This is a genomic window from Serratia oryzae (assembly GCF_001976145.1).
GTDB lineage: Bacteria > Pseudomonadota > Gammaproteobacteria > Enterobacterales > Enterobacteriaceae > Chania > Chania oryzae.
Genome location: NZ_MOXD01000014.1, coordinates 1 through 57,299 on the forward strand (window position 1 = coordinate 1; position 57,299 = coordinate 57,299).

At 52.4% G+C, this 57,299-nt stretch carries 54 protein-coding genes (1 of these 54 running past the window's edge); 25 read left to right on the forward strand and 29 right to left on the reverse strand.

What is annotated here, in order from left to right; genetic code table 11:
* Positions 1-141 precede the first annotated feature (141 nt).
* Together mobB and mobA are read right to left on the reverse strand one after the other, a co-directional pair.
* The gene (mobB, locus tag BMI79_RS19985; RefSeq protein ID WP_076943902.1) at positions 142-666 is read right to left on the reverse strand and encodes a molybdopterin-guanine dinucleotide biosynthesis protein MobB; all 525 of its coding nucleotides are present in this window, start codon (positions 664-666) and stop codon (positions 142-144) included.
* Positions 659-1,252, reverse strand: coding sequence for a molybdenum cofactor guanylyltransferase MobA (mobA, locus tag BMI79_RS19990; RefSeq protein ID WP_076943903.1), 594 nt, complete (start codon positions 1,250-1,252; stop codon positions 659-661). Before mobA ends, mobB begins: the two co-directional genes overlap by 8 nt.
* Before the next feature lie 150 nt (positions 1,253-1,402).
* Here mobA and BMI79_RS19995 point away from each other — a divergent pair, with 150 nt between their 5' ends.
* From BMI79_RS19995 to dsbA, 3 genes are all read left to right on the forward strand, one after another.
* The gene (locus tag BMI79_RS19995; protein WP_037400383.1) at positions 1,403-1,672 is read left to right on the forward strand and encodes a YihD family protein; all 270 of its coding nucleotides are present in this window, start codon (positions 1,403-1,405) and stop codon (positions 1,670-1,672) included.
* Positions 1,673-1,766: 94 nt separating this feature from the next.
* Positions 1,767-2,753, forward strand: coding sequence for a serine/threonine protein kinase (locus BMI79_RS20000; RefSeq protein ID WP_076944022.1), 987 nt, complete (start codon positions 1,767-1,769; stop codon positions 2,751-2,753).
* Between the two features lie 29 nt (positions 2,754-2,782).
* Positions 2,783-3,487 carry a thiol:disulfide interchange protein DsbA gene (gene dsbA / locus BMI79_RS20005; protein WP_076943904.1) on the forward strand — a complete coding sequence of 235 codons (705 nt, stop codon included), beginning with the start codon at positions 2,783-2,785 and terminating at the stop codon, positions 3,485-3,487.
* A 40-nt stretch (positions 3,488-3,527) separates the two neighbouring features.
* Here the strand turns inward: dsbA and BMI79_RS20010 are convergent, their stop codons facing one another.
* Positions 3,528-4,424: an acyltransferase gene (locus BMI79_RS20010; RefSeq protein WP_076943905.1), complete on the reverse strand. Its 897-nt coding sequence runs from the start codon at positions 4,422-4,424 to the stop codon at positions 3,528-3,530.
* A gap of 488 nt (positions 4,425-4,912) precedes the next feature.
* On the opposite strand from BMI79_RS20010, the gene polA reads away from it, so the two are divergent.
* Positions 4,913-7,708 (forward strand): DNA polymerase I, encoded by a 2,796-nt coding sequence (gene polA, locus BMI79_RS20015; RefSeq protein ID WP_076943907.1) that lies wholly within the window; start codon positions 4,913-4,915, stop codon positions 7,706-7,708.
* A 199-nt stretch (positions 7,709-7,907) separates the two neighbouring features.
* A complete protein-coding gene (gene spfP / locus BMI79_RS24690; RefSeq protein ID WP_071892919.1) occupies positions 7,908-7,955 on the forward strand; it encodes a small protein SpfP in 48 nt (15 codons plus the stop codon).
* 264 nt (positions 7,956-8,219) lie between these two features.
* Here spfP and yihA read toward each other — a convergent pair whose 3' ends face one another.
* Positions 8,220-8,870 (reverse strand): ribosome biogenesis GTP-binding protein YihA/YsxC, encoded by a 651-nt coding sequence (gene yihA / locus BMI79_RS20020; RefSeq protein ID WP_076943908.1) that lies wholly within the window; start codon positions 8,868-8,870, stop codon positions 8,220-8,222.
* A gap of 866 nt (positions 8,871-9,736) precedes the next feature.
* Here yihA and yihI point away from each other — a divergent pair.
* Together yihI and hemN are read left to right on the forward strand one after the other, a co-directional pair.
* Positions 9,737-10,282: a Der GTPase-activating protein YihI gene (gene yihI / locus BMI79_RS20030; RefSeq protein WP_076943909.1), complete on the forward strand. Its 546-nt coding sequence runs from the start codon at positions 9,737-9,739 to the stop codon at positions 10,280-10,282.
* A gap of 250 nt (positions 10,283-10,532) precedes the next feature.
* Entirely contained in the window at positions 10,533-11,906 is a 1,374-nt protein-coding gene (gene hemN / locus BMI79_RS20040) for an oxygen-independent coproporphyrinogen III oxidase (protein ID WP_076943912.1), read from the forward strand.
* 35 nt (positions 11,907-11,941) lie between these two features.
* On the opposite strand, the gene BMI79_RS23725 is transcribed toward hemN, so the two are convergent.
* From BMI79_RS23725 to glnA, 4 genes are all read right to left on the reverse strand, one after another.
* Positions 11,942-12,064 carry a YshB family small membrane protein gene (locus BMI79_RS23725; protein ID WP_143555413.1) on the reverse strand — a complete coding sequence of 41 codons (123 nt, stop codon included), beginning with the start codon at positions 12,062-12,064 and terminating at the stop codon, positions 11,942-11,944.
* A gap of 113 nt (positions 12,065-12,177) precedes the next feature.
* Positions 12,178-13,590, reverse strand: coding sequence for a nitrogen regulation protein NR(I) (glnG, locus tag BMI79_RS20045; protein ID WP_076943913.1), 1,413 nt, complete (start codon positions 13,588-13,590; stop codon positions 12,178-12,180).
* Positions 13,591-13,598: 8 nt separating this feature from the next.
* Positions 13,599-14,648 carry a nitrogen regulation protein NR(II) gene (gene glnL, locus BMI79_RS20050; protein WP_076943915.1) on the reverse strand — a complete coding sequence of 350 codons (1,050 nt, stop codon included), beginning with the start codon at positions 14,646-14,648 and terminating at the stop codon, positions 13,599-13,601.
* 307 nt (positions 14,649-14,955) lie between these two features.
* Entirely contained in the window at positions 14,956-16,365 is a 1,410-nt protein-coding gene (gene glnA / locus BMI79_RS20055) for a glutamate--ammonia ligase (RefSeq protein WP_076943916.1), read from the reverse strand.
* Positions 16,366-16,737: 372 nt separating this feature from the next.
* On the opposite strand from glnA, the gene typA reads away from it, so the two are divergent.
* The 5 genes from typA to fabY all read left to right on the forward strand — a co-directional run bounded on the left by typA (position 16,738) and on the right by fabY (position 21,895).
* A complete protein-coding gene (typA, locus tag BMI79_RS20060) occupies positions 16,738-18,561 on the forward strand; it encodes a ribosome-dependent GTPase TypA (RefSeq protein ID WP_076943917.1) in 1,824 nt (607 codons plus the stop codon).
* Between the two features lie 167 nt (positions 18,562-18,728).
* Positions 18,729-19,319 carry a glucose-1-phosphatase gene (gene yihX, locus BMI79_RS20065; RefSeq protein WP_076943919.1) on the forward strand — a complete coding sequence of 197 codons (591 nt, stop codon included), beginning with the start codon at positions 18,729-18,731 and terminating at the stop codon, positions 19,317-19,319.
* Between the two features lie 174 nt (positions 19,320-19,493).
* Entirely contained in the window at positions 19,494-20,372 is an 879-nt protein-coding gene (locus tag BMI79_RS20070; RefSeq protein WP_076943920.1) for a virulence factor BrkB family protein, read from the forward strand.
* Positions 20,369-20,806, forward strand: a complete 438-nt coding sequence (gene dtd, locus BMI79_RS20075; RefSeq protein ID WP_076943921.1) for a D-aminoacyl-tRNA deacylase — start codon at positions 20,369-20,371, stop codon at positions 20,804-20,806. Before BMI79_RS20070 ends, dtd begins: the two co-directional genes overlap by 4 nt.
* A 150-nt stretch (positions 20,807-20,956) precedes the next feature.
* Entirely contained in the window at positions 20,957-21,895 is a 939-nt protein-coding gene (gene fabY, locus BMI79_RS20080; protein ID WP_076943923.1) for a fatty acid biosynthesis protein FabY, read from the forward strand.
* A 155-nt stretch (positions 21,896-22,050) separates the two neighbouring features.
* On the opposite strand, the gene BMI79_RS20085 is transcribed toward fabY, so the two are convergent.
* Both BMI79_RS20085 and BMI79_RS20090 read right to left on the reverse strand, forming a co-directional pair.
* On the reverse strand, positions 22,051-23,715 hold the full coding sequence (locus tag BMI79_RS20085; RefSeq protein ID WP_076943924.1) for an AsmA family protein: 1,665 nt from the start codon (positions 23,713-23,715) through the stop codon (positions 22,051-22,053).
* Between the two features lie 144 nt (positions 23,716-23,859).
* Positions 23,860-25,254 (reverse strand): nucleobase:cation symporter-2 family protein, encoded by a 1,395-nt coding sequence (locus BMI79_RS20090; protein WP_076943926.1) that lies wholly within the window; start codon positions 25,252-25,254, stop codon positions 23,860-23,862.
* A gap of 237 nt (positions 25,255-25,491) precedes the next feature.
* Here BMI79_RS20090 and gltS point away from each other — a divergent pair, with 237 nt between their 5' ends.
* Positions 25,492-26,694 (forward strand): sodium/glutamate symporter, encoded by a 1,203-nt coding sequence (gltS, locus tag BMI79_RS20095; protein ID WP_076943927.1) that lies wholly within the window; start codon positions 25,492-25,494, stop codon positions 26,692-26,694.
* Positions 26,695-26,716: 22 nt separating this feature from the next.
* Here the strand turns inward: gltS and recG are convergent, their stop codons facing one another.
* From recG to gmk, 5 genes are read right to left on the reverse strand one after another with little or no spacing between them, the layout of a single operon-like run.
* On the reverse strand, positions 26,717-28,798 hold the full coding sequence (gene recG, locus BMI79_RS20100) for an ATP-dependent DNA helicase RecG (protein ID WP_076943929.1): 2,082 nt from the start codon (positions 28,796-28,798) through the stop codon (positions 26,717-26,719).
* Complete coding sequence (trmH, locus tag BMI79_RS20105) at positions 28,795-29,493, reverse strand: tRNA (guanosine(18)-2'-O)-methyltransferase TrmH (protein WP_076943930.1); 699 nt, start codon at positions 29,491-29,493, stop codon at positions 28,795-28,797. The genes recG and trmH overlap by 4 nt, the downstream gene beginning before the upstream one ends.
* 5 nt (positions 29,494-29,498) lie before the next feature.
* Positions 29,499-31,613: a bifunctional GTP diphosphokinase/guanosine-3',5'-bis pyrophosphate 3'-pyrophosphohydrolase gene (gene spoT, locus BMI79_RS20110; RefSeq protein WP_076943931.1), complete on the reverse strand. Its 2,115-nt coding sequence runs from the start codon at positions 31,611-31,613 to the stop codon at positions 29,499-29,501.
* Between the two features lie 18 nt (positions 31,614-31,631).
* Complete coding sequence (gene rpoZ, locus BMI79_RS20115) at positions 31,632-31,907, reverse strand: DNA-directed RNA polymerase subunit omega (protein WP_024482945.1); 276 nt, start codon at positions 31,905-31,907, stop codon at positions 31,632-31,634.
* Between the two features lie 54 nt (positions 31,908-31,961).
* The gene (gene gmk / locus BMI79_RS20120; protein WP_076943932.1) at positions 31,962-32,585 is read right to left on the reverse strand and encodes a guanylate kinase; all 624 of its coding nucleotides are present in this window, start codon (positions 32,583-32,585) and stop codon (positions 31,962-31,964) included.
* Positions 32,586-32,869: 284 nt separating this feature from the next.
* Between gmk and ligB the strand changes: the two genes are divergently transcribed.
* Positions 32,870-34,600, forward strand: a complete 1,731-nt coding sequence (ligB, locus tag BMI79_RS20125) for an NAD-dependent DNA ligase LigB (protein ID WP_076943934.1) — start codon at positions 32,870-32,872, stop codon at positions 34,598-34,600.
* Positions 34,601-34,611: 11 nt separating this feature from the next.
* Here ligB and BMI79_RS20130 read toward each other — a convergent pair whose 3' ends face one another.
* Complete coding sequence (locus BMI79_RS20130) at positions 34,612-35,229, reverse strand: trimeric intracellular cation channel family protein (protein ID WP_076943935.1); 618 nt, start codon at positions 35,227-35,229, stop codon at positions 34,612-34,614.
* 239 nt (positions 35,230-35,468) lie between these two features.
* Here BMI79_RS20130 and BMI79_RS20135 point away from each other — a divergent pair, with 239 nt between their 5' ends.
* Entirely contained in the window at positions 35,469-35,906 is a 438-nt protein-coding gene (locus BMI79_RS20135) for a DUF3574 domain-containing protein (RefSeq protein ID WP_076944023.1), read from the forward strand.
* A 44-nt stretch (positions 35,907-35,950) separates the two neighbouring features.
* Here BMI79_RS20135 and BMI79_RS20140 read toward each other — a convergent pair whose 3' ends face one another.
* From BMI79_RS20140 to murQ, 3 genes are all read right to left on the reverse strand, one after another.
* On the reverse strand, positions 35,951-37,135 hold the full coding sequence (locus tag BMI79_RS20140) for a NupC/NupG family nucleoside CNT transporter (protein WP_076944024.1): 1,185 nt from the start codon (positions 37,133-37,135) through the stop codon (positions 35,951-35,953).
* A gap of 114 nt (positions 37,136-37,249) precedes the next feature.
* Positions 37,250-38,695 (reverse strand): PTS N-acetylmuramic acid transporter subunit IIBC, encoded by a 1,446-nt coding sequence (gene murP / locus BMI79_RS20145; protein ID WP_076943936.1) that lies wholly within the window; start codon positions 38,693-38,695, stop codon positions 37,250-37,252.
* Entirely contained in the window at positions 38,679-39,608 is a 930-nt protein-coding gene (murQ, locus tag BMI79_RS20150) for an N-acetylmuramic acid 6-phosphate etherase (protein WP_076943938.1), read from the reverse strand. Before murQ ends, murP begins: the two co-directional genes overlap by 17 nt.
* 207 nt (positions 39,609-39,815) lie before the next feature.
* Between murQ and BMI79_RS20155 the strand changes: the two genes are divergently transcribed.
* Together BMI79_RS20155 and BMI79_RS23675 are read left to right on the forward strand one after the other, a co-directional pair.
* Positions 39,816-40,679 (forward strand): SIS domain-containing protein, encoded by an 864-nt coding sequence (locus BMI79_RS20155; RefSeq protein ID WP_076943940.1) that lies wholly within the window; start codon positions 39,816-39,818, stop codon positions 40,677-40,679.
* Positions 40,680-41,032: 353 nt separating this feature from the next.
* Positions 41,033-41,335 carry a hypothetical protein gene (locus BMI79_RS23675; RefSeq protein WP_125828856.1) on the forward strand — a complete coding sequence of 101 codons (303 nt, stop codon included), beginning with the start codon at positions 41,033-41,035 and terminating at the stop codon, positions 41,333-41,335.
* A 320-nt stretch (positions 41,336-41,655) separates the two neighbouring features.
* Here BMI79_RS23675 and BMI79_RS20160 read toward each other — a convergent pair whose 3' ends face one another.
* The gene (locus BMI79_RS20160; protein WP_076943941.1) at positions 41,656-42,519 is read right to left on the reverse strand and encodes a YicC/YloC family endoribonuclease; all 864 of its coding nucleotides are present in this window, start codon (positions 42,517-42,519) and stop codon (positions 41,656-41,658) included.
* Between the two features lie 126 nt (positions 42,520-42,645).
* On the opposite strand from BMI79_RS20160, the gene rph reads away from it, so the two are divergent.
* The gene (gene rph, locus BMI79_RS20165; RefSeq protein WP_076943943.1) at positions 42,646-43,362 is read left to right on the forward strand and encodes a ribonuclease PH; all 717 of its coding nucleotides are present in this window, start codon (positions 42,646-42,648) and stop codon (positions 43,360-43,362) included.
* Positions 43,363-43,449: 87 nt separating this feature from the next.
* Positions 43,450-44,091, forward strand: coding sequence for an orotate phosphoribosyltransferase (pyrE, locus tag BMI79_RS20170; protein ID WP_076943944.1), 642 nt, complete (start codon positions 43,450-43,452; stop codon positions 44,089-44,091).
* Positions 44,092-44,154: 63 nt separating this feature from the next.
* Here pyrE and slmA read toward each other — a convergent pair whose 3' ends face one another.
* The 3 genes from slmA to coaBC form a co-directional block, all read right to left on the reverse strand.
* Complete coding sequence (gene slmA / locus BMI79_RS20175) at positions 44,155-44,751, reverse strand: nucleoid occlusion factor SlmA (protein ID WP_037400165.1); 597 nt, start codon at positions 44,749-44,751, stop codon at positions 44,155-44,157.
* A gap of 287 nt (positions 44,752-45,038) precedes the next feature.
* A complete protein-coding gene (gene dut / locus BMI79_RS20180) occupies positions 45,039-45,497 on the reverse strand; it encodes a dUTP diphosphatase (protein ID WP_076943946.1) in 459 nt (152 codons plus the stop codon).
* On the reverse strand, positions 45,475-46,692 hold the full coding sequence (coaBC, locus tag BMI79_RS20185) for a bifunctional phosphopantothenoylcysteine decarboxylase/phosphopantothenate--cysteine ligase CoaBC (RefSeq protein WP_076944025.1): 1,218 nt from the start codon (positions 46,690-46,692) through the stop codon (positions 45,475-45,477). Before coaBC ends, dut begins: the two co-directional genes overlap by 23 nt.
* A gap of 181 nt (positions 46,693-46,873) precedes the next feature.
* Here coaBC and radC point away from each other — a divergent pair, with 181 nt between their 5' ends.
* The 4 genes from radC (at position 46,874) to mutM (ending at position 49,131) form a co-directional block, all read left to right on the forward strand.
* Positions 46,874-47,557 (forward strand): RadC family protein, encoded by a 684-nt coding sequence (radC, locus tag BMI79_RS20190; protein WP_076943948.1) that lies wholly within the window; start codon positions 46,874-46,876, stop codon positions 47,555-47,557.
* Between the two features lie 264 nt (positions 47,558-47,821).
* Positions 47,822-48,058 (forward strand): 50S ribosomal protein L28, encoded by a 237-nt coding sequence (rpmB, locus tag BMI79_RS20195; RefSeq protein ID WP_076943949.1) that lies wholly within the window; start codon positions 47,822-47,824, stop codon positions 48,056-48,058.
* Positions 48,059-48,074: 16 nt separating this feature from the next.
* Entirely contained in the window at positions 48,075-48,242 is a 168-nt protein-coding gene (rpmG, locus tag BMI79_RS20200) for a 50S ribosomal protein L33 (RefSeq protein ID WP_004392084.1), read from the forward strand.
* A 79-nt stretch (positions 48,243-48,321) separates the two neighbouring features.
* On the forward strand, positions 48,322-49,131 hold the full coding sequence (gene mutM, locus BMI79_RS20205; RefSeq protein WP_076943950.1) for a bifunctional DNA-formamidopyrimidine glycosylase/DNA-(apurinic or apyrimidinic site) lyase: 810 nt from the start codon (positions 48,322-48,324) through the stop codon (positions 49,129-49,131).
* Here the strand turns inward: mutM and coaD are convergent, their stop codons facing one another.
* From coaD to waaA, 3 genes are read right to left on the reverse strand one after another with little or no spacing between them, the layout of a single operon-like run.
* Positions 49,132-49,617 carry a pantetheine-phosphate adenylyltransferase gene (gene coaD, locus BMI79_RS20210; protein ID WP_076943951.1) on the reverse strand — a complete coding sequence of 162 codons (486 nt, stop codon included), beginning with the start codon at positions 49,615-49,617 and terminating at the stop codon, positions 49,132-49,134.
* 3 nt (positions 49,618-49,620) lie between these two features.
* Positions 49,621-50,394, reverse strand: coding sequence for a glycosyltransferase family 2 protein (locus BMI79_RS20215; protein ID WP_076943952.1), 774 nt, complete (start codon positions 50,392-50,394; stop codon positions 49,621-49,623).
* Positions 50,395-51,672, reverse strand: a complete 1,278-nt coding sequence (waaA, locus tag BMI79_RS20220) for a lipid IV(A) 3-deoxy-D-manno-octulosonic acid transferase (protein ID WP_076943953.1) — start codon at positions 51,670-51,672, stop codon at positions 50,395-50,397. It abuts the gene before it with no gap.
* Positions 51,673-51,795: 123 nt separating this feature from the next.
* Between waaA and BMI79_RS20225 the strand changes: the two genes are divergently transcribed.
* The gene (locus BMI79_RS20225) at positions 51,796-52,809 is read left to right on the forward strand and encodes a glycosyltransferase family 9 protein (RefSeq protein ID WP_076943954.1); all 1,014 of its coding nucleotides are present in this window, start codon (positions 51,796-51,798) and stop codon (positions 52,807-52,809) included.
* A 33-nt stretch (positions 52,810-52,842) separates the two neighbouring features.
* Here the strand turns inward: BMI79_RS20225 and BMI79_RS20230 are convergent, their stop codons facing one another.
* The 3 genes from BMI79_RS20230 to rfaQ are packed head-to-tail and all read right to left on the reverse strand — an operon-like array spanning position 52,843 to position 56,149.
* Positions 52,843-53,940: a glycosyltransferase gene (locus BMI79_RS20230; RefSeq protein ID WP_076943955.1), complete on the reverse strand. Its 1,098-nt coding sequence runs from the start codon at positions 53,938-53,940 to the stop codon at positions 52,843-52,845.
* A 2-nt stretch (positions 53,941-53,942) separates the two neighbouring features.
* Positions 53,943-55,070, reverse strand: a complete 1,128-nt coding sequence (locus BMI79_RS20235; RefSeq protein WP_076943956.1) for a glycosyltransferase family 4 protein — start codon at positions 55,068-55,070, stop codon at positions 53,943-53,945.
* Positions 55,067-56,149, reverse strand: a complete 1,083-nt coding sequence (rfaQ, locus tag BMI79_RS20240) for a putative lipopolysaccharide heptosyltransferase III (RefSeq protein ID WP_076943957.1) — start codon at positions 56,147-56,149, stop codon at positions 55,067-55,069. Before rfaQ ends, BMI79_RS20235 begins: the two co-directional genes overlap by 4 nt.
* Positions 56,150-56,359: 210 nt before the next feature.
* Here rfaQ and BMI79_RS20245 point away from each other — a divergent pair, with 210 nt between their 5' ends.
* Positions 56,360-57,299 carry the 5' portion of a polysaccharide deacetylase family protein gene (locus BMI79_RS20245; RefSeq protein WP_076943958.1) on the forward strand. It continues 26 nt past the right edge of the window, so only the first 940 of its 966 coding nucleotides appear in the window; its start codon is at positions 56,360-56,362; its stop codon lies beyond the right edge, outside the window.

Consider the following 57,299-nt stretch of genomic DNA (forward strand, 5'->3'; position numbering starts at 1 on the left):
TCAGAAGTGAAACGCCGTAGCGCCGATGGTAGTGTGGGGTCTCCCCATGCGAGAGTAGGACACTGCCAGGCATCAAACAAGCAAAAGGCCATCCGCAAGGATGGCCTTTTTGCGTTTAAGATGCCCTCAAGTTTAACAGCTTTACTTATTCCCTCGTTTGTTTAGCCACTGAGTAATAAATATGGCGATCTCTTCAGGTTGATTGATATCCAATTGATGCATCATACCCTCTATTTTTTTATCACTAGCCACGGCAATAACATATTTATCCAGCATACTTTCAAGCTTTTTCCCTACCTCTTCGCGGTAAAGAATGATTTTACTGATAGGTTCATGTTTGAATCCTTCCACCAGAATTAAATCGACTTTGCTACTGTCAAACCTGCTGGCCAAGTAAGCTAAATCCAGCGGCTGCTGCTCAGGGGTTTCGGTCATTAATGCCCAGCGCCGATCGTTGGCCACCAGTGTCTGACTTGCACCAGATTTGCGTAATTCGTAACTGTCCTTGCCTGGCGTATCGACATCCATATCATGATGAGTATGTTTAATCAGCCCAACCCGTATCTGCTGCTGTTTCAATAAAGGAATTAATTGCTTGAGCAGCGTCGTTTTTCCTGTACCACTGTAAGCGGCGATCGCGAGTAAAGGCGGTAATGAACTAACCATCAATGGCCCCTTTTTCTCGCAACCATTGTTGGCAATCTTCGGGCGTATTTAAATTACGAAATGCCTGTTGCTGGTTATTGAATATAACCTGCTGCGCGCCTATGGCTGCCATAAACAGCATAAGTTTACGTTCACCACGGGCCAGATAGTCCGTCAAGTTATTCAACAGACTGGCATGCAGTAATGCGAATGTGGGGTGTGCCCGCTCGCCGTCACTGGCATAAGCCGCTAGGGCTGTGCCTCTATGCTGCCATAGCTGTTCAACCAAATTATGGGGGAGTTCTGGTACATCACAGGGGGCGCAAACTATCCACTCGGTATTGGCATAGTGAAGCCCTGCCAGTATGCCCGCTAACGGGCCGGGGAAGCCTACCGTCAGGTCGCTTACTACAGGTAAGCCACTTTCTCTGTAACGTTGCTGATTGCGGTTTGCGCTGATGATAAGGTTACCCACTTGCGGAGCTAACCGCACCAACACGTGCTGGTACAATGCCTTATCACCCAGTTGAATCAGCCCCTTATCTTCCCCCGCCATGCGGGTAGAACGTCCACCAGCCAGAATAACGCCGGTTATTTCTTTATGCATAGTTCATCACTCTGCTCCACCTAATGCACTGATTGTAGCGCTAAACCTGCTTGAAGAGGGGGATTTACTTTTATTGACAAGCTGGTTCTTTCACTGTGTGAGTAAGCCTGCTACTTTGTGAGTTTATTCACTTCACTGGATGATATTGATATGAAAACGCATCGCGTAAACGAGTTGATTGAGCTGCTCCACCCAGCCTGGCAACAGGATCCGGACCTCAACCTAATTCAGTTTCTGCAAAAGCTGGCGCAGGAGGCGGGTTTTCAAGGTGACTTGGCAGATTTAAGCGATGATATTTTGATTTATCATCTTAAAATGCGCGGTAGCGCTGGCACCGAGCAGATCCCAGGCCTAAAGAAAGATTACGAAGAAGATTTCAAAACCGCATTGCTGCGTGCCCGTGGCGTTATTAAAGACTAGCATTCATCAGGTGCAGTCATCCAGTGGTGATGATTGATGCTACTATTGCTCATACTTGGCACGGTGTTGTTATCTGGCGAACTGAATGGCTGTTATGAATAATTCTGCTTTTAATTTTGCAACCCTTTCTCCCGATCTGATTATGGATGCGTTGGAAGGGATTGGTTTGCGTGTGGATTCCGGGCTGACGGCGCTGAACAGTTATGAAAACCGCGTTTATCAGTTTATGGATGAAGATCGCCAGCGTTACGTGGTTAAATTTTATCGGCCAGAGCGTTGGAGTGCGGAACAAATTGGTGAAGAGCATCAGTTTGCCCTTGAGCTATCCCAAGCGGAAATCCCGGCTGTTGCACCACTGGTGTTGCAGGGTAATACCCTACATACCCAGGATGGCTTCTTTTTTACCGTCTTTCCCAGTGTGGGCGGTCGGCAATATGAGATAGACAGTCTTGAACAACTGGAGTGGGTTGGGCGTTTCCTTGGCCGTATTCATCAGGTGGGTAGCGAAAGGCTATTTGCAGAGCGCCCGACTATCGGCGTTGAAGAGTATCTCACTGCTCCACGGCAGGTTTTGGAGAACTGTACTTTAGTGCCCAAGGCCCAGCGCGATACTTTTTTAAATGCCGTGGATCATCTGATTGCTATCATCAAGCAGCATTGGCAATTGGATTGGCAGCCATTGCGTTTGCACGGGGATTGTCATCCAGGCAATATTCTGTGGCGCGATGGGCCATTGTTCGTCGATCTGGATGATGCGCGTAATGGGCCGGCAGTGCAGGATCTGTGGATGCTGTTACACGGTGAACGCCGCGATCGGTTGATGCAATTGGATATCTTGCTGGAAGCCTACGGTGAATTTGCCGAGTTTGATCAGCGTGAATTAGCGTTAATTGAGCCGTTGCGGGCGATGCGTATGGTGTACTACCTGGCATGGGTCGCTCGTCGTTGGCAGGATCCCGCGTTTCCTAAAAGTTTTCCGTGGATGGCGGAGTCTGATTTCTGGTTATCTCAGACTGCGGCATTTACTGAACAGGTTAAGCTGTTGCAGGAACCTCCTCTGCAGCTGATGCCAATGTATTGAAGCTTTAACATAATGGAGAGTTTAGTTTTATGAAGAAAATATGGTTATCACTCATTGGCATGATGATGGCGTTCAGTGTTTCCGCGGCACAGGTTAGTGACAGTTCCCCATCTGTCTCTTTGGATAAAGTTGTGAAAAACGAGCCACAAGTACTCAGTGCCTCTGCTGCACAATTCAGTGATGGTGCTCAGTATGTCACCTTAGACAAACCAGTGACCGGTGAGCCGCAGGTATTGGAGTTTTTCTCCTTCTACTGCCCACACTGCTACCAGTTTGAAGAGGTTTATCACGTTTCTGATAGCGTGAAGAAAGTCTTGCCAGCCGGCACTAAAATGACCAAGTACCATGTCGAATTCCTGGGGCCATTGGGCAAACAGATGACTCAAGCATGGGCTGTGGCGATGGCCTTAGGTGTGGAAGACAAAATCACTCCACTGATGTTTGAAGCCGTACAGAAAACCCAAACGGTACAAACGCCAGATGATATCCGTAATGTTTTCGTGAAAGCGGGTGTTAGTGCTGAGGATTATGATGCGGCTCTGAACAGCTTTGTTGTGAAATCCTTGGTGGTTCAGCAACAAAAAGCGGCTGAAGATCTGCAATTGCGTGGCGTACCGGCAATGTTTGTTAACGGCAAATATATGGTTAAGCCCGATGGTTTGGATACCAGCTCAATGGAGGCTTACGTGAAGCAATTTGCTGAAGTCGTGAAATTCCTGAGCGAAAAGAAATAACCTGTAAATGCACTGAAGAACGCCGGTAAATCCGGCGTTTTTAGCGGTATTGGCGCCTGAGTTTATCAAGCTGGCGATCTTTCTCCAGCCATAATGTATTCAGCCAAAGCTGGAATTTGCGCTTGAACCCTTTATCGTTGAAGTAATCCCCGCGCAGTGTTTCATCCACCGGCAGGCATTCAATTCTTACCACCACGCGTTTCATACGGCCGCCTAGCATATCGATAAACGGATGCGCCTGGTTATCTGGATAGAACAGGGTCACATTTAATACTTTATCAAATTGGTTACCAAGCGTGCTGAGCGTGAAGGCAATACCCGCGGCTTTGGGGGCCAGCAAATGGCGGTAAGGAGATTGCGTTTTGATTCTTTTCGCTTCGGTAAAACGTGAGCCTTCAACGAAGTTAACAATCGTTGTCGGGCGTTGACGAAATTTCTCACAGGAGCGACGTGTGGTTTCGATATCCTGCCCGCGTTTTTCTGGATGCTTTAACAAATAGGCGCGCGAATAGCGTTTCATGAATGGCATATCCAATGCCCAGCATGCCAGACCAACGAAGGGGATCCAGGCTAGCTGTTGTTTGAGGAAATACTTATTCATCGGTATGTGATTACGGAAGATCACGCACAGCACAACAATGTCAGACCAACTTTGGTGATTACCGATAAGCAGATACCAATTCTTTTTTTCCAACCCCTTCAGGCCGTTAATATCCCATTGTATATCTGGGTTAACTCTGAGTAGCAGCGCTAGGCTTTGGCACCAACACCACATCATGCTATCGGCAAACGTGGAGATTCGCCGCCAGAGAGCGGGAACAGGAACCAACAGTTTAATAACACTGGCTAGAACGATAGGAAGGGAACATAACACCGTCACCAAGATAGCAAGCAGTGAAGAAATGATAAAAATTACAATGGATAACAATTTTGGCATGAGTTAGTGCTGACGGTTAATGAGAACATCGTTACATATGCTGGTACGAATGAAAAAAAGTATTTTAACAGAAACTGAAGGAAGATAACGCTGCTGAAAGTCAGCGTTTTGGCCACGAAGAAATAGCGGTGTGCGTCTCGCCCGTGCAGATTTTTAATCTTGTACTATGGTTATTGAGGCATTTAAATTGATTATTTGTGCTGTTAAAAATTGGTTTAAGTTATATCCACAAATTGCTTGAAAGATGATTAATATCAAAGCATAAAAAAATTTATTTTAACGCAATGATTTAATTGTGATTTTTATTTTTAATTATAACAACAAATCTGTTGTTATAATTCGCTATCTTTTCTATGCACAAAGTTATCCACAGGCAGGATCTTGCGGATCGCTTCGCATAATCTCATCAAAAATGCACGCTAAGGTTCGTCAGCAGCGGCTAGCTATGGCATGCTTACCGCAGTCTTTTCACGAATAAAGAAACGCTCATGGCCCAGATTGCAGAAAACCCACTCATCCTGGTAGATGGTTCCTCCTACCTCTACCGTGCTTATCATGCTTTCCCACCGCTGACTAACTCCGTTGGCGAACCGACCGGGGCGATGTACGGGGTGCTGAATATGCTGCGCAGCCTGCTTTTGCAGTACACTCCGAGCCACGTAGCGGTAGTATTCGATGCCAAAGGTAAAACCTTCCGTGATGATCTGTTTGCCGCTTATAAATCACATCGGCCACCGATGCCGGATGATTTGCGGGCGCAAATCGAGCCCCTGCACCAAATGGTGAAAGCCATGGGGTTGCCGCTGATTGTAACGCCTGGCGTAGAAGCAGATGACGTGATTGGAACCTTGGCACAAGAGGCGGAAAAGGCCGGTCATGCGGTTTTGATCAGCACGGGTGACAAAGATATGGCGCAGTTGGTAACGCCGAATATCACCTTAATCAACACCATGAACAATACGATCCTTGGCCCGCAGGAAGTGTGTGAAAAATACGGCATTCCTCCGGAGCTGATTATCGATTTCCTGGCGCTGATGGGGGACTCGTCAGATAACATACCTGGTGTGCCCGGTGTGGGTGAGAAAACCGCTCAGGCGTTGCTGCAAGGGCTAGGAGGGCTGGATGCGCTCTATGCTAACCTCGACAGCATTGCCACCTTGAGTTTCCGTGGTGCCAAAACCATGGCTGCGAAACTGGAGCAGAATAAAGAGGTGGCGTACCTCTCTTATCAGTTGGCAACGATTAAAACCGACGTTGAACTGGAGCTCAGCTGTGGTGAACTGCAGGTGAGCCAGCCGGACGTTGATCAATTGCAGGCACTGTTTAAGCGATACGAATTCAAGCGCTGGATGGCTGATGTTGAAGCGGGTACCTGGCTGGAAAACAAAGGTAGCGCACGTAAAGCCGTTAGCGGAGCCAAACCGGCTGCAGTCGCTGATACACCTAAGGTGGCAAGTGAAGCCACGCTATCGCAAGAGGGCTATGTCACGATCCTTGATGAGGAAACCTTTGCTGATTGGATCGAGCGCCTGAAAAAAGCGGACGTATTTGCTTTTGATACCGAGACTGATGGCCTGGATACCTTAACTGCCAATCTGATTGGTTTATCCTTTGCCATTGAGCCGGGCGTAGCGGCCTATTTGCCGGTCGCACATGATTACCTTGATGCTCCCCCTCAATTGGATCGTGCCCAGGTGTTGGCGGCCCTGAAGCCGCTGCTGGAAGATGACAAGGCGCTGAAGGTCGGGCAGAACCTGAAGTTTGATAAGAGCCTTCTGGCGCGCTATGGAATCGATCTGCGTGGTATTGCTTATGACACTATGCTTGAGTCCTACGTACTGGACAGCGTCAGTGGCCGTCATGATATGGACAGCCTGGCCGATCGCTACCTTGGTCATAAAACCATTACCTTCGAAGAGATTGCTGGTAAAGGCAAAAATCAGCTGACTTTCAATCAGATCGCCCTTGAGCAGGCAGGGCTTTACGCCGCTGAAGATGCTGACGTTACGCTACAGCTACATTTGGCAATGTGGCCAAAACTGAAGGAAAGTGAAGGCCTGCTGAGGGTATTCAATGAAATTGAAATGCCACTGCTGCCGGTGCTTTCCCATATCGAACGAACCGGTGTACTGATCGATCAAAACATTCTGGCGGCGCATTCCAAAGAGCTGACCAAACGCCTGGCCGAGCTTGAAGTGCAAGCGCATGAATTGGCTGAAGAGCCATTTAATCTGGCTTCAACCAAGCAGCTACAGGCCATTTTGTATGAAAAACAAAAATTACCCATTTTGAAGAAAACCCCCGGTGGTGCACCTTCGACTAATGAAGAGGTTTTGGCCGAGCTGGCGCTTGATTATCCGTTACCAAAAGTGCTGCTGGAATATCGTGGCTTGGCGAAACTGAAAACCACCTATACCGACAAACTACCGCTGATGATTAATCCGGTTAGCGGGCGGGTGCATACTTCTTATCATCAGGCTGTGACGGCAACGGGGCGTCTTTCTTCCAGCGATCCGAACCTGCAGAACATCCCGGTGCGTAACGACGAAGGCCGGCGTATCCGCCAAGCGTTTATTGCGCCAGAAGGTTATCGCATTGTTGCTGCCGACTACTCGCAGATTGAGTTGCGCATCATGGCTCACTTGTCGCAGGACGAGGGTTTGCTGAAGGCTTTTGCTGAGGGCAAAGATATTCACCGTGCAACAGCCGCAGAGGTGTTTGGTTTGCCGCTTGATAAAGTGACCAGCGAACAGCGCCGCAGTGCCAAGGCAATTAACTTTGGTCTGATTTACGGGATGAGTGCGTTTGGTTTGGCGCGTCAGTTGGGGATCCCGCGTGGCGAAGCACAGCGCTATATGGATCTCTACTTTGAACGCTACCCGGGTGTGTTGGAATATATGGAACGCACACGCCACCAGGCTTCCGAGCAGGGTTATGTCAGCACGCTGGATGGCCGTCGGCTGTATCTGCCGGACGTACGTTCCAGTAATGCGATGCGCCGCAAGGCTGCCGAAAGGGCGGCGATTAATGCCCCAATGCAGGGTACTGCCGCGGATATCATCAAGCGGGCAATGATTGAAGTGGATGCCTGGTTGCAGGCGCAGGAAAAACCGTTAGTGCGCATGATCATGCAGGTACATGATGAATTGGTGTTTGAAGTGCACGAGTCAGCCATTGAAGAGGCGAGCCTGCGCATTCACGAGCTGATGGAGGGCAGCATGAAGCTGGCTGTGCCACTGAAGGTGGATATCGGCGTCGGGAAAAACTGGGATGAAGCCCACTGATTGCGTTATCGCGTTTGTCAGAGGTGTACGCCTAACTGGCGATAACCTAAGCAGTTTTCGTAATTAAGCTACAATATACGGCGATTGTTTCTCTAATATCGCCGTTCTTAGTCCTTTTTTCGTGTAACTAAACTACAAAAAATTCTTTTGCACCGTGAAAAAATGATGTAGAGTTACAGGCGTAGGGTACAGAGGTAAGATGTTCTATCTTTCAGACCTTTTACTTCACGTAATCGGATTTGGCTGAATATTAGCCGCCCCAGTCGTTTTTGACTGGGGCGTTTTTTATTGTATAAACAAAGGCCCGCATAGATTCTTCCCTTAGCTTTCTCCGCTTATTCCTTCTTTGCCAACTCTCTCTCACCATTTGCTTCTGTCTGTATTCGTTACTCAATGAGCCATAAGTGTTTCTGATGGCTTTTAGTCAGAAATGTAACTGGATAACAAGTAGTGAATGGCGCACATAAAAAAACCGATGTCTCAGCATCGGCTTTTTACCCACAATCAGCGGTTACTCCCCACTAGTGTCGTCTTCTTCAGGCAGAACCTCGGGTGGGATCTCATTAAACCAGGTGTTCAGCTTTTGGCTCAGTTTGTCGACACCGATTTTTTTCGGTGATGAGAACGCTTCAACCTGAATATCCCCCATAAATGGCTGTACTGCCTCGCGCACCATATTGAGCTGTGCCTTACGTGCCCCGGACGCCAGTTTGTCGGCTTTGGTCAGCAGCACCAACACCGGGGTGCCGACATCAACGGCCCATTGAATCATCTGCTGGTCGAGATCTTTCAGCGGGTGGCGGATATCCATCAGTACCACCAAGCCTTTCAGACAGTTGCGCATCTGCAGGTATTCGCCCAGTGCCCGCTGCCATTTGCGTTTCATCTCTTCAGGGACTTCTGCATAGCCATAGCCAGGCAAATCCACCAGACGAATGCCTTCTTCCACCTCAAACAGGTTTATCAATTGGGTACGACCAGGGGTTTTACTGGTACGAGCCAGGCTTTTCTGATTGGTCAGGGTATTCAACGCACTTGACTTACCGGCATTGGAACGGCCAGCAAATGCGACTTCAATACCTTCATCCCCCGGAAGGTGGCGAATATCGGGCGCACTGATGACGAAGTGGGTCATATGATAATTGTAATTCTTGCTGGTCAACGTTTTCGTCTCCGTGAGGATGGCTATCTGGTGGGCGATTATAACTGCATCGGTATCAAAATGGTGTTTTTCTCGGTTTTAATGCGTTTAGCGAGTAGTCCATTCCAGCAAATTGGCTCCTGTCGTGTAAGACATTTGCCATTCCAATAGAGGGTAATGTCTCTTTATTTAAATGTTCATTTATTTTTTTTGTTTAAAAAACAAATTGTTAGTTATTTTATGGCGAAAATATCACTGTAAGTCTGTTGTAGGTACCTTGAGTACAATTCCTAAAGGCGTAAAGTAGCTCTCAACGCAGGACGCAAAGGAAACAGGAACATCCAGGAAGGGTGATAAATCTCATGGAATACACAGGGCGTGTAATGAGTATCAGGATGATTTCAGATGGAATTGAACTATTTGTACCGGAGTGTACGAATAGCATATGGATGGTGAAGTAACTGCAATTTGGATGCATGCGGGAAGCGCGCTCAGGAAGGGCGAAGGCTAACGGATTGCACTAGGGACGAATTTCCTTTTCAGGATGAAGGCATAGTTGCAGGGAATGCGGTTATAGCAGATGGAAAAACCGGGACGTTGAGTGTACGCACGGAGCGCGTAGCAGGAATATCCTTCAATTGAAGGTGCGAAATAGGCGGCAGGTTTAACCTGCCGCCTTTTTTCTTTGTCTACTTTCTGCTAGATTCCGCCGCAATCGTATAGCAATTCTATACCCAAAATAATTCGAGTTGCAGGAAGGCGGCGACGCAGTGAATCCCCAGGAGCTTACTCAAGTAAGTGACTGGGGTGAGCGAGGAAAGCCAACGCACATGCAACTTGAAGTATGAAGGGTATATACTGAATCTACCCACCTAAGAGCACACGCCATGAACCAACCATCAAAAGCACCTCGCGCCCCACGCAGCAGCGCGGCGACGCCAAAAAGTAAAAAGAAAAGCCGTGTGGAGCTCGATCAGGAAGCTCGTGAGCGCAAGCGTCTGAAAAAACGCCGTGGTCATGCTTCTGGTTCACGCACCCAGGTTGAATCTGCCAACCAGAAAAACAAAGCAGCGGAGCAGCCCAAAGATCCACGTATTGGCAGCAAAGTGCCAGTCGCACTGGTGGTTGATGCTAAAGCGAAGGCTAAACCGCAGCCAAAACCCAAGGCTGCAGCCAAGCCTCGTTTGACGCCAGAAGAAGAATTGGCGAAGCTGGAAAATGACGAACGTCTGGATGCATTGCTGGATCGCCTGGATGATGGTGACACCCTGAATGCAGAAGATCAGGCATATGTTGAACAAACGCTGGATCGTATCGATGCTCTGATGGAGCAATTAGGCATCGAATTGGGCGATGAAGATGATGAAGTGGAAGAGAAGCAGGAAGACATCCTGAAGCTGCTGAAAAGCGGTAACCCAAAAGACGTATTTTAACGTGACATGTGGTTGATCCTGGTAATAGCCCTACTATTGACATGTTATCTACTGTGGTTATTCGGTAAACTATGGCGGTTGTCGAAACGCAAAGCGCGTTTTCGCAGCGCTTCCGTGGCCAGACAGCGTAGATCACTGCCCATTTCCCGGCCCGGTAGGAAAAAGAGACCCAATAGATTTTAAGTTACAGGTGGGCGGTAAATCTCTGCAGCTTAAAAGATGAAGGGGTGATCGGAAGGAGTGAGCGAGCATGTCAGAACAGGCGATAGTCTGGGATTTGGCCCTGATCCAAAAGTATAATTACTCGGGGCCGCGTTATACCTCATACCCTACAGCGCTGGAGTTTAACCAGAGCTACGACGAAGTGGCGTTTAAACGCGCCGCCGCGCGTTATCCTGAGCGCCCGCTGTCGCTGTATGTGCATATTCCTTTCTGTCACAAGCTCTGCTATTTCTGCGGCTGCAATAAATTGGTGACACGCCAAACTCACAAGGCGGATGAATATCTGGCGGTGTTGGCGCGCGAGATTGCTGCCCGTGCGCCGCTGTTTGCAGGCCGTAAGGTTAATCAGATGCACTGGGGCGGCGGAACGCCAACTTACCTCAGCAAACAGCAAATCAGCCGGTTGATGGCCACGTTGCGCCAGCATTTTGATTTCCTGCCGGATGCGGAGATGTCGATCGAGGTTGATCCGCGCGAAATTGAGCTGGATGTGCTGGATCATTTACGTGCTGAGGGGTTCAATCGCCTGAGCATGGGGGTGCAGGACTTCAATAAAGAAGTGCAGCGCCTGGTGAACCGTGAACAGAACGAAGACTTTATCTTCGCGCTGATCGCTCGTGCTAAAGCGCTGGGGTTCAACTCCACCAATATCGATCTGATTTATGGCCTGCCAAAGCAGACGCCGGAAAGCTTTGCCTTCACGCTGCAGCGCGTGGCGGAACTGAACCCGGATCGCCTGAGCGTATTCAACTACGCACATTTGCCGAACCTGTTTGCCGCGCAGCGTAAAATCAAAGATGCTGACTTGCCGAGTGCGCAGCAGAAACTCGACATTTTGCAGCAAACCATCGCTTCGCTGACCGAATCGGGTTACCAGTTTATCGGTATGGATCACTTTGCTCGGCCGAATGACGAACTGGCGGTCGCTCAACGTGAAGGCAAGTTGCACCGCAACTTCCAGGGTTACACCACTCAAGGGGACAGCGATCTGCTGGGCCTGGGGGTTTCTGCCATCAGTATGCTTGGCGACAGCTACGCGCAGAACCAGAAAGAGCTCAAGGTGTATTACGCCGATGTGCAAGAGCGTGGCAATGCGCTCTGGCGTGGCTTGGCAATGACGGAAGACGACTGTCTGCGTCGTGATGTGATCAAAACTTTGATTTGTAATTTCCAGCTTAGCTATCAGCCGATTGAGCAGCAGTATGGGATCACATTTGCGGATTATTTCGTGCCAGATCTAGAGCTGTTGGCTCCGTTTGAACGCGATGGGCTGGTGGTGCGTGATGAACAGGGTATCCGTGTCACGCCGCGCGGGCGTTTGCTGATCCGCAATATCTGCATGTGTTTTGATATTTACTTGCGTAAGCAGGCGCGTACTCAGCAGTTTTCTCGGGTGATTTGATGTTTAAAATAACAGCCGCATTTGCGGCTGTTATTTTAATTGAAGAAATTGATCAGTGCGGCGCACAGTACCGCGGCAAAGGCTGCCTGCGGCGTGTGGCTGACGGCAGAACTGACGTCTGCGCCATGGGTAATAAAGACGATAAGAGAATCCAACATCAAACAGCCTCCTGAGTTTGCGACTCGATCATACTGCTGTCGCATGCTCTGTAAAGTCTCAATTTGGCTGTTTTTTGTGCGCTCGATTATGTTTTTACTATCAAGCGCACGGATTACTCCATCCCCAATTCTTTCAATTTCCGCGTTAGCGTATTCCTACCCCATCCCAGCAGGCGGGCGGCCTCCTGTTTGTGCCCCTGCGTATGGCGCAAGGCGGTGGTAAGCAGGGTTCGTTCCATTTCGGGCTGAGCTTCTGACAGCAGATTTTGATGCCCGGAACGCAGCGCGCGATCGGCCCACTGTGCCAGCAGAGTCGCCCAACTGTCCGGCAGGCTGTGGCCAGCGGATTCTGGCGCGCTGGTTTCAAACAGCTCGCTTGGCAGATCCTGAATCAGCACCTCTTGCCCGGCGGCCATCACCGTTAACCAGCGGCAGGTATTCTCCAACTGGCGCACGTTGCCTGGCCATGGCAGGCGGGTGAGGGCGGTTTCGGTTTCCGGGTGCAGATTTTTTGCTTCCACGCCCAGTTCTTTGGCGGCGACCTGCAGGAAATGGCGGGCCAGGCGGGGAATATCTTCCCGGCGCTCGCGCAGCGGCGGCAGGTGCACCCTGATCACGTTCAGACGATGGAACAGATCTTCGCGGAACTTACCTTCTTGCACCCGTAGCTCCAGGTTCTGGTGGGTGGCGGCAATAATGCGCACATCCACCTTGACCGGAGCATAGCCCCCAACGCGATAAAATTGGCCGTCTGCCAGCACGCGCAGCAAGCGGGTTTGTACATCCAGCGGCATATCACCGATTTCATCCAGGAACAGCGTACCGCCGTCAGCCTGCTCAAAGCGCCCCTGGCGGATCTGGTTGGCACCGGTAAACGCCCCTTTTTCATGGCCGAACAGCTCGGACTCGATCAGGTCTTTAGGAATCGCCGCCATATTCAGGGCGATAAACGGGGATTTAGCGCGCGGGCTGTGGCGGTGCAGCGCATGGGCGACCAGCTCTTTACCGGTTCCCGATTCACCGTTGATCAACACGCTGATGGATGAACGCGACAGGCGGCCGATAATGCGGAACACGTCCTGCATCGCTGGCGCTTCACCAATGATATCGGCTGCCGGATCGCTGATCGGCTGGCTGCGTGCCGGTTGCTGCTGTTCCTGATAATGGCTGATGGCGCGCTCTACCAGCGCAACGGCCTCGTCGATATCAAAGGGTTTCGGCAGATAATCAAACGCGCCTTGCTGGTAGGCGCTGACGGCAGCATCCAGGTCCGAATGCGCGGTCATTATGATGACCGGAAGCATTGGGTGGCGCTGTTTTATCTGCTTGAGCAGCGCCAAGCCATCCATACCAGGCATACGGATGTCAGACAACAGTACGTCGGGAGTTTGCGTGGCAAGCTGTTCCAGCACTTGATGGCCACTTTCGAAGGTGACGCAGCTAACGCTGGCTCCAGTGAGCGCGCGTTCAAGCACCCAGCGGATGGAGCTATCGTCATCGACGATCCAGACTATCCCTCGTTGCATAGCAAACCTCACTGGCGAATAGGCAGGTAGACCGAGAATTCGGTATGTCCTGGCCAACTGTTAAATTCAATTTTTCCGCAATGCTGATCGATAAGATTACGGGCGATAGACAATCCCAGGCCGGTCCCCCCCTCGCGGCCACTGACCATCGGGTAAAACAGGGTATCTTGCAGCAGCGCCGGGACGCCGGGGCCGTCATCTTCGATATCGATGCGTGCTGCCAACCGATAACGCGTACCGTGCAAAGTGATCTGAAACGCGGTGCGCGTACGCAGCGTGATGGTGCCGCCTGCTTGACCCAGCGCCTGCAGAGCGTTGCGGGTGATGTTGAGCAAAACCTGTTCTATCTGATCCGGATCGTGCGCCAGCTCTGGCAGGCTGGGGTCGTAATCACGCACCAGCGTGACGTTATCCGGTTTTTCCAACGACACCAACTGGCAAACGCGTTCTGCAACCTGATGAATACTTTGGGTAATATGTTGCCCAGGCCGCTGCGGCCCCAACAGGCGATCCACCAGATTACGCAGCCGATCGGCCTGTTCAATGATCACCTTGGTGTATTCGGTCAGCACCGGGTCGGGCAGCGCTTTGGCCAGCAACTGTGCTGCGCCGCGCAGGCCGCCGAGTGGGTTCTTGATTTCATGTGCCAATCCGCGCACCAGATCGCGCGCTGCCACTTGCTGAGCGTGCTGTAGCTGCTCCTGGCTTAGGCGGCGCTGGTTATCCATTGGTGCCAGCTCGATCAGGATAAAGCCTTCCGGCAGTGCCTGGGCGGTCAGAGAGAGAATATGTGCGCGGCTGTCGATCACCAAGGTGACTTCATTATCGGTGAAGCCTTGGCCAGCATTGAGGCTCTCACGCATCAGCTCGATGTTGAGCGAAAAATAGCCCAGCAGTTCAGGCAGTGGCGTACCGAAAAGTTTACGGGAACTCTGGGCCAGCAGCTGCTGTGCCGCCGGGTTGGCATAATGAACAGCAAGCCGATCGTCCAACAGCAGGATGCTATTGATAAGAGAATTGAGGATCTGCCCAGCGTCGGGTAGCTTGCCAGTTGCCATATATGCCCTTTATCTTTCAAGGCACAGCGTTGTTGGCCGGCCTTGTTCACCGCGGTTATTTTGCTGACCAAGCTTCAGGGGATGTGCTCGGTTGCTAGTCTGGCCCCATGAAACTCCTTGGGCACAGCAGACTTCTGCACCTTTTTAGTGCATCCATCCTACTCCATCCTGCACTATCGCGGTATGAAATAGTTTAGAAAATACAGTGGAGAAAAAAGCCCATCAGAGATGGGCTAAAAAGTTTCCACGGCAACAAAAAAACGGCAACTGAACCGGTGCGCCATCGACAGATGGCGCAAGGTCTCATTTAAACGCTGTAGTACAATTCAAACTCTACTGGGTGCGGCGTCATGCGAACGCGGTCCATCTCTTCTTTACGCAGTTCAATGTAAGCATCGATCGCATCGTCGGTGAACACGCCGCCACGGGTCAGGAACTCGCGGTCTTCGTTCAGTGCAGCCATGGCTTCATCCAGAGAACCAGCCACTTTTGGAATCTCGGCTTCTTCTTCCGGCGGCAGGTCATACAGGTTTTTATCCATGGCATCGCCAGGGTGGATCTTGTTGATGATGCCGTCCAGGCCAGCCATCAGCAGTGCGGCGAAGCACAGGTATGGGTTAGCCGCTGGATCCGGGAAGCGAGCTTCAATACGGCGCGCTTTCGGGCTGGCAACCACTGGGATACGGATAGACGCTGAACGGTTACGGGCAGAATAAGCCAGCATCACCGGTGCTTCATAACCTGGCACCAAACGCTTGTAAGAGTTGGTGGTTGGGTTTGCCAGGGCGTTGATCGCTTTGGCGTGCTTGATGATACCGCCGATGTAGAACAGCGCGATGTCAGACAGGCCGCCGTATTTGTCGCCAGCGAACAGGTTGGTCCCGTTCTTGGACAGCGACATGTGGCAGTGCATACCGGAACCGTTATCACCGAACATCGGTTTTGGCATAAAGGTTGCGGTTTTACCAAATGCGTGAGCCACGTTGTGCACCACGTATTTGTAGATTTGGATTTCGTCGGCTTTCTTGGTCATGGTGTTGAAGCGGGTTGCCACTTCGTTCTGACCGGCGGTAGCCACTTCGTGGTGGTGAGCTTCAACCACCAGGCCCATTTCTTCCATGGTCAAACACATGGTAGAGCGGATGTCCTGTGAAGAATCAACCGGTGGTACTGGGAAGTAACCGCCTTTCACCGCTGGACGGTGGCCTTTGTTACCGCCTTCGTATTTGGTGCTGGTGTTCCAGGCGCCTTCAATGTCATCAATGCTCACGTGGGAACCACGGATGCTGCTGCCGAAACGCACGTCGTCAAACAGGAAGAACTCTGGCTCTGGCCCGAACAGCACGGTATCGGCGATGCCGGAAGAACGCAGGAAATCTTCTGCACGCTTGGAGATCGAACGCGGGTCACGGTCATAGCCCTGCATGGTGCCAGGCTCAAGGATGTCACAGCGAATGATCAGCGTAGATTCTTCAAAGAACGGATCCAGAACCGCCGTGCTGGCATCTGGCATCAGTACCATGTCAGATTCGTTGATGCCTTTCCAACCACCGATTGAGGAGCCGTCAAACATTTTACCTTCTTCGAAGAAGTCGGCATTTACCTGATGAGCAGGGATGGTGACGTGTTGTTCTTTACCCTTGGTGTCAGTGAAGCGCAGGTCTACAAATTTCACTTCATGCTCATTCAGCATCGTTAAAACGTGTTCAGCGGACATACTTAACTCTCCCGGATTTATCGTTGTCGTCGTCGTGGAACGAATCTGTGGAAACTGGCTTGATTTCGCCTTGTGTAGACTAAAGCGAAAACTGTGCCAACTTTTTAAAAGCGAAATAATCGCCTTTCTGCGCGGGTTTTACCCACCCGTAGTATGCACCACGGGTGGTGCAATGCACTAGTATGGTGCAAATAATGCCGCCTGGGGCACTTAAATGGTGCAAAACGCGACTGATTGCTGCTTTTTGCACCGTGAATGAGATCACAAACTGACCTGTACACAGTTGTTTATAAGAGAGTGTTGTGATCTTGTTTAGTCCCTCGCTTAATACGTGTACAATAGCGCGCTATTTCTAATGCCTGAGGCAAAGCTGTGATCGAAAATTTGCGTAACATCGCCATTATTGCCCACGTTGACCATGGTAAAACCACCCTGGTTGACAAATTGCTGCAACAATCCGGTACTTTCGGAGAGCGTGCGGAAGCAACTGAACGTGTAATGGACTCCAACGATTTGGAGAAAGAGCGTGGGATTACCATCCTCGCAAAAAACACCGCCATTAATTGGAAAGACTACCGCATCAACATCGTAGATACCCCAGGACACGCCGACTTCGGCGGTGAGGTAGAGCGAGTGATGTCAATGGTCGACTCGGTGCTGCTGGTCGTGGATGCGATGGATGGCCCAATGCCGCAAACCCGTTTCGTGACCAAGAAAGCCTTTGCTAACGGTCTGAAACCGATCGTGGTTATCAATAAGGTTGACCGCCCTGGTGCGCGTCCTGACTGGGTTGTTGATCAGGTCTTCGATCTGTTCGTTAACCTGGACGCCACCGACGAACAGCTCGACTTCCCAATCATCTATGCTTCCGCTCTGCTGGGGATCGCGGGTTCCGACCATAACGATATGGCCGAAGACATGACCCCGCTGTACCAGGCGATCGTTGACCACGTGTCAGCGCCGAAGGTTGAGCTGGATGCCCCGTTCCAGATGCAGATTTCCCAACTCGATTACAACAACTACGTTGGCGTTATCGGCATTGGCCGCATCAAGCGCGGTAAAGTGAAGCCTAACCAGCAGATCACGGTTATCGACAGCGAAGGCAAAACCCGCAACGGTAAAATCGGTAAGGTACTGACCCACATGGGTCTGGAGCGCATCGAAGCCAGCGTGGCTGAAGCAGGCGACATCATCGCCATCACCGGTCTGGGCGAACTGAATATCTCCGATACCATCTGTGATGTGAATGCGGTAGAAGCACTGCCTGCTCTGTCGGTTGATGAGCCGACCGTCAGCATGTTCTTTAACGTCAACACCTCACCGTTCTGCGGTAAAGAAGGCAAGTATGTGACTTCACGTCAGATCCTTGAGCGCCTGAACAAAGAGCTGGTACACAACGTGGCATTGCGCGTGGAAGAAACGGCCGATGCTGATGCATTCCGCGTTTCAGGCCGTGGTGAGCTTCACCTGTCGGTACTGATCGAAAACATGCGCCGTGAAGGTTTCGAACTGGCGGTTTCCCGTCCGAAAGTCATCTTCCGCGAAATCGATGGCCGCAAGCAGGAGCCATTCGAAAACGTGACTCTGGACATCGAAGAGCAGCATCAGGGTTCTGTGATGCAGGCGATGGGCGAGCGTAAAGCCGATCTGAAAAACATGGACCCAGATGGCAAGGGCCGTGTCCGCCTTGACTATGTGATCCCAAGCCGTGGCCTGATCGGTTTCCGTAACGAATTCATGACCATGACTTCCGGTACTGGCCTGCTGTACTCCACCTTCAGCCACTACGACGACGTGCGTCCAGGCGAAGTGGGCCAGCGTCAGAACGGCGTGCTGATCTCCAACGGCCAGGGTAAAGCGGTAGCATTCGCCCTGTTCGGCCTGCAAGATCGCGGTAAGCTGTTCCTGGGCCACGGTGCAGAAGTGTATGAAGGCCAGATCATCGGGATTCACTCACGCTCTAACGACCTGACCGTGAACTGCCTGACCGGTAAAAAGCTGACCAACATGCGTGCTTCTGGTACTGACGAAGCGACTACCCTGGTTCCCGCCATCAAGATGTCTCTGGAGCAAGCTCTGGAATTTATCGATGATGACGAACTGGTAGAAGTGACGCCAATCTCGATCCGTATCCGTAAGCGTCACCTGACGGAAAACGATCGTAAGCGTGCGAACCGCGGTCCTAAAGAAGGTTAATCAACCGATTTAATCCGCAATGCTTAGGGCGCGTTAAGGCGCCCTGAGTTTTTCTCCCCCTTTGCCCCCGTTTCTACGCCTTGTCGTGCGCTTTTCACCTTTGTTCCCTGTTCAGCCTTAACTTTTCCCGTTACAGTAAAATCTCACTGGCCCATCAGGAGAGGACTATGCTGTATATCTTTGATTTAGGTAATGTGATCGTCGATATCGATTTCAAACGTGTACTGGGGGTGTGGAGTAATTTGAGCGGTACACCGCTGGCAATGTTGACCGATCGTTTCAGCATGGGCGAAGTCTTCCAGCAGCACGAACGCGGTGAAATCAGCGACGAAGATTTTGCTGCCAAACTCTGTGAGGAGATGGGGATTGCGCTCAGTTTCGAACAATTCGCCACCGGCTGGCAGGCGGTGTTTGTCGCCCTGCGCCCGGAGGTGATCGACATCATGCATCGCTTGCGCGCCGAGGGGCATCGCGTGGTGGTGTTGTCAAATACCAACCGCCTGCACTGCAACTACTGGCCGCAGCACTACCCGCAGGTGGCTGAAGCGGCCGATCATATGTACCTGTCGCAAGATATCGGTATGCGCAAACCCGATGCCAGTATTTATCAGCATGTGCTGGCTGCGGAAAATACCCCGCCAGAGCATGCGGTGTTTTTCGACGATGTTGCCGCCAATGTGGCAGCGGCCGAAGCGCTGGGTATCAAAGCGGTGCAGGTGACCGATCGGCAGGTGATTCCGGCTTATTTTGCTCAATAAACACCGCGCGTTATACCCGTTATACTTCAAGCTGCTTGGGTGTTGGCTGCGCGCTGTCGCCCCAGTCACATAGTTATCTATGCTCCTGGGCTCCCCAGCGCTTGCCGCCTACAAGCAACTCGAATTATTTTGGGTATAAGCTTAAGGCGTAGGGCTCGATCTCAAGGAGTGGATATGTCGTTTTTCCGCCGAAAAAAGCTGTCTGCGCCGTTTAAACCCGGAGTGACCTTCGGGCGGTTGCTGATGAAACGTATCGATCACGATGGCTTGACCATGTTGGCAGGCCATCTGGCCTATGTTTCTTTGCTTTCTCTGGTGCCGCTGATTACCGTAGTGTTTGCGCTGTTTGCTGCTTTCCCGATGTTTTCTGACATCAGCGTCCAGTTGAAAAGCTTTATTTTCTCTAATTTTATGCCTGCTGCTGGTAACGTGATCCAACGTTACCTCGAGCAGTTTGTTGCCAACTCCAACAAGATGACGGCGGTAGGGACCTGCGGCCTGATAATTACCGCGCTGTTGCTGATATCCTCGGTGGATACCGTGCTGAACACCATTTGGCGCAGCAAGAATAAACGCCCGATCGTGTTTTCTTTTGCGGTTTATTGGATGGTGCTGACCTTGGGGCCGCTGTTGGTGGGGGCCAGCATGGCGATCAGCTCTTATCTGTTGTCGCTGAATTGGCTGGCACAAACCGGCGTTAATGGCCTGATTGATGAAGTACTGCGGGTTTTTCCATTGCTCCTGTCGTGGGTATCTTTCTGGCTGCTGTACAGTATCGTCCCTACAGTGCGGGTGCCGCCAAAGGATGCGCTGGTCGGTGCTCTGGTGGCCGGGGTACTGTTTGAACTGGGTAAAAAGGCTTTTGCGTTTTACGTCACCATGTTTCCGTCTTATCAGCTGATCTATGGCGTGTTGGCGGTGATTCCCATTTTATTCCTGTGGGTGTATTGGAGCTGGTGTATCGTGTTACTCGGTGCCGAAATCACCGTTACGTTGAGTGAATATCGTGTCTATCAGCAACAGCAGAAATGGGGGCAGGAAGAGCATTTATGATTGCGTTAATTCAGCGGGTGTTAAATGCTAGCGTAGTGGTTGAAGGCCAGACGGTAGGCAAGATTGGCCCCGGCTTGTTAGTGCTGTTGGGGGTTGAGGCGGACGATAACGAACAAAAAGCCGAGCGCCTGTGTGAGCGAGTGCTGGGATACCGCATCTTTGGCGATGAGAACGACAAGATGAACCTCAACGTACAGCAAGCCGGTGGCAGCGTGCTGGTGGTGTCGCAGTTTACTCTGGTTGCCGACACGCAAAAAGGTATGCGCCCGAGCTTCTCGCGGGGCGCTGCGCCGAGCGATGCCGATCGGCTGTATCAGTATTTTGTTGGTCAGTGCCGTGAGCGCGGGATGGAAACCCAGACCGGTGAGTTTGCCGCCGATATGAAAGTGGCACTGGTGAACGATGGACCGGTAACATTCTGGCTGCAAGTATAAGTATTAATACTCGTCATACTTCAAGTTGTATCGTTGTTGGCTACGTGCACTCATCCCAGTCACTTACCGCGTATAAGCTCCTGGGGACGCGTGCACTTGCCGCCTAGCCGCAACTCGAATTATGTAGAGTACACGAGAGAGAAGGCGTCTATGTATCACCTACGAGTTCCCGTAACAGAACAAGAACTGAAAGCGTACTACCAGTTTCGCTGGGAAATGCTGCGCAAGCCATTGCATCAGCCAGTGGGTTCGGAAAAGGATGCCTACGACGCCATGGCGCACCATCAGATGGTGGTGGACGAGAATGGCAAGATTGTGGCCATTGGGCGGTTGTATATCAATGCGGATAACGAAGCCGCCATCCGCTTTCTGGCGGTCGACCCTACGGTGCAAGACAAAGGCCTGGGCACGCTGGTGGCGATGACGCTGGAGTCGGTCGCGCGCCAGGAAGGGGTGAAGCGGGTGGTGTGTAGCGCGCGTGAAGATGCCGTCGATTTCTTTGCCAAACTGGGCTTTATTAATCAGGGGGAGATCACTGCCCCGCAAACCACGCCAATCCGTCACTATCTGATGATTAAGCCGGTAGCCACGCTGGATGATATCCTGCATCGCCCTGACTGGTGCGGGCAACTGCAGCAGGCCTGGTACGAGCATATTCCGCTGAGCGAAAAGATGGGCGTGCGTATCAGCCAGTATACCGGGCAGCGTTTTGTCACCACCATGCCGGAGGTGGGCAACCAGAACCCGCATCATACGCTGTTTGCCGGCAGCCTGTTTTCGCTGGCGACGCTGACCGCCTGGGGGTTGATCTGGCTGCTGCTGCGTGAGCGCCATCTGGGCGGCACCATTATTCTGGCGGATGCCCATATTCGTTACAGCAAACCTATCACCGGCCGCCCGCGTGCGGTGGCGGATCTCAGCTCACTCAGTGGCGATCTCGCTCGTTTGGCCCGCGGCCGCCGGGCACGGGTGCAGGCGGAGGTCCATTTGTTTGGTGATGAGGATGAAGGGGCTATATTTGAGGGCACCTATATGGTGCTGCCTGCCGAACCGGATGAACCGTTGGACAAGGGCGGTTCAGAAGCGTAGTCAGCTATACTCGTCTAAGCGAAAAACAGCATAAAGATGCAGCAAAGGCTGAAGGTACGGCCTCCTTCTCCCTGTGGAAGGGGGCGGGGTGAGGGGGCTTGTTGTGCAGAGGAGCCCCTCACCTAACAGGTTAGCCTTAACGAACGGTATTGCGTTTATGGCAGCTGTTGCTCCAGCGTTTGCCCTTCTTTACTGGTCGCCTGCAGGTGGCCCTGTAGTGAAGACTTGAACGACCCATCTCCGTTCAACATCCCTTTCAACTGCAATTGCAGGTTACCTTCACCTTCCAACGGCACCGGCTGCCATCCCCAATGCTGTAAGGTATTTAATGGCACTGAGCGCCCATCAAAAGACAGCGTGAATGGTTTGCCGGGTTGCTGGCTGACGTTAGCTTTGGCGTCCAGCAGGCCATCAGGCATAAAGGCGCTCAGCTCGGTAACGTTGATCTGCTGCGCATCAGCATCCAGCGCCAGAGAAGGGCGACGTACGTCAACCTTGTTGAAGGTGGCATCGCTGCCGTTGAGCTTCAATGAACCGGACCAGATGCCCCATTGATGGTCGTTTGCCAGTAGCAGATTGCTGCCATAACCATCCAATGCGGTGATCTGGAAAGGGAAATCCGGATTGATATCGATAATCAGGTTACGGTTGGTCGTCAGCTTGCCGATATACACTTGCGCTAACCAGCTCGGCAGCGGTTGCAGCCAGAGCGCGCGCCAATTGATGGGCAACGTATACTCCAGTGCGGCCATGGCCACTTCATCAAGCTGCAACCGCTTGTTGGCGCGCAGCCAATTGCCGGAGGTGCGTAGCAGCCCGCCTTCCCAACGGGTGGTGAACTGTTGAATGGTGATACCGGCCGGTGAAAGCTGCATACTGATGATCGGATCGATCAGATGGAAATTGCCGTGAATAATGTGGCCCGCATTAAAACTGAGCGTTCCATCCTGGCTGCTCCAGTCACCTTGTTGGAACGTGACGCTTTGCAGTGATAAATCGAGATCGTTAATTGCCCAATCTTTCCCTTCCAGGCGTGCATCAATCAGATCAAAGCGTTTCACCGTAATCGATGGCAGAGCGGTGAAGTGCCCCCAGAACTGTTCCAGCGTCAGCGGGGTTTGCAGGCGTACCTTGCTCAGGCGCAGGCGTTCTACCAGCCAGCTGCCGTCGGCAGCGCGGCTGGCAACACCGGTCAGATCCCCTTGAGCCAGATCGGCACCAAAATCGCTCAGTATCAATTGGTCTTGCTTGATTTCACCCTGTACCAGCACTTGCGAGGCGGGAATACCATTCAATACCATCAAACCGGCACTGAACTGGAACTGGTTGTTTTCACCCAGTAGATGACCAGCGCTTGGCTGCCAGGGAGTCACTCCCGCATTCACCTTCTGCGCGTCCAACTGCCAGCCTGCATCGTTAGATTGCAATGCCATATTGCTCAGTTGCAGCGTATCTGCCTGTAGCGGCAAGCTCATGCCCTGCTGTGGTTTTACGTTGAGCGTCCCATCGCGCAACGTCACGCTGCCGAAGTAACGCGGCTCAGTGATCTGCCGTAAGCTGAAAGCCAAGTCAACCTGCTTGGCGGCCAGCGCCTGTGGCTGATTAGCCTGGGCCAGGGTGACCCCTTCCAGCATGATCTGCCCTGGTTTACTCCAGGAATGGGTGATTTTCTCCACCGATAGGCGGTATTCACTGTTGTTACTGATCCAGCGGCTCATCCAGCCCGCAGCCCAGCGCGTTTGCCCCAAGACGTAAACCAGCACCACGGCAAGCACCGCCAGCAGTAACAACGTCAGCAACAGCTTTCCGATAAATTTCATCGTCCAAATCCGTAGCGGTCAGAAAAGATACCCTGTTTATGCCGTAATTATCCCGCCAGCTCAAGTGCAATAGCCTGAAAGACAATAAAAAAACGGCCGCTAGCGCTCTGCTATCGGCCGTTTCACCATTTTGCGTGAAATCGGTTATTTTTCCTGCGGGAACAATAGGTTCAGCACAATGGCGGTGATCCCCCCGGCGGCGATACCGGAAGAGAACAGGGTTTTCAGCCAGTCTGGGGCAAACTGCAGGATCAGTGGCTGCTGGGAAACGCCCATCCCGACGGCCAACGACAGCGCCATAATCATGATTGCACGACGGTTCAGCGTCTCGCGGGAAACGATACGCACACCAGAGGCGGCAATGGTACCAAACATCACAATGGTGGCCCCCCCCAGAACCGGCTCTGGAATGTGCAGCACGATACCGGCAACCGCAGGGAACAGCCCCAGCACGATCAGCATCAGGGCGACGACGAAGCCAACGTAGCGGCTGGCGACGCCGGTTAATTGGATCACCCCGTTGTTCTGGCCGAAACAGGAGTTCGGGAAGGTGTTGAATACCGCTGACAGCATGGAGTTCAGGCCGTTGGCCAGCACGCCGCCTTTGAGGCGCTTCATATAGAGCGGGCCGCTGACCGGCTGTTCGGAAACGTCGGAGGTTGCCGTGATATCGCCAATGGTTTCCAACGAGGTCACCATAAAGATCAGCATCAGCGGCAGCAGCAGGTTCCAGTCAAAGCCCAGGCCGTAATACAGCGGCGTTGGGATATTGATCGTGGCAGTATTGGTGACCGGCTGGGTTTCCGGCAGCATGCCCATCGCCCAGGCCAACAGATAGCCGACGGCCATGGCGATCACCAGTGAGGCCACGCGCAGGTAAGGGTTGCGTTGGCGATTGAGCAGGATAATCACCACCAGCACCACGCCAGCCAGCAACAGATTTTTCGGGGCACCAAAGGTATGGTCATTCATGGCCGCGTAGCCACCGCCGATGGAGGTCAGGCCAACCTGAATCAGCGACAGGCCGATAATCATCACCACAATACCGGATACCAGCGGGGTAATAATGCGGCGCGCCAGGTGCAGCACCCTGGAGAGCAAAATTTCAGTACAGGAAGCCACCATCAGCGTGCCGAACAGCGCCGCCATCATGGTTGGCACGTCGGCACCGCCGTTTTTCAACGCCAGCCCGCCCATAATCAGCGGCGAGACAAAGTTAAAGCTGGTGCCCTGAATGGACAGCAGGCCAGAACCCACCGGCCCCCAGGTTTTGATTTGCAGAATGGAGGCCAGGCCTGAAGCAAACAGCGACATGCTGATAATGCGCTGTGTATCTTGCGCGGGCAAACCCAGTGCCTGGCAGATCAGCAGGGCCGGGGTGATCACGGCGACAAACATTGCCAGCAAATGTTGACCGGCGGCAAACAGGGTCTGCGGCAGCGGCGGGCGATCTTCCAAGTGATAAATCAGTTCACTGGTGCGTGGCGCGGTTGCTGATGTTTTTTGTATGGCATCGAGCTCAGCGGATTGAATGGACATGGTGTGGCGTTCCCTGAAGCGGCAAAGGAGGCATTTTAATGATCCGCCTCACAAAAGCAAACGGTTGCGCGCGAATATTTTTGTAAGCTCTAACCTTATGGAGGTCACATTTTTATTCATTTTTTCTTTTTTTATTAGTTGTTTCCACTAATAATTCACTGCTCATCGAGTTAAAAACCTGACGAAATTTATGGTTTATAATTTATTGTATATCGATTCTTACATGGAGTACTTGAGATGTTCCATCTCGATACCTATGGCACTTTAGTTGCTGCCACGCTGGTTTTGCTCCTCGGGGGCAAATGTGTCCGTTCCATCCCTTGGCTGAGAAAATATACTATTCCGGCCCCGGTTGCGGGCGGTTTGTTGGTGGCATTGCTTCTGTTGCTGGCGAAAAAAACCGTTGATTGGGAGGTCAGCTTTGATATGTCGCTGAGAGATCCCCTGATGCTAGCTTTTTTCGCCACCATTGGCCTGAACGCTAACCTGGCGCGTTTGCGTGCAGGGGGTAAGGCGCTGTTTGTCTTTGTGTTTGTGGTGCTGGGTTTACTGCTGGTGCAAAACGCCATTGGTATCGGCATGGCGAAAATACTGGGCCTGAATCCGCTGATGGGCTTGATTGCCGGTTCGATTACGCTTTCTGGTGGCCATGGCACCGGTGCCGCCTGGAGCAAAGTGTTTATTGAACGCTATGGCTTTGAGAATGCTACTGAAGTTGCAATAGCTTGCGCGACTTTTGGCCTGGTACTCGGGGGGCTGATCGGTGGCCCGGTGGCGCGGTATCTGGTGAAGCACTCTTCAACGCCGGAAGGAACGCCGGAAGATAGCGTGCAGCCGAGCGGGTTTGAAAAACCGGAAAGTGGCCGTTTGATCACTTCACTGGTGATGATCGAAACCATCGCCATGATCGCTATCTGCCTGAGCCTCGGGAAATTTATTTTTGGATTACTGAGCGGCAGTACCTTCGAACTGCCCATGTTTGTCTGCGTGCTGTTTGTCGGGGTGATCCTCAGTAACACGCTGTCGGCCACCGGTTTCTATACGGTGTTCGAACGTGCCGTTTCGGTGTTGGGTAACGTCAGCCTGTCGCTGTTTCTGGCGATGGCGCTGATGAGCCTGCGTTTGTGGGAACTGGCCTCCTTGGCATTGCCGATGCTGGCGATCCTGGTGGTGCAGGCCTTGGTGATGGCGCTGTATGCGATCTTTGTGACCTACCGCGTGATGGGCAAAAACTATGATGCTGCGGTGCTGGCGGCGGGGCACTGTGGTTTTGGTATGGGGGCAACGCCGACCGCCATTGCCAATATGCAGGCGATTACCGATCGCTTTGGCCCTTCGCACCTGTCGTTTCTGGTGGTGCCGATGGTGGGGGCGTTCTTTATCGATATCGCCAATGCCATCGTGATTAAGCTGTACTTGATGTTGCCGATGTTTGGTTAAGGGATGTAGGAAAGCGACAGAATCAGGCGTTGGAGTAACGGGCGGTTTCAGGTAGCCAGCGCTCAATCAGGGCGTGGGCATGTTGCGGATAATGCTGGTGGATGTGGCGTGCCACGCGCTGAACTTCTGGGATCATCGCCTGATCGCGCAACAGGTCGGCCACTCTGAACTCTGCGCTGCCGGTTTGGCGCGTGCCCAACAGCTCACCCGGCCCACGGATTTCCAGGTCACGCTGGGCGATCACAAAGCCGTCGTTACTGTCGCGCAGCACCTGCAGGCGCTTTTGCGCCGTTTTGCTGAGCGGCGTTTTATACAGCAGCACGCAGTGAGAGGCGACGGCACCACGGCCAACGCGGCCGCGTAGCTGGTGCAACTGCGCTAACCCGAGCCGCTCCGGGTTCTCGATGATCATCAGGCTGGCATTCGGTACATCCACGCCCACTTCGATCACCGTGGTGGCCACCAGTAGCTGTAATTCACCCTGCTTAAAGGCCTGCATCACCGCCTGCTTCTCCTGTGCCTTCATGCGGCCATGCACCAGCGCCACCTTCAGCTCCGGCAAGGCCGTTTTCAGCTCCTCCCAGGTGGCTTCTGCTGCCTGAGCTTCCAACAGATCGGACTCTTCAATCAGGGTACAAACCCAATACGCCTGGCGGTTTTCCTCTACGCAGGCGCTTTTTACGCGCTGAATGATATCGGTGCGGCGCGTATCGGGGATCGCCACGGTGGTTACCGGGGTGCGGCCCGGAGGCAGTTCATCAATAACGGAAGTGTCGAGATCGGCATAGGCGGTCATAGCCAGCGTACGGGGGATCGGCGTGGCGGTCATGATCAACTGATGGGCATGGAACCCTTGTTCTTCGCCCTTTTCCCACAGGGCTAGCCGTTGGTGCACGCCAAAGCGGTGCTGCTCATCGATAATGACCAGCGCCAAGCCGTTGAACTGCACCTGTTCTTGGAAGATAGCGTGTGTTCCTACCACCATTGAGACTTGCCCGCTGGCGATCGCGTCCTGCTGTGCGATGCGTGCTTTGCCTTTTTGCTTTCCAGCCAGCCAGCCCACTTCAATTCCCAGTGGTTCAAACCACTGGCGGAAGTTATTGGCGTGCTGCTCGGCCAGCAGTTCGGTCGGGGCCATCAGTGCCACCTGTTTACCGTGCGCGATGGCACGTAGGGCGGCCAGTGCGGCGACCAGGGTTTTACCTGAACCCACATCCCCCTGCACCAGGCGCATCATCGGGAAACCTTTCTGCATATCGGCTTCGATATCGGCCACCACGCGCTTTTGTGCACCGGTTGGAGCAAAGGGCAATTGGGCAAGAAAGCGGTTTTTCAGCCGATCGTCTGGCGTCAGTGACAATGCTTTGTAGCTTTGCGCGCCTGCCCGGACTGCCAGCATGCTGAGATTATGCGCCAACAGCTCTTCCAGAATCAGGCGTCTTTGTGCCGGGTGTTTACCCTGCTCCAGATCGGCCAGTTGGATATCCGGCGGTGGGCGGTGCAGGGTATGCAGCGCCTGCGGCAGGCTGATCAAGCCACCGCTCAGTTCTGCAGGCAGTAACTCGGCGATGGCGCAGGTATTCAGCAACTCCAGTGCCTGATCGGTCAACTTGCGCAGCGTGGCCTGGCGGACCCCTTCGGTGGTGGGATAGACCGGCGTCAGGGCCTCCTGCAGTTCCACTTCGCTGCTTTCACCCTGTATACGATATTCAGGGTGAATGATTTCGGCACCGTGATTGCCGCGTTTGATTTCGCCGTATGCCGTTACGCGGCGGCCAGTTGCCAGGCTGTTTTTCATCGCTGCGTTGAAGTTGAAGAAGCGCATGGTTAAAAGGCCGGTACCGTCGCTGATCTGGCAGGTCAGCATGCGGCGGCGGCCAAAACTGATATCGCTACGCAGCACTTCCCCTTCCACCGTGGCAAAAATACCGGGCAGCAGATCGTTGATGGGATAAAGGCGGGTGCGATCTTCGTAACGCAGGGGGAGGTGCAGCAGTAAATCTTGAATCGTATTCAGGCCAATTTTGGCTAATTTCGCTGCCTGGCTGGCTCCAACCCCGGAAAGTGTTGTAAGAGGCACGGCATCCAGCAGGCGGCCTTTCATCGGCGTACCGTAGTTGCCTGCATGGTTGCCCACCATTCGGCATCGGCAATCACTTGGCCCTGTTCGTCGATATGCGGGCGCGGCAGCCCTTTGCGCTTGGCCACGTTGGCCAACACCGGATAACCGCCTTCAAACAACAGGCGTTGCTGCTCCTCTTCACTCAGTGCACTGCGCTCGCGGCGGTACATGCCGGCATTTTGCCGCTGACGTTGGGCTTCATACAGGATTAATGCCGAAGCCACGGAAACATTGAGCGATTGCACCATACCGATCATTGGGATAATGATGTCTTGATCGGCCAGCGCCAGCGCTTGTTCGGTAATACCGGTTTTTTCCTGCCCCAGCAGCACACAGGTCGGGCGGGTATAGTCCACTGCGCGAAAATCAACGGCCCGGGTGGAAAGGTGGGTAGCCAAGACTTGCATCCCTTGGCTTTTCATCTGTGCGACAGCATCGGCAATGGTCGGGTGGGTTTTAACATTCACCCAACTGTTGCTGCCGGCGGCGGAAGAAACCAGCGTGCGCATCCGCGCGCTTGGCCATACGGCATGCACCTGATGCACGCCAACGGCGTCGGCGGTGCGAATAATTGCGGAGACGTTATGCGGTTTGTGCACCTGCTCCAGGCAGACCGTCAGATCGGGCTGCCGGGTGGCCAGCATTTCACAAATCCGCGCATAGCGTTCGGGGCTCATAAGCGCTAGTTTCGGTTGCGGTTAACTTTGATCACATCAGGCATGATACGGATCTTGCGCATAATGTTTGCCAAATGGATGCGATCGCGCGTGGTTAAGCGGATAAAGGCGCTGTAGACCCGGCCATCTTTCTCTTCGGTATTCAGGCTTTGAATATTAGACTCGGCTGCATTGATAGCCGCCGTCAGGTTGGCCAGCGCACCCTGATGATTGAACATATCCACTTTGATTTCAGCGATAAATTCCTGCTCGGTTTCCATATCCCACTCTACCGCCATGAATTTCTCGGGCTCTTTCTGGTAGCCGCGGATATTACGGCAGGATTCATGGTGGATCACCAACCCTTTGCCAGGGCTGACGTGGGCGATAATGGGATCGCCCGGAATAGGTCGGCAACACTTGGCGAAGGTAATCAGAACGCCATCGGCTCCTTTGATGGCCAGATTACGTACGCCGGAAGAGACCCCAAGGCTGGAGTGATCGCCCTGTAAATTCTTCGCAATGACCACGCTCATGGCGTTGCCAAGGCCGATTTCTGCCAGCAAATCATCCAGCGTGGCCAGCTTCATGCGTTCCAGCTCGTGCTGGATATTTTCCTGCGGTACCTCAGAAAGCTTACGGCTGCCACCCAGTGCGTGGTTAAGCAAACGGCGGCCCAGGCTGACAGAGTCGTCACGCTTGAGGTTTTTCAGCATCTGGCGGATTTTGGCGCGCGCTTTTGAACTGACAACAAAGTTCAGCCAGGCTGCGTTAGGCCGTGCCCCTGGCGCGGTGATGATTTCCACCGTCTGACCACTGGACAGCGATTGCGACAGTGGATACGGCTGGCGATCGACGCGTGCGCCAACGCAGGCATGGCCGATGTCGGTATGCACCGCATAGGCAAAGTCGACCGGCGTGGCGCCCGCAGGCAGTTCAACAATGCGCCCTTCAGGGGTGAAAACGTAAATCTCGTCTGGGAACAAATCGGATTTTACGCTTTCGATAAACTCAAACGAGCTGCCAGCACTCTGTTGCAGCTCCAGAAGGCTCTGCATCCAGCGCTGAGCGCGAATTTGTGCGGTGGTGCCGGTGGTTTCGCCCGGTTCCCTTTCTTTATAGGCCCAGTGCGCAGCTACCCCCATCTCGGCCATCTGATCCATATCTTCGGTGCGGATCTGGACCTCAACCGGCACGCCGTGCGGGCCGATCAACGAAGTATGCAGCGACTGATAGCCATTGGCTTTGGGGATGGCGATATAGTCTTTCACCCGGCCTGGGCGTGGCTTATACAGGCTATGCGCCTGCCCAAGAACCCGGTAACAGGTGTCGACTTCTTTCACGATCACCCGGAACGCGTAAATATCCATAATGGAATGGAAACGCTGTTCTTTCAGGTGCATCTTGCAGTAGATGGAATAGAGGTGCTTTTCCCGCCCGCTGACGCGGCAGGGAATCCCCGCTTCGGTCAAACGCCCTTCAATCTCGGAAAGAATCTTCTGGATCATCTCCTTACGGTTACCGCGCGCGGCTTTCACAACGGCTTTGATTACCCGGTAACGGTTCGGATAGAGCGCCTCAAAACCCAACTCTTCCAGTTCGGTTTTCAGATGATGAATACCCAGGCGGTGGGCTAGCGGGCTGTAGATTTCCAGCGTTTCACGTGCGATACGCCGCCGTTTATCGGGGCGCAGCGAGCCGAGAGTACGCATGTTGTGGGTGCGGTCAGCCAGCTTGATCAGCACGACGCGGATATCCTGCACCATCGCCATGATCATCTTGCGGAAGTTTTCCGCCTGCGCTTCTTTCTTATTCTGGAATTTCAGCTTGTCGAGCTTGGATACGCCTTCAACCAGTTCGGCAACGCTCTTGCCAAACAGTTGTTCCATATCCTGATAGGTGGCCGAGGTATCTTCAATGACGTCATGCAGCAGGGCCGCCATCAGCGTCTCATAGTCGAGACGCATTTCCGCCAGAATACAGGCTACGGCAACCGGGTGAGTAATGTAGGGCTCACCGCTGGAGCGTGTCTGTCCCTCGTGAGCATCACGTGCAACAAGGTATGCCTGTTTGAGGCGTTTAATCTGCTCCTCAGGCAAGTAACGTTGAATCAGCAGATTCAGGCTTTCAAACAGGTACAAGGCAGACTCGCAGTCTAATTAACGACGACCTTCAGCAATCGCGGTAACCGCCTGAATCTCTGCGGCTTCCTGCTCTTGCTGCTCCTGGCGCTCACGCACATCGAGGATCTGGCTGTTGATCAGCCCTTCTTCGATTTCGCGCAGAGCGATAACGGTGTACTTATCATTCTCTTCAGGTACCAGAGCATCTTTACCACCGGTCTGGATTTGACGCGCCCGACGAGCAGCGACCAACACCAGGTCAAAACGGTTACCAATTTTCTCTACAGCGTCTTGAACAGTTACGCGTGCCATATTTGTGCTACTCCACAGGTGAAGAAAAGACTGGGCATAATACTGAAACTGTCTTCAGTCTGCCAATAGTTTGCTGATTAAAGCGTCATGCCGCAGCATTTGTCGGCCCAAACGCAGGCGTTCGGCGCGAATGATGGTTTTCAGATCGGACAGCGCCAGATCGAAATCATCGTTCACGATTAAATAATCATACTCCGCGTAGTGCGTCATTTCTGCAACGGCTTGGGCCATGCGCTTGGCGATCACTTCATCAGCGTCTTGCCCACGGCCCCTTAAACGGCGGCCCAGTTCTTCCTTGGAGGGGGGCAGGATAAAGATGCTGCGTGACTGCGGCATTTTGGCACGGATCTGTTGCGCCCCTTGCCAGTCGATATCCAGAAAAACATCGACGCCGGTCGATAGCACCTGCTCAATAGCCGCGCGCGACGTACCGTAATAGTTGCCGAACACTTCGGCGTGCTCAAGAAACTCATCCTGCTCAATCATACGGCGAAACTCGTCTTTGGAGACGAAGAAATAATGCTCGCCATGATTTTCACCCGGGCGGCTTGCGCGCGTGGTGTGTGAAACCGAAACCTGCGTGTCGTACAGCGGTTGCGTTTTTAACAAAGCCTGAATCAGGCTTGATTTCCCTGCGCCGCTAGGTGCAGAGACAATATAAAGCGTGCCTTGAGCCATGATGATGTTCGTTGGTAGCGGTTGATAAGCCAGTAACAGCAGATGTGTATTTTCTCCGCACAGTATACACGGCTAAAGCTCGGTATGCAGCGTTGGGTCGCATTTTGGCCGCCGCTTTCTGTTAAAAACAGAGGAAAAAAACCGATTTGCGCAGTGTATCTGGAAATTTTCGCTGTTTTCAGCAAATGCACATTCTTTTCTGGAACCTCTTTGCACTTTCGCATTTTAACCATCGCCAATACTGCTGCTTGTGTTTTTACTGCCGTGTACCAAGGAGGTGCACGATGTCGAGATACTGCAATCACATCAGGAATGTGCTGGTAGCCGTAGGGTGTTTGTATAGCGTGGCATGGGCTCAAACCTGCCCTGATTGGCGGCCAGAGAGGTTGCAACTGGAGATAACGGCATTAAATAGCCAGTTAGAACGCTGGGATGAGGCTTATTACCGTCAAGGCCTTAGCTTGGTTAATGATGAGATTTACGACAGCTCACTGCAGCAACTGCAACATTGGCGACATTGCGCGGGTAAGGTGCCATTGGCAGATGCTGGGCAAGCTTTACCCGCAGGTAAAACGCCGCATCCTGTTGCTCAGACCGGCCTGCGTAAATTGCCTGATCGCATTGCGGTGGCTCAGTGGATGCAAGGTCGCCGTGATTTGTGGGTTCAGCCCAAGGTTGATGGTGTGGCCGTTACGCTGGTTTATCAGCAGGGGAAACTGATTAGCGCCATCAGTAGGGGCAACGGGGAGCAAGGCGAAGACTGGCTGGATAAGGTTAAAGCCATTCCTGCGGTCCCTCAGGCATTGTCGCAAGCCCCTGCTCAGTTGGTGTTACAGGGCGAGTTGTTCCTGATGGTGAACGATCACCAGCAACAAACGGTCGGCGGGATCAATGCGCGGGCAAAAGTTGCCGGAATGCTGATGCGCAAGCAGCTTACCCCCGAACTGAAACAGCTTGGTCTGTTTGTCTGGGCATGGCCCGATGGCCCGCCAGATATGGCAGAACGTTTGCGACAGCTTACTGCCATGGGGTTTGCACTTTCTCCACAATACTCAAAACCGGTCAAAACGCTGGATGAAGTGGAGCAGTGGCGAACATTCTGGCATCGTAATTTCTTGCCGTTTGTGACTGACGGTATTGTGATCCATCAGGGGCGGGCCCCAGAGGGCCGCTACTGGCAGGCCAAACCCGGCGACTGGGCGGTTGCCTGGAAATACCCGCCCGCTCAGCAGGTAGCCAGAGTGACGGACGTTGAGTTTGCCGTAGGCCGTACCGGAAAAATTACCGTGGTGTTGCTGTTGGATCCGGTACGGATGGATGATAAGTGGATCCGGCGCGTAAACGTTGGTTCACTGTCGTTGTGGCAAAAATGGGACATTGCGCCGGGCGACCATATTGCTATCAGCCTGATGGGGCATGGTATTCCGCATCTTAATGACGTTGTGTGGCGTGCGGCGGATCGCCAGATTCCTACGGCCCCCAATCCTGAGGATTACCATCCGTTGAGCTGTTTTACCTTGCAGCCTACAGGGTGTCGTCAGCAGTTTCTGGCTCGTTTGGTATGGCTGAGCGGTGCTCGTGGATTAAATATCGGGGGCCTGAATGAGGCCGGGTGGCAATCGCTTATCGATCAAGGGCTGGTTGATGATTTACTTGACTGGATGGTACTCACCCCGGAACAGTTAAATGGCGTTCCGGGCATCGGAAATAAGCGCGCACAGGCACTGTATCAACGGTTTCTCCTGGCGCGGCAACAACCTTTTGAACGCTGGTTGATCGCACTTGGGGTACCGCTTTCACCCACTCAGGTTACTGGGGCGCAAGCGCAAAATTGGCAACAAATGCAGCGGATCGCGCCAGAGAAATGGCAGGAAGTGGCCGGCATTGGCGTTAAAAGGGCTAAGCAAATCCACAGTTTTCTGCAATCACCCGCCATGCTCGGGTTGGTGAACGCCTTGGCCGAGCAAGGGATCAACGGGTTCGAACCGTTACCCAATATGAGCAAGGGTGAATAACCTGATGTGCATTAATGGTCTGGATGCTGATAGTTAAATACCGGCAGGCCAAGGCGAAAACGCAAAGCCAGCAGACGGGCGCTAAGGCCAGCAGCCAGCGTGATGATTACCACCAGGTTATGTGGCAGGTTGAGGTGTTGCAGGCCGATATACAGCCAGGCGGCGGCGAAAGCAATACCAGCATAGATTTCTTTCTGGAAAACCAGCGGAATGCGGTTACAGAACATATCACGCAGTATGCCGCCGAAGACGCCGGTAATCACTGCGGCAATAGCGGCAATGATTGGACTATGTCCCATATCCAGTGCCACTTGTGCACCGATGATGGAAAATACAATCAGCCCGATGGCGTCCAGCACCAGAAACAGGTGGCGCAAATGGCGCATTAAGGGGGCCAGCCAGGTAGTTACAATCGCGGCGATAGCCACAATGACAATATATTCGGGATGTTTGACCCAGCTCAGAGGGAAGTGCCCCAGCAGCATATCGCGCACTGAACCGCCACCAATGGCGGTGGCTGAAGCGATAAAGATCACGCCAAACATATCCATTTGACGACGACCAGCGGCCAGTGCTCCGGTCATCGCTTCTGCAGTGATGCCAATGATATAAAGAACGAGCAGTAACATGGGATCTTCACAAGGTGGGAAATCAAGAATGCAATCGCCAGAGGGTAATGTTCGAGCGGCGAATGCGCTACTGAATTTTTCTAAAGGAGCTTGCTTCGAATTAGTTCATCTAATGATTAACATGTCTATATGACTTGTTTATTGGTTTTTAATTTTTACAGCATGCGAAGAGTGGATTAGATAATCATTGATAATTTCGCATGATGATTAATCACTATATGAAGGAAAGTGAAAATACGATGAAAAACATCTCAATGCTGGCAGCGGTTGCTTTAGTCGCTTTGATGTTGAACGGCTGTGTTGCGCCAGCCCAGCAGGCGGCACCACCAAAGTTGGCATCACCATGCAGCATTGGTGATCCGATGGTGCAAACCACGCTCTATTTCGGGTTGAATCGCCCTGTCGGGCCGACGATTAGCGCAGTGGAATGGCAATCTTTTGTCGATCAGCAGGTCACACCACGCTTTAAGGATGGGCTATCGGTATTTGATGCCAAAGGGCAATGGTTGGGGAATGACGGCAAATTAGCGCGAGAAAACAGCAAAGCACTGATGTTGATTCACACTCCGGGCATGGAAGTTGAACAGAAGATTGAAGCGTTGCGTACCCACTACAAACAGCAGTTTGTACAGGATTCCGTGATGCGTGTTGATACGCCGGTGTGTGTGGCTTTTTGATGAGTTTCCGGCTTGTCGCGGGTGCAACAAGCCGGAAACTCGTTTTAGAGCACCAGCCCGGTAACTGCCGCCGACAGCAGGCTGACCAGCGTTGAGCCGTAAACCAACTTCAGGCCGAAGCGTGAAACAACGTTGCCTTGTTGCTCGTTCAGGCCTTTGATGGCACCGGCAACGATGCCGATGGAAGCAAAGTTGGCGAAGGACACCAGGAAGACTGAGAGAATACCCAATCCGCGTGGTGACATTTCCGCTGCGATTTTTTTCAGTTCGATCATCGCGACAAATTCATTGGCAACTAGTTTGGTGGCCATAATGCTACCGGCCTGCAGCGCATCGCTTGCCGGGATCCCGATCAACCAGGCCAGCGGATAGAACACATAGCCCAGGATCTGCTGGAAGCTGATGCCGAAAATGGCTGCAAAGATGGCGTTTACCGCAGCGATGAGTGCAATAAACCCGATCAGCATGGCGGCAATAATCATGGCGATTTTGAAACCCGCCAGGATGTATTCCCCCAGCATCTCAAAGAAACTCTGGTCTTCATGCAGCTTGTTCAGCTTCAGTTCCGGTTCATCCTCTACCTGGTAGGGGTTGATAATGGAAAGAATGATAAACGTGCTGAACATGTTGAGGATTAACGCAGCGACTACGTATTGGGCGTCGATCATCACCATATAAGCGCCGACGATCGACATTGATACTGTCGACATGGCCGTGGCGGCCATGGTGTACATCCGGCGCGGAGAGATATCCGCAATGATGCCTTTGTAAGCAATAAAGTTTTCAGATTGACCAAGCACCAGGGTACTGACAGCGTTGAAAGATTCCAACTTGCCCATACCGTTGACTTTGGAGAGCAGCGTTCCTACCGCGCGGATAATCAGCGGTAAAATACGGAAATGCTGCAAAATACCGATCAAGGCAGAGATAAAGATAATCGGGCACAAAACGCCGAGGAAGATAAAGGATAAGCCTGCTTTGCTCATGCCACCGAACACAAAGTCAGAGCCTTGTGCGGCAAAGGTCAACAGGGTTTCAAAGAAACCGGCTACGTGCTTAATCACACCCAGACCGCTTTCCGAATGCAGAAAGAAATAGGCAAGAACCGCTTGAATCATCAAAAGCTGAATAATATAACGCGGGCGGATTTTCTTGCGATCGTTGCTGATCAATAACGCGAGGGCGATGATAACGACCAACGCCAAAAAAAAGTGCAGAATTTGCGACATAAACAGTCCGAGGAGCATGCAGGCTAGAAAAGAGCTACTTATACCTAATTTGCTGCCGCTCGTCAGCATGAGGGTGACCGGGGGAGTGTGGATCCGTCCCCCGGTTACTGGTTGTTAACTCAAATCAACATTTTTGCTGCCGAAGAACCAGGTGAAAATAAAACCAGCGGTGTAAGACACTAACAGCCCGGCAACGTAGACCATGATGCCTGCATAAATGCCCTGCGCAGAGGTCATCAGTGGAATAGATACGATGCCAGAAGGACCAAAGACGGTGTTGAGACCAACCGGCAATCCCAGATACGCAATCATCCCGATGAAGAACCCACCAACGGCACCCCCGAGACAGGCGGTGATAAAAGGTTTCACTCTAGGCAACGTCACGCCATAAATCAGTGGTTCACCAATGCCAAGAATACCTGGAATGATGGCACCCTTGATCTGGGTACGCAGCACCGAGCCTGCTTTTGCTCTGGCGAACAGCGCCATTGAAGCACCCACTTGCCCGCCGCCAGCCATGGCCAGGATCGGAAAGAGCGAGTTGAAACCCTGCGCATCCATCAAAGCGAAATAGACTGGAACAAACCCCTGGTGAATACCGAACATAACCGCCAGCAGGAACAGACCTGCCAGAACGGCGCTGCCAAACGGGTTGCCATTCAGGTGTAAGAACAGCCACGACATTCCTTTAAACAGTTCCCCTCCAACTGGCATGATGACCACGAAAGTCACCGCGCCCATAATCAGCAGAGTAATGACTGAGGTCAGTATCATATCCAGATTATCGGGGATAAATTTACGTACCGTCCGTTCGACCCAGGCTCCCATAATCGTGGCAATCAGCACGCCGATAATGCTGCCTCTAGGATCGATAGGTAAGCCAAAGAAGTTATCGATGCCGGAGTAGTAACCCACTTTGGCATCAGGTACGTAACCCAGAACAAACAGCGAAGCGATGATGGCTCCATTCACTCCGGTACCGCCAAAGGCTTTTTGTGCATTATGGCCGATCAGAATACTCAAGAAGGCAAACAGGCCTTTACTGAATACTTTCATATAGCCAATGGCGCTGATTAGCCAAGGATTAGGGGATTCAATGCCAATCACCATGCTTTGTTCGAGCAGGGTCGCAATCCCCAGCAGCAGCCCTGCGGCAATAAAACCGGGGATCAGCGGGGTAAAGATGGTAGCAAACTTGCTGAAAAATTGATGAACAGCGCTGCTTTGCTTGGATTTGAGCTGCTTTTTATTCTCCGAAGCGATTGCATTAAGATCTTTAGGCGCGTCAGCGGTGTTCTGCTCAGTACGGCTCAGCAAGGTATTCATCATTTCAGCGGCGGTTTGTGCCTTGCCGGGGCCCAGGACGATTTGCAACTGATCGTCCCCTTCAATCACACCCATCACGCCAGCCATTTTTTTCAACGCATCGCGGTCTACCTGCTCTCTGTCCCTCAGGGTCAGGCGCAGCCGTGTCATGCAGTTACCGCAAATAGCAATATTATTGCTACCGCCAACATGACCCAAAATTTGTTCGATCATTGCTTCATTGATTTTCGCCATCGGATTGACGTCCTGTTCCTGATAAGACTGCGCGGATAAAACCGTTATTGTGTTTTAAAATTGTGCTGGCTTCGGTGGCCGAAAGGTTGGCCAGTATCATGACGATCGCCGTTTTACAGTGGCGACCGCATGCGTCTAAGGCTTCGGAGGCACGCTGATAGTTGCACGCCGTTGCCTGCATGACGATATTAATCTGGCGTTGAACCAATTTGGCGTTGGTGGCTTCAACATCCACCATCAGATTGCCATAAACTTTACCGATGCGGATCATTGCCCCGGTGCTCAACATATTGAGCACCAGTTTTTGTGCCGTTGCCGCCTTCATGCGTGATGAACCGGTAACCACTTCGCTCCCTACCACCGGCTCAATAGCAATATCGGCCAACCGACTCATTTCACTGTTCTGGTTACAGGTCAGAGATACTACGGTAGCACCTTGAACGCGGGCATAACGCATGGCCCCGATAACATAAGGTGTGCGCCCACTGGCGGCGATGCCAACCAGGACATCGTTGGCGTTAAAGTGCAGGTCGCGCAGATCCTGTTCCCCTAGCGCTCCGTTGTCTTCGGCGTTTTCTACGGCCTGTAAAATGGCGGTATTTCCCCCCGCGATCAAACCGATCACTTGCCCACGAGGGGTACCATAAGTTGGCGGGCATTCGCTGGCATCCAAAATGCCCAAGCGCCCAGAAGTCCCCGCACCACAGTAAATCAGGCGGCCACCTTGGGCGAAGGCCGCGCTTATGGCGTCTACTGCTTGCGCCACCTGTGGCAAAACGCGCTCAACCGCGAAAGCAACTTTTTGGTCTTCAAGATTAATCACCTTGAGCATCTCTAGCGTCGACAAGGTATCAATATTCTTACTGGCTGGGTTTCGGCTCTCGGTAACCAGAGTAGATAAATCAATTTTCATTGTTGTCTCGGCGTATATTCGAATATGTTGGAATAATTAATTCCAACAATAACTAATTCAACAAATATTTTATTTTTATGATGATTATGTGACCGTTATCAACTTACCATGCCCCCCTGTTTATACCCAGGTTGTTTTTAGGCACTGGCAGCGTAAGATAACCTAAGTAGATGCTGATTTTTGCTGATAATGTGAGTCACCACCGCGATGAGACATACGCAGAAAATAATTCATAACAAAGAGTTATTCACCCCTGGCGAGCGTAAAATCGCCGATTATTTGTTAGAGAACCCCGATAAGCTGAAGCAGCTTTCCTCACAGAGTTTGGCAATGATTCTGGGGGTAAGCCAATCAAGCATCATTAAGTTTGCTCAGAAGCTGGGAATGAAGGGTTTTACTCACTTAAAAATGGTTCTCATTGAGGAATGGGGGCAACAGGCATCAGAGCAGAAACTACAAAGCTCGCACATTCATAATGGTATCAACAGTAATGACAGCTTGCCCGATATCGCCGAAAAGTTATTTCTGGAAAAACAGCAAGCGTTGCGCGACACCACCGACAGCCTTGATTTTGCCCAGTTGCAGCAGGTGGTATCACATATTCAGGCCGCTAAACGCGTTCAGATTATCGGGGTAGGTGGCTCCTCGCTGATCGCTAAAGATCTCGCTTATAAGCTGATGAAGATTGGCTACTCGGTTATGAATGAATTAGACAGCCACGTGCAAATTACGGTGGCCCAATCCTTGAGCCCGGTGGATGTGCAGATCATCATTTCATTTTCCGGTAAGCGCCGGGAGATACTCATTGCCGCAGAGGTCGCCAAGCAAAGGGGGGCAACGCTGATTGCTATCACTTCCTTGCAGCACAATCCCCTAAGGGAACTGGCGGATTATACGCTGGATACTATTGCTGATGAGACGCGCTGGCGCAGCTCGTCGATCGCCGCCAGGACGGCGCAGAATACCATCATCGACCTGCTGTTTGTCAGCCTTATGCAGCAGAACAGTGAAGAGAGCCGTCATTTCATTCAGCAGAGTCAGACGCTGGTTGAGCAATTGAGTAATAAATAGAGGCTCTAGGTCTCTCAATGTTTGCCTGAGATATACGCCATTGGTTATCTATTGTTGGCTCTGGTGTTCTATAATGATATGAATCTAATGATAAAAATCATATCACATGAAGTTGCTTTATTAGCTTAATAGATAAATAAGGAATATAACGGTTACGATAAGTTAATAGAAAAGCCTTAACTATCGTTATGCAATGTGACCTACATCAATGCGTGATTCTTAGAAAAATTTATCTTGTCATCTGAGGTCAGCTTGGTTTACAAGTTGTTCTTCTGTTATGGAAAGTTAACGCATGTTAATTATCGTTTATTAGCCACATGTTGGTATAGAGATAAATTCAGAGGAATGTAGTTATGCCATGGAGTCATGAGATTCAGCAGGCAATTACTTTGCTACAGGCATGCCAGCGTCGTAATGCGGATAATCTTCCTTGCCCAGCCAGAGGCGATGAGCCAGGAGCAGTTGGTACCTGCGCTGACAAAATTATGCCATCAATTATCTTACTCAATGCTTTTGCCGATGTGTTTCCACAGCACCAAGAATTACACCGTATTGGTACGGTTCTGGAAGCTCAGGGCCTCATCCCAAAACTGTCCCAAGACGAGAGTTACAGCGAGAGTGCATTGGCGTATCTGCGCACGCTGATTGCCCCATAAAATAGGCGTGTCGGCTAAAGGGGGATACCTTTTTGTATATTAGCCTATGCTAAAAATTTTAACTGTGGTTACTCGATGGTGAATGATTACCTGTAACATGTAAAACATGTACCATTATGTTTACGGCAGTGATACTGATATGATGAAAATATGTCAGTACATGAGGCGGATTACTGAATACAATGTTTTTTAGCGATAAGCGTTAATAGATGGATATTTATATTATTAAAATTAGTCAAAAAATTCTTTATGCTAACTTACAGCAAAAACAGCCCGCTGAGTGCAATGCGGGCTTTAGGTTTTTTGCTACCTAGCAATATTTATTCAATATTCTGGATCTGTTCGCGCATTTGCTCAATCAGCACTTTCAGCTCAATGGCAGAGGTGGTGATATCGGCATTAATGGATTTCGAAGCCAGCGTGTTCGATTCACGATTGAACTCCTGCATCATAAAGTCGAGGCGGCGGCCAACGGCTTCTTTCTTCTTCAGGATGTTATGTGTTTCTTTTACATGTGCTTCCAGGCGATCCAGCTCTTCAGCAACGTCGATACGCTGTGCCATCAGCACCAGCTCTTGCTCCAGACGGGTGTTTTCTAACTGCACCTGTGCTTCTTCCAGCTTGCTGACCAAGCGTTCACGCTGCCATTGCAAGACGTTTGGCATTTGTGCCCGCACTTTGGCTACTTCGGCACTCACGCCCGCAAGACGTTGTTCGATAAGGGCTTTCAGCGCCGTACCCTCGCTTTCGCGTGCGGCAATGAAATCATCCAATGCCCCTTCCAGTGCCTCCATCAATTGCGCACTGATGGTGTCCAGATCCTGCTCCTGAGCGGACATCACGCCCGGCCAGCGCAGTACGTCGATCGGGTTAATTTCCCCTTCGTCGCTTTGCATCTTGACCCAATTGGCGGCTTCAACCAGCTGTTTCGCCAGTTTTTCATTCAGGATCAGCGAGCTTTGCGCGCTGGGATCGAGTTCGAAACGCAGGTTGCATTCCACTTTGCCGCGTGTCAGGCGGCCACGGATACGCTCGCGGATCACCGGCTCAAGGCTGCGGAATTGCTCTGGCAAGCGGATGTAGGTTTCTAAGTAGCGTTGGTTAACGGAACGCAGCTCCCAAGCTGCGCTGCCCCATTCACCCTTGATTTCACGCCGGGCGTAGGCGGTCATGCTGCGGATCATTGATGCGTACCCGTAATAGGAAAAGATGCAATGATTATAGCGTTGCGCCTGCGGCCAAGATAGGCATAACGTCACTAAGCCCGTATAATGCGCAGCCAATCGTTGATAAGAAGCCGGAGAGAGCCCATGCGTCCTGCAGGCAGAGCACCACAACAAGTTCGCCCCCTGACATTGACCCGTCACTATACGAAACACGCTGAAGGTTCAGTGCTGGTTGAGTTTGGCGATACCAAAGTTTTGTGCACCGCCACGGTTGAAGAGGGCGTTCCGCGCTTCCTGAAAGGCCAGGGGCAGGGTTGGATCACGGCAGAATACGGTATGCTGCCGCGTTCTACCCACAGCCGTAATGCCCGCGAAGCCGCCAAGGGCAAGCAGGGGGGCCGCACGCTGGAGATCCAGCGCCTGATCGCTCGTTCGCTGCGCGCGGCGGTGGATTTGAAAAAGCTCGGCGAGTTCACCATTACTCTAGACTGCGACGTGTTGCAGGCTGATGGTGGCACCCGTACTGCCTCTATTTCTGGGGCCTGTGTGGCCTTGGCCGATGCGCTTAACGCATTGGTGGCCGCTGGCAAGCTGAAAGCCAATCCGATGAAAGGGTTGGTGGCGGCGGTTTCGGTGGGGATCGTTAACGGCGAAGCGCTGTGCGATCTGGAATACGTTGAAGATTCCGCCGCAGAAACCGATATGAATGTGGTAATGATGGAAGATGGCCGCATGATCGAGGTGCAAGGCACCGCCGAGGGCGAGCCGTTCAGCCATGATGAGTTGCTGGCGCTGCTGGCACTGGCCCGAGGGGGCATCGAAACCATTTTCCAAGCGCAGAAAGCGGCGCTGGCAGATTGATTTTCTAAGGCGACGGAGAAGTCGCCTTTTTTACGCCCGGCGATCGGGCGGCAGTAAGAAGAACAGACCAGACGAGGAGAAGTAGTAATGAAAGCCTATCAGCGCCAGTTTATCGAGTTTGCGCTTAACAAACAGGTATTGAAATTCGGCCAGTTTACCCTGAAATCCGGCCGCGTCAGCCCGTATTTCTTTAATGCCGGCCTGTTTAACACCGGGCGTGACCTGGCGCTGTTAGGGCGTTTCTATGCCGAAGCCTTGGTCGATTCTGGCATTGATTTCGATCTGCTCTTCGGCCCGGCCTATAAAGGGATCCCGATTGCCACTACCACCGCGGTAGCGCTGGCAGAACATCACGATCGCGATGTGCCGTATTGTTTCAACCGCAAAGAGGCCAAAGATCATGGTGAAGGCGGCTTGCTGGTGGGCAGCCCTTTACAGGGGCGCGTGATGCTGGTGGATGATGTGATCACGGCGGGCACGGCAATCCGTGAATCGATGGAAGTGATCAGCGCCAATAATGCCAGCCTGGCGGGGGTGTTGATTTCCCTCGATCGCCAGGAACGTGGCCGTGCTGATGTGTCGGCAATTCAGGAGGTGGAACGTGATTATCACTGCAAGGTGATTTCCATTATTACCTTGAAGGACTTGATTGCGTATCTGGAAGAGAAGCCGCAAATGGCGGATCATCTGGCTGCGGTGCAGGCGTATCGCGAGCAATACGGTGTTTAATATGACGACGCCGGGCATCATAACCCGGCGTCATTCTTGTCTTGCATGTTGCTGTGGTAGCAATTATTGCAGTTGTGCCGCCAACAATGGCCAACGCGCATCGAAATCTTGTGTTGGCCGATAGCGGAATTCAGAACGGATATAGCGCGACAGCATACCTTCACAAAAGGCTAATAACTGGCTGGCCAGCAGTGTCTCATCCACGCTAAAACCTTTGCCTTCGCGCAATTTCCGCTCTTTCAGTACCTGGCGCAGTTGTGCTTCGATGCGTTCAAACAACTGGTTGATTCTGCCCTGCAGACGGTCCTGTTCAAACATCAGCGCGTGCCCGGTCATGATGCGTGTCAGGCCCGGGTTGCGCTCGGCAAACCCGAGAATCAGCAACAGAATCAGGCGCAGGCGGTTGAACGTCTCTTTCTCATCCTGCAGGATCAGATTGATGCGCGATATCAGGCTGTCTTCGATAAACTCGATCAGGCTGTCAAACATCCGCGTTTTGCTAGGAAAATGCCGGTAGAGGGCAGCCTCAGAGACACCAACGTTTGCGGCGAGTTTTGCGGTGGTAATGCGCTGGCTGCCGTCGCTGGATTCCAGCATCTGGGCTAACGCCTGTAGTATTTCCTCGCGCCGATTCCTTTTCGTATTTTCTTTCTCTGCCATGTTTGATTAGACCTTTGCTAAAACGGTATATACCCCTGTGTTGCAATCCATTGGGTATAGATTCTTAAGAACCCAAACACTGGCCGCTGTAAAGCAAACGTTAAGCGGCTTATGTCATCGTTTGTTATGGTGTTTGGGCCAATGGTCTTTTCAACCATTATTCTCTATGCGATCGGATGTACGGTATTCTCGTTACCGGGCAAACCATGCCATAGAGACGTCCTTCTCTCTGGCACGGCAAGAGTTCAGGTAGTATTTCCTGCTGGCCATAATATTACGGGTTGAACTTAGTGGCGGCCTGAATGGCCAAAACCACCGGCACCACGTTCGCTGCTGCCGAATTCGGTGACCAGATTGAATTCAGCCTGCACTACCGGCACAAATACCATCTGTGCAATGCGCTCACCCGGTTCAATAGTGAAAGATTTTTGACCGCGGTTCCAGACGGACACCATCAACTGGCCCTGATAATCTGAATCGATCAGCCCCACCAGGTTACCCAGCACCACGCCATGCTTATGGCCTAACCCTGAGCGGGGCAGGATGACTGCGGCAAGATCGGTATCGGCGATATGAATGGCCAGGCCGGTAGGCAACAAGGTGGTTTCACCCGGCGCCAACTCAACCGCGTTATCCAGGCAGGCGCGTAGGTCAAGCCCGGCAGAGCCAGGAGTGGCATAGGTCGGTAAAGGGAAATCCTGACCGATACGTGGGTCGAGGATCTTAACGTCGATTTTTTTCATCATAACGGCTGACTATCTCGTCTAGTAAACGTTGGCCAAGGAGTGCCTTGTCGCTGTGCGGAAGGCGTTTTTCTCCATCCTGCCAAAAAAGATGCAGGGCATTGGTATCACTGTTGAAACCGTGCTCCGCAAGCGATACATCGTTAGCGCAGATTAAATCCAGCTTCTTCCGCGCCAGTTTTTGTCGCGCGTATTCTTCCACATTCTGGGTTTCGGCAGCAAACCCGACAACAAATGGACGATTTTTGCTCATTGCAGCAACGCTGGCGACGATGTCGGGGTTTTTTATCATCTTGAGGGTAATTTCATCACCCTGTTTTTTGATTTTTTCATCGGCAACCTGTGCTGCACGGTAATCCGCCACGGCGGCACAGCCGATAAAAATGTTCTGCTGCGCGGCATGTTGTTGCACGGCGTGTGCCATTTCCAGCGCGCTGATCACGTCTACACGCGTTACCCAAGGCGGCGTTGGCAGGCTGACCGGCCCGGCCACTAGCGTAACCTGTGCGCCGCGAGCTGCCGCCGCGCGGGCGATGGCGAAACCCATCTTGCCGGAGCTGTGATTGCTGATAAAACGCACGGGATCCAGCGCTTCGCGCGTGGGGCCTGCGGTGATCATAATCTTTAAATGTTTCAGATCCTGTGGCGCAGAGAAATAGCCGTTGGCCAGCTCAACGATGTCCAGCGGATCCAGCATACGGCCAGGCCCGACGTCGCCGCAGGCCTGGCTGCCACTGTCTGGCCCCCACAGCAACATACCACGCGCCTGCAGGGTGTGCAGATTGGCCTGCGTGGCTGCGGCACGGTACATCTGCTGGTTCATGGCCGGTGCTGTGGCGATCGGAGCCGGGGTTGCCAGGCAGACCGTGGTCAGCAGATCGTTAGCCATACCGGCGGCAATGCGCGCCAGCAGATCGGCAGTCGCGGGTGCCAGGATCACCAGATCGGCCCATTTACCCAGTTCAATATGGCCCATGGCGGCTTCTGCGGCGGGATCCAGCAGATCATCAGCAACCGGATAGCCAGAAACGGCCTGCAACGTGAGCGGTGTGATAAAGGCTTTTGCCGCAGCTGTCATGACGACACGCACCTCAGCGCCTCTGTCGCGCAGGCGACGTACCAGTTCAGGGCATTTATAGGCAGCAATGCCGCCGCTGATGCCAAGCACAATATGTTTGCCCGAAAGTCCCGTCATCATGATGGTCCGTTTGAAAACCGAAAGATGCGGCATTTTAGCATAACCGTTGGCGAGGTGAGCGATTCTGCTGTGTATGCAGCCAGTTACATTCCACTCTGCGCAATACTTCGCAATGTTATCAATCACCTGTCGCGATCCATAATGCCGCATGGCATGCTTGGTTGATTGCTGGGAGGTGGTGATGAGCAGCCAGGATATGTCGTTATGGCCGGGAGAATTGGCTCCAAGAGAGAAATTGATGCGTGACGGCGCGGCGGCGCTGTCAGACGTGGAACTGTTGGCGATCTTCCTGCGCACCGGTTTACCCGGTATTCACGTTTTGCAACGGGCTGAACAGCTACTGGCTCATTTTGGTTCGCTGTACCACCTGATTTCGGCAGACTACGCACAATTTACCAGCCAGAAAGGGTTGGGCAATGCCACCTATGCGCAGTTGCAGGCGATTTCGGAGTTGGCTCTCCGGCTGTTTTCTGGCCCGCATTTGTTGGAAAACGCGTTGCTGAATCCGAAAGTCACCCAGCACTATCTGCACAGTTTGCTGGTTCATCATGAACGTGAGGTGTTTTTAGTGTTGTTTTTGGACAATCAACACCGGGTTATTCGCCATCAGGAGATGTTTGCTGGTACCATCAGCAGCGTCGTCGTACACCCGAGAGAAATTGTGCGTGAAGCGTTGAAGGCTAATGCAGCCGCCATCATTCTGGCGCATAATCACCCTTCGGGTAAGGCTGAACCCAGCCACGCCGACCGTTTGATAACCGAGCAAGTGGTGAATGCCTGCCGGTTATTGGAGATCCGAGTGCTCGATCATTTGGTGATAGGCCGGGGTGAATGTGTCTCTTTTGCCGAGCGCGGATGGCTTTAAGCTATTTTTTCGCGATCCTTGAGGGATCTTTAGCTGTTCGGGACTTGAGCACTTACGCTTCAGAGCGTATACTACGCCACCTTTGAGAATCTTGGGTTTGGCGTTAAGAGCCTATCTCAGCAGGTTTCTAACCTGATGTGTAGTTTCTGACCTGATGACGAGAGTCTCCTCAGTATGAAGTTTGCTGAGATGGGCTCTAAAAGCCTGACGAGGCGGCCATACCCTATACGAAGCTCGAGCTGATTTGATTTTTGGAGAATAGACATGTCCCGAGTCTGCCAAGTTACTGGCAAGCGCCCGGTGAGCGGTAACAACCGTTCCCACGCAATGAACGCGACCAAACGCCGTTTTCTGCCTAACCTGCACTCACACCGTTTTTGGGTTGAGGCTGAGAAGCGCTTTGTAACTCTGCGTGTATCTGCTAAAGGTATGCGTGTTATTGATAAGAAGGGTATTGAGATGGTCTTGGCCGATCTGCGTGCCCGTGGTGAGAAGTATTAAGGAAAGGAACTGAATCATGGCTAAAGGTGTTCGCGAGAAGATCAAGCTGGTTTCTTCTGCTGGTACTGGTCACTTCTATACCACCACGAAGAACAAGCGTACTAAGCCGGAAAAATTGGAACTGAAGAAATTCGATCCAGTTGTCCGTCAACACGTGATCTACAAAGAAGCTAAAATCAAGTAATTTTAGTGGATTAATAAAAACCCGGCCAAGGCCGGGTTTTTTGTTATCTAAGATTGAGGTATCTGAAAGGGAGCGCGATATGCCTGAATTACCAGAAGTCGAAACCAGCCGCCGCGGCATCGAACCTTACCTTGTCGGGCATCATATCCAGTATGCGGTGGTGCGTAATGCCCGCCTGCGTTGGCCTGTCTCTGAACAAATCCTGGCGTTGAGCGATCGGCCGGTGCGCAGCGTGCAGCGCCGCGCCAAGTATCTGTTGATCGAGCTGGATTACGGTTGGATTATCGTGCATCTGGGGATGTCTGGCAGCTTGCGTATGTTGGTGGAAGAAACTGAAGCCGGCAAACACGATCATGTCGATCTGGTGATGAGTAACGGCATGATCCTGCGCTATACCGATCCGCGTCGTTTCGGTGCCTGGTTGTGGTGTGAAGATCTGGCAACGAGCAGCGTGTTGGCCCATCTTGGCCCTGAACCGTTGAGCGAAGCGTTCGATGGCAACTATCTGTATGAAAAATCACGTAATAAACGCACACCGATCAAACCCTGGCTGATGGATAACAAGCTGGTGGTGGGGGTGGGGAATATCTACGCCAGTGAATCGCTGTTTACCGCCGGGATCCTGCCCGATCGCCAGGCCAGTTCACTGAGTCAGGCGGAGGCAGACCTGCTGGTGGCGACCATCAAGGCAGTATTGCTGCGTTCGATTGAGCAGGGGGGTACTACGTTGCGCGATTTTCTGCAATCAGACGGCAAACCAGGCTATTTTGCGCAGGAATTGCAGGTGTATGGCCGAGCAGGTGAACCCTGCCGCGTATGTGGAACCTTGATTGAAAGCGCCAAGCACGGGCAGCGCAGCACCTTTTTCTGCCGCAGCTGCCAGCACTGATTACTCTGCGGCGAGCTTTTCCATCAATGCCTGGGTGACGACATCCGGCAGGAATGGCGCAATGTCGCCACCATGGCGTGCCACTTCTTTCACCAGCGTAGAAGAGATAAATGACCACTCTTCGGATGGCATCAGGAACACGCTTTCAAGCTGAGGCATCAGATGGCGGTTCATATTCGCCAACTGCAATTCATATTCAAAATCAGACACTGCACGCAGCCCGCGCACCAGAATATTGGCGTTCTGATGGGCGGCAAAGTGTGCCATCAACTCGCTGAAACCGAGCACTTCCACATTATCCAGATGTGAAGTGACCTGCGTCGCCAGTGCCACGCGCTCTGCTAAAGTAAACAGCGGCTTTTTGCTCGGGCTGGCGGCAATCGCCAGAATCACGTGGTCAAACATCAATGAAGCGCGGGTCACCAAGTCCAGATGGCCGTTAGTCATCGGGTCGAAGGTTCCTGGGTAGATGGCTTTGCTGCTCATGATTCACTTCTCAGTGTAATTACGGTCCAACGCCCACAAGGCGGCATATTTATTAAAGGTATATTGCGCGTTGACCACCGCTAACAGCAAGCCCTGTTTACCGTCGAGGAAACCGGCGCGTAGCAGCCAGGTTTTGCAAAACGCCCCTAGCGTGTGCGTGAGAATAGACAGAAAACCACAGTTTTTACCGGCCTGATGGCGCTGGGCAGCCCATTGTTCGGCGTAATGTAACTGTTTGCGCTGGAAAGCAAAAAAATCACGGCAGGTCAGGTGCAGCAGATCGCCTTTCAGCGGCACCACTTTGGCCCCGTTGATATTAAGAGATTCATGCACCAGGTCGTCGTTGTAACGATAGCGTTGGTTGGCATAAAGGCGATTAACCCGATCAGGGTACCAGCCGCTGTGGCGCATAAAGCGGCCGAGGAACAGGTTGCGGCGGCCAAGGCTGTATACCACGTTGTCGTCCGCTATGGTCAGCGCATGCTCTATAGATTGGCGCAGCTCCGGCGTAATGCGTTCATCGGCATCGATCATCAAAACGTAATCTTGGGTGGCATAGCTTTGCGCTTTCTGGCGCTGTTTGCCGAAACCCTGCCAGTCTGTATGGGTAAAAACTTTAGCTCCCAGGCTTTCCGCCAAAGCGACAGAACCATCCTGGCTACCGGAATCAAGCACGATGATTTCATCCGCCCAAGCCACCGATTGCAGGCAATCAGGCAGCAGTTCGGCTTCGTTTTTGGCAATCATCACCACCGACAGGCTTTTGCGGTTACTCATCTAGTGGCTCCGCGGCGGCAGGTAGGGTTCCAACAGTTGCAGCAGGCGCTGCAGCGCTCCCTGATTCTGATATAGCACTTCAACCGCGTGGCGGCCATGGTAGCGGCGATAGTCTTCATCAGTGAGTAGCGTTGTGACCTCCTTCACCAGAGAATCCACATCGGTAACGGCAATCAATCCACCGGCCTGCGAGAGCTTGGCGCAGATATCCTTGAAGTTGAAGATGTGTGGGCCCATCAGCACCGGGATCGCGTGCGCTGCCGCTTCTAACGGATTATGTCCACCGCGCTCCACCAGGCTGCCGCCGACAAAGGCCAGATCGGCAATGCCATATAGCAACATCAGTTCACCCATGGTATCGCCAACTACTACCTGCGTGCTGCTGGAAGGAATTTCGCCGCTGCTGCGCATGGTGTAGCTGAAGCCCGATTTCTGTGTCAGCTCTTTGGCGATGGCGAAGCGTTCAGGATGGCGTGGCACCAGAATCAGCAACAGGTCGGGGTGTTTTTCCAGCAGTTTGCGATGCGCTTCCAGCAGAATGGTTTCTTCCCCTTCGTGGGTGCTGGTGGCGATCCACACCGGGCGGCGCGGTGCCCACTGGCGGCGCAGCGTTACTGCACGTACTGCCAATTCTGGCGTAACTGAAATATCGAATTTCAGGCTGCCTGTCACCGTGAGTTGCGAACGTTTCAGGCCCAGTTCGATAAAACGATCACCATCTTCCTCATTTTGAGCTGCGATTAGGGTAATGCGCTGCAGGATATGGCGAATAAAACCGCTGATTTTTTTGTAACCGGCGGCTGAGCGGGCAGAAAGGCGGGCATTGGCAATCACCAGCGGGATTTGGCGCTGGTGTAGCGCATTGATCAGATTCGGCCAGAGTTCTGTTTCCATGATAATAACCAGCTTCGGATTCACCTGATCGAGAAAACGGCGCATAGAACCAGGCAGATCATAAGGCAGGTAGACATGATGCACGTCGTTACCGAAAGCAGACTGCACGCGTTCGGAACCCGTTGGCGTCATTGTGGTCACAGTAATCGGTAAGTAAGGGTAGCGGTGGCGCAATGCTCGCACGAGCGGAATGGCGGCCAGCGTTTCGCCGACAGAAACGGAATGCAGCATAATACCACCCGGCACCACTTTCCCAGCGCAGAAGCCATAGCGTTCCGCCCAGCGTTTACGGTAGGCTGGGGCTTTGCGGCTACGCAGCAGTAAGCGGAGCCAGATCAGGGGTTGGATGAGGTAGAGTAGTACCTGATATAAACGGAGCAACATTCTATCAATTTCATTTATATGGGTTACACAGAATAGTATCATAACCGCAAGGGAAAGGCGCTAATTTGGTAACCTGGGTGTCAGGTTGGGACAACAGGCGAGAGTTTCGCCGCAAGGTTTGGAATGAAGAATATTTTAATTATTCGCCGCGACAACATTGGCGACCTCGTTTGTACCACTCCATTGATTGAAGGGGTGAAAATTGCCTATCCTGAGGCAAAAGTTTATTTGTTAATCAATAAAGTCAGTCAGGATGTGGTGAAAAATAATCCAAACATTGAAAAGGTGTTTGTTTATAAAAAGGCAAAACATAAAGCGAAGAATGAAACGACGCTGGGCGTTTATTTTGAGCGCTTAATGATATTTTTGCAGCTACGAAAAATAAAGTTTGATGCGGCGATCCTGGCCAACCCTGTCCCTTGTAAATATAGCCTGCGGCTGGCAAAGATGGCTGGTGCGAAACATATTATTGGTGCTGATTTAGGTAAGCCTGAAATCACTCATGCTTTTCGTAAGGAGGATTTTCATGGCAAACATCAGGTTGAATATGCCTTCAGTTATCTTTCTGCGATTACTGATAAAACCATCCCGATTCCGCCCGTGCGCGTTTATCTCAGTGAGGATGAACGCCAGGCCGCTGCCCAGCGTCTAAACGTTCTGTTGCCAGAGAGTTCGCATATTTATGCGGTGCATTTCAGTAATCGAAGAGAAAAGAGCACGTGGCCTTTGGAGCGTTATGCCGAGATCATCCGCCGTCTGACTGCTGATCCGCAAACCTCTGTGCTGATTTTTTGGTCACCGCAGGGGGCTTTGGCACCAGATGATATCGGCGATCAGAAAAGGGCTGAGTTGCTACTGAAGCAATGCCAGAATGGGCGTGTCGCGCTCTATCCCACGACTTCGGTGCGTGAGTTGTTAGCCGCGTTTGATCTCTGCGATCTGGTATTGTGCAGTGATGGTGGCCAGATGCATTTGGCTGCCGCGCTGAATAAAAACCAAGTGGTATTTTTCGGTGAGACGAGTCAGGAAGAGTGGCATCCATGGTCAGGGAAGTACCAAATATTACAGGCGGAATCGGGAGATTGTAGTGATATTCCCATTGAAGAAGTGTGGCACAGCATTGAAGGGATGAAATAACCCCTGATGGCAGGGAGTGTCCTGCCATTTTAGTTATATCTTTAACGCCAAATACTGTTGACAAATAGGTTGCAGGCCATAGCTTAACAACTGCTGGTGATTAATCTCCGGTGGTTGGGCGTAGATCTCCACCATTTTATCTGCCAGTGATTGTTCATTTAGCTCTGCCAGTGCATGACCCATGCCATTATTTTCTAAAATTTCTTCTGGCCCGCCAGGGCAGCGGGTGCTGACTACTGGAGTATTACACAGCAATGCCTCAATCAGTACGTTGCCGAACCCCTCGCTGTCTGAACTGAGCACCAGCATCGCTGCATGTTTGATCAAGGGATAAGGGTTAGCTTGAAAACCGAGAAATAGCACGCGATCGGCAATATTGAGCTCAGATGCCAATTTCTTGATGGCATTGGTGTGCTGTTCATCGCCTGTTCCCACCAAAGCTAGCGGAGCCTGGATGCCGGAGAGCGCATAGGCTTTCAGCAGGCGATCGTGACGTTTATGCGGATGAAAACGGCCCACGTGGATCAGATATTCTTGGCCTGCCAACTGGCAGGGTTCCGCCGCCTGTTGTGCGATCGCATCAATATCGAACGGGTTGTTGATGACGGCAAGTTGCTTAGGTTGAATCAACAGGTTTTGCCGCAGGTCATTCCCCACGGCCTGCGAGACGGCAACGATATTCTGCCCCTGATAAACACGGGCAACCTTGCGCTTTTTCAGCCAGCGATCAAGACCGGTGCGGTGGCCTAAGTAGGACGTCGAGAGAATGCCGTGGATACAGAACCACAACCGCTCAGAAGAAAGTACTTTGCTCTGGCTGACGATGCGGTCAGTTTTATGCAGGTTTGAGAACACCAGATCGTAACTGCCATGCTGTTGCTCGTTGGTGGCGATCGCTTGGTCGAGCATTTTGGCACGGCGCCTAAGTTCGGTCAGCTTACGCCAGGGTTTGCGGCTGGTATCCGCCATTACCTGATAATGGATGCCTGCGGGAATCGGGTAGTTACACACGTCACGCAGTGAAATCAGGCTAACGTCATGCCCCATTTGCTGCATGCCCTGGCTCAGTGTCAGCACCACTTTTTCTGCGCCGCCGCCGGGCAAACCGTCGATAATCATCAGGATACGCATAATCAGTCCAGGAGTCGGTTGTAAAGATTAATCAATTGCTGTGAGAGATGGGCTGGCGTGGCGGGCATGATGCGCAACCTAGCCGCTTCTGCCATGCTTGAGCCCAGCACCTGTTGTGGTAAAGCATGAATGGCGTCGGTGATGGCGTTGACATCCAGCGCATCGGTGACAAAACCGTTTTTCCCCGGCGTGATAAATTCAGCACCGCCGCAGGTGGTGCTGGTGATCACCGGTAATCCGCATGACATCGCTTCCAGAATTACGTTAGGGAAAGGATCATAGAGCGTTGGCAGCAGCAGGGCATCCGCGGCCTGATAGAACGGCAACGTGTGTTTCTGCACCCCCATAAAGCGTACCCGATCGCTACAGCCCAGCGATTGCGCCAGCGCGCGGTAACGCTTCTCCGCTTTATCTTTGCCAACGACGAGTAAGTAACTTTCGGTCGGGGCGATCGCGCGGATGGCTGCCGCCAGGCCTTTACGTTCAAAGCCTGAACCGACAAAGATCAGGCAATGCGCCTGCTGGGGAAGGTGGTATTGCGTGCGCAGCTGTTGCCGTTGTTGTTCGCTGGCCGGTAAAAATGTCTGATTATCGATAGCGTTGTAGATCACCGTGACTTTGTCGGCAGGGACGCCAAAATCGTCAACGATCTCCTGCTTGATCATCTCTGCGTTACAAATCACGGCCTTCAGTTCAGGTGCGGCGTACATGGCGCGCTCAGCACACATCACATAGCGATGATAGCGATTGGAAAACAGCCACTTGCGCCGCCACTCTGGCAGCAGGCGTGCGCGTTGCAGCAGCCAGCGGCGATGCACCCCATCACCGGCGCGGTAGATATCACAGCCGGGAATGCGTTCGTGGCTTTGTACCAGATCGAAATTTTCTTTCTGCCACAATGCCCTGGCCGCTTCGGCAAAGCCGCGTTCACGGCTGATGCGCCCGAACTTCATCGGGTTACACAGGTGGATATGCCAATTCGGGTTGGTATCACCCTGCCATTCGCGGGTGATGACGTTCAGCTCTAGATCTTGTTGCTCCAGCGCCTCCAGGGCACGGGAAACGAAACGCTCTGCCCCGCCATCCGGGCGGTATTTTTGGCGAACAATCGCCAAGCGAAATGCTTTCATGCAAGCGTGCTCCGCGCGGCTGCAAGCACCGCGTCTGTAGGAATAAGGTCGAGATAACGCTCATCGGTACCGGTATTGATGGCATCAGGGTCGGGCAATGTACCGTAGTCTCCAGCCCAGATAACCTGGCCGATCGCCTGCCAGGGGCGCCAGAATACCAGTTTGGACGGCCCGAACAGCGCAACGCAAGGGGTTTGCAGCGCAGCGGCCATATGCATCGGGACGGAATCTACGCCGATAAATAATGTTGCGTGATCGATCAGCGCAGCAAGCTGGCGCAAGGTCAACTGCCCGGCCAAAGAAGCCACCCCTTGCGCTGGGCACTGTTCCAGTATCCGAGCGACCATCTGCTGTTCTTTGGCGTCTGGCCCTGAGGTGATCACCAATTGGTGCCCATCGGCCTGCAGTGCGCTGATGGTTGCCGCCATCTTTTCTTCACTCCAGCACTTGAAGAACCAGCGTGAAGTGGGTTGTACCACGATATAGGCACCGGTGATGCCTTTTTGTTGTAAAAGCTGCCGGCTGATTTGCTCGTCCTGCGGGCTATAGCTCATGGTTACCTGCTGGCTGACGGTAGGCAGACCGAGCGGTTGCAACAGCGAAAGGTTCTGTTCAACGGTATGCAGATGGGCATGGTCGGCTACTGGCACCAGATGGGTATGACAATGGCGCCATAAAAAGCCGCGGCGTTTCGGGAAGTCAAAACCCAGGCGGATACGTGCACCGGTCAGCTTAGCGAGGAGTGCGCTACGCCATTGATCGGCAAGGTTAACCACCAGGTCGTAATGTTGCGCTTTCAACTGGCGGATCAGCTTCAGTTCGTGAGCGAGATGTGCCTTGGTTCCCTGTTTTTTCCATTGGCGATCGATGACCAATATTTGTGACAGTGCCGGATTGCTGGCCAGCATATCCTGTGTTTCTTGGTATAGCAGGATATCGATCTGCGCATTGGGGTAGTTTTGCCGCAGGGTATTGATGACTGGTGTCGTTAGCAGCATATCGCCGTGATGGCGAAGTTTAATAAGCAAAATCCGTTGCACTGGCATGGCAGGCGTTAGGGCAGGCGCATCGTTCATCATCAGTCGCTTTTAGGGAAACCAATCGCTGATTCTAAATGACCCGATCGCATGTGGCTACTGTTGCTCGATTTTCTTGCCAGCCACATAAAAATAATCGGTTCTGGAGAGAAATGCGGCACGGTGTTGTCCAAACGAGGCAGTAAAGTTGTTTGCCCTTGCTAAACAGGCTGCGTAACATAATGTATTCCGTTGATATCAGGCTCGATATTTATGACCAAACCGGCGTTCCTTATCACGATTGATACCGAAGGCGATAATCTGTGGCAAAACCACGATCGTATTTCGACCGAGAACACGCGTTTTCTGCCGCGCTTTCAGGCGCTGTGCGAAAAATATGCCTTTAAGCCGGTTTATCTCACCAACTATGAAATGGCGGTGGATGCGGAATACGTTGAATTTGCTCGGGATGTGATTGCGCGCGGAACCGGTGAAGTGGGGATGCATCTGCATGCCTGGAACAGCCCGCCGCTGACGCCGCTCACTGATGATGACTGGCGCCATAAGCCCTATTTGATTGAATATCCTGCTGAGCAGATCCGTGCCAAAGTTGATCATATGACCAAGCTGCTGGAAGATGCTTTCCAGACCAAAATGCTCAGCCACCGAGCGGGGCGCTGGGCGTTTAACGAATTTTATGCCTCATTATTGCTGGAGTATGGCTATCAGGTCGATTGTTCCGTTACGCCACGTGTTAACTGGCAATACTCACCGGGTAATCCGCAGGGTAAGGGGGGCACCGATTATCGCCATTTCCCGTCGCAGGCTTATTTTATCGATCCGCAAGATATTGCCAAACCTGGTCATTCGACGTTGCTAGAAGTACCGATGAGTATTCAATATAAACATTCGGCGCTGATGAATACGCTAAAACAGGGCTATGATAGCCTGCGTGGGAAAAAACGCTCCCCGTCGGTGCACTGGCTGCGCCCTGCTGGGGGCAATGTGGAGCAAATGAAACAGGTTGTGCAGCGTTCGCTGGCCGAAGGCAATGACTACGTTGAATTTATGCTGCACTCCTCCGAGTTTATGCCCGGCGGCAGCCCGACGTTTAAAACTGAGCAGGATATTGAAGCCTTGTATCGCGATTTGGAGCAGCTTTTTAGTTGGTTGCAGCAACGCACGGTGGGAATGACGTTGGCTGAATATTATC

Coding starts and splice junctions, on each gene's coding strand:
- mobB (WP_076943902.1), bottom strand. CDS start 666: ATGGTTAGTTCATTACCGCCTTTACTCGCGATCGCCGCTTACAGTGGT.
- mobA (WP_076943903.1), bottom strand. CDS start 1,252: ATGCATAAAGAAATAACCGGCGTTATTCTGGCTGGTGGACGTTCTACC.
- BMI79_RS19995 (WP_037400383.1), top strand. CDS start 1,403: ATGAAAACGCATCGCGTAAACGAGTTGATTGAGCTGCTCCACCCAGCC.
- BMI79_RS20000 (WP_076944022.1), top strand. CDS start 1,767: ATGAATAATTCTGCTTTTAATTTTGCAACCCTTTCTCCCGATCTGATT.
- dsbA (WP_076943904.1), top strand. CDS start 2,783: ATGAAGAAAATATGGTTATCACTCATTGGCATGATGATGGCGTTCAGT.
- BMI79_RS20010 (WP_076943905.1), bottom strand. CDS start 4,424: ATGCCAAAATTGTTATCCATTGTAATTTTTATCATTTCTTCACTGCTT.
- polA (WP_076943907.1), top strand. CDS start 4,913: ATGGCCCAGATTGCAGAAAACCCACTCATCCTGGTAGATGGTTCCTCC.
- yihI (WP_076943909.1), top strand. CDS start 9,737: ATGAACCAACCATCAAAAGCACCTCGCGCCCCACGCAGCAGCGCGGCG.
- hemN (WP_076943912.1), top strand. CDS start 10,533: ATGTCAGAACAGGCGATAGTCTGGGATTTGGCCCTGATCCAAAAGTAT.
- BMI79_RS23725 (WP_143555413.1), bottom strand. CDS start 12,064: ATGTTGGATTCTCTTATCGTCTTTATTACCCATGGCGCAGACGTCAGT.
- glnG (WP_076943913.1), bottom strand. CDS start 13,590: ATGCAACGAGGGATAGTCTGGATCGTCGATGACGATAGCTCCATCCGC.
- glnL (WP_076943915.1), bottom strand. CDS start 14,648: ATGGCAACTGGCAAGCTACCCGACGCTGGGCAGATCCTCAATTCTCTT.
- glnA (WP_076943916.1), bottom strand. CDS start 16,365: ATGTCCGCTGAACACGTTTTAACGATGCTGAATGAGCATGAAGTGAAA.
- yihX (WP_076943919.1), top strand. CDS start 18,729: ATGCTGTATATCTTTGATTTAGGTAATGTGATCGTCGATATCGATTTC.
- BMI79_RS20070 (WP_076943920.1), top strand. CDS start 19,494: ATGTCGTTTTTCCGCCGAAAAAAGCTGTCTGCGCCGTTTAAACCCGGA.
- dtd (WP_076943921.1), top strand. CDS start 20,369: ATGATTGCGTTAATTCAGCGGGTGTTAAATGCTAGCGTAGTGGTTGAA.
- fabY (WP_076943923.1), top strand. CDS start 20,957: ATGTATCACCTACGAGTTCCCGTAACAGAACAAGAACTGAAAGCGTAC.
- BMI79_RS20085 (WP_076943924.1), bottom strand. CDS start 23,715: ATGAAATTTATCGGAAAGCTGTTGCTGACGTTGTTACTGCTGGCGGTG.
- BMI79_RS20090 (WP_076943926.1), bottom strand. CDS start 25,254: ATGTCCATTCAATCCGCTGAGCTCGATGCCATACAAAAAACATCAGCA.
- gltS (WP_076943927.1), top strand. CDS start 25,492: ATGTTCCATCTCGATACCTATGGCACTTTAGTTGCTGCCACGCTGGTT.
- recG (WP_076943929.1), bottom strand. CDS start 28,798: ATGAAAGGCCGCCTGCTGGATGCCGTGCCTCTTACAACACTTTCCGGG.
- trmH (WP_076943930.1), bottom strand. CDS start 29,493: ATGAGCCCCGAACGCTATGCGCGGATTTGTGAAATGCTGGCCACCCGG.
- rpoZ (WP_024482945.1), bottom strand. CDS start 31,907: ATGGCACGCGTAACTGTTCAAGACGCTGTAGAGAAAATTGGTAACCGT.
- gmk (WP_076943932.1), bottom strand. CDS start 32,585: ATGGCTCAAGGCACGCTTTATATTGTCTCTGCACCTAGCGGCGCAGGG.
- ligB (WP_076943934.1), top strand. CDS start 32,870: ATGTCGAGATACTGCAATCACATCAGGAATGTGCTGGTAGCCGTAGGG.
- BMI79_RS20130 (WP_076943935.1), bottom strand. CDS start 35,229: ATGTTACTGCTCGTTCTTTATATCATTGGCATCACTGCAGAAGCGATG.
- BMI79_RS20135 (WP_076944023.1), top strand. CDS start 35,469: ATGAAAAACATCTCAATGCTGGCAGCGGTTGCTTTAGTCGCTTTGATG.
- BMI79_RS20140 (WP_076944024.1), bottom strand. CDS start 37,135: ATGTCGCAAATTCTGCACTTTTTTTTGGCGTTGGTCGTTATCATCGCC.
- murP (WP_076943936.1), bottom strand. CDS start 38,695: ATGGCGAAAATCAATGAAGCAATGATCGAACAAATTTTGGGTCATGTT.
- murQ (WP_076943938.1), bottom strand. CDS start 39,608: ATGAAAATTGATTTATCTACTCTGGTTACCGAGAGCCGAAACCCAGCC.
- BMI79_RS20155 (WP_076943940.1), top strand. CDS start 39,816: ATGAGACATACGCAGAAAATAATTCATAACAAAGAGTTATTCACCCCT.
- BMI79_RS23675 (WP_125828856.1), top strand. CDS start 41,033: ATGCCATGGAGTCATGAGATTCAGCAGGCAATTACTTTGCTACAGGCA.
- BMI79_RS20160 (WP_076943941.1), bottom strand. CDS start 42,519: ATGATCCGCAGCATGACCGCCTACGCCCGGCGTGAAATCAAGGGTGAA.
- rph (WP_076943943.1), top strand. CDS start 42,646: ATGCGTCCTGCAGGCAGAGCACCACAACAAGTTCGCCCCCTGACATTG.
- pyrE (WP_076943944.1), top strand. CDS start 43,450: ATGAAAGCCTATCAGCGCCAGTTTATCGAGTTTGCGCTTAACAAACAG.
- slmA (WP_037400165.1), bottom strand. CDS start 44,751: ATGGCAGAGAAAGAAAATACGAAAAGGAATCGGCGCGAGGAAATACTA.
- dut (WP_076943946.1), bottom strand. CDS start 45,497: ATGATGAAAAAAATCGACGTTAAGATCCTCGACCCACGTATCGGTCAG.
- coaBC (WP_076944025.1), bottom strand. CDS start 46,692: ATGATGACGGGACTTTCGGGCAAACATATTGTGCTTGGCATCAGCGGC.
- radC (WP_076943948.1), top strand. CDS start 46,874: ATGAGCAGCCAGGATATGTCGTTATGGCCGGGAGAATTGGCTCCAAGA.
- rpmB (WP_076943949.1), top strand. CDS start 47,822: ATGTCCCGAGTCTGCCAAGTTACTGGCAAGCGCCCGGTGAGCGGTAAC.
- rpmG (WP_004392084.1), top strand. CDS start 48,075: ATGGCTAAAGGTGTTCGCGAGAAGATCAAGCTGGTTTCTTCTGCTGGT.
- mutM (WP_076943950.1), top strand. CDS start 48,322: ATGCCTGAATTACCAGAAGTCGAAACCAGCCGCCGCGGCATCGAACCT.
- coaD (WP_076943951.1), bottom strand. CDS start 49,617: ATGAGCAGCAAAGCCATCTACCCAGGAACCTTCGACCCGATGACTAAC.
- BMI79_RS20215 (WP_076943952.1), bottom strand. CDS start 50,394: ATGAGTAACCGCAAAAGCCTGTCGGTGGTGATGATTGCCAAAAACGAA.
- waaA (WP_076943953.1), bottom strand. CDS start 51,672: ATGTTGCTCCGTTTATATCAGGTACTACTCTACCTCATCCAACCCCTG.
- BMI79_RS20225 (WP_076943954.1), top strand. CDS start 51,796: ATGAAGAATATTTTAATTATTCGCCGCGACAACATTGGCGACCTCGTT.
- BMI79_RS20230 (WP_076943955.1), bottom strand. CDS start 53,940: ATGCGTATCCTGATGATTATCGACGGTTTGCCCGGCGGCGGCGCAGAA.
- BMI79_RS20235 (WP_076943956.1), bottom strand. CDS start 55,070: ATGAAAGCATTTCGCTTGGCGATTGTTCGCCAAAAATACCGCCCGGAT.
- rfaQ (WP_076943957.1), bottom strand. CDS start 56,149: ATGATGAACGATGCGCCTGCCCTAACGCCTGCCATGCCAGTGCAACGG.